General features: G+C 64.9%; 54 protein-coding genes and 2 tRNA genes (2 of these 56 only partly in view). 29 read left to right on the top strand and 27 right to left on the bottom strand.

The features are described 5' to 3' along the window. The 10 genes from A9513_RS26040 to A9513_RS25995 form a co-directional block, all read left to right on the top strand. Positions 1-1,559 carry the 3' portion of a phage tail length tape measure family protein gene (locus tag A9513_RS26040; RefSeq protein ID WP_065085994.1) on the top strand. It extends 1,699 nt beyond the left edge of the window, so 1,559 of the gene's 3,258 nt are visible here — the last part of the coding sequence; its start codon lies off the left edge, out of view; its stop codon occupies positions 1,557-1,559. Beyond that, a complete protein-coding gene (locus A9513_RS26035; RefSeq protein ID WP_065085993.1) occupies positions 1,559-1,960 on the top strand; it encodes a hypothetical protein in 402 nt (133 codons plus the stop codon). The genes A9513_RS26040 and A9513_RS26035 overlap by 1 nt, the downstream gene beginning before the upstream one ends. A 49-nt stretch (positions 1,961-2,009) precedes the next feature. After that, positions 2,010-5,558, top strand: coding sequence for a hypothetical protein (locus tag A9513_RS26030; protein ID WP_065085992.1), 3,549 nt, complete (start codon positions 2,010-2,012; stop codon positions 5,556-5,558). Further along, entirely contained in the window at positions 5,558-6,532 is a 975-nt protein-coding gene (locus tag A9513_RS26025; RefSeq protein ID WP_065085991.1) for a hypothetical protein, read from the top strand. The genes A9513_RS26030 and A9513_RS26025 overlap by 1 nt, the downstream gene beginning before the upstream one ends. Positions 6,533-6,535: 3 nt before the next feature. Continuing rightward, positions 6,536-7,297 carry a hypothetical protein gene (locus tag A9513_RS26020; RefSeq protein ID WP_024766783.1) on the top strand — a complete coding sequence of 254 codons (762 nt, stop codon included), beginning with the start codon at positions 6,536-6,538 and terminating at the stop codon, positions 7,295-7,297. Next, entirely contained in the window at positions 7,297-9,057 is a 1,761-nt protein-coding gene (locus A9513_RS26015; protein ID WP_176707287.1) for a hypothetical protein, read from the top strand. Before A9513_RS26020 ends, A9513_RS26015 begins: the two co-directional genes overlap by 1 nt. Then, complete coding sequence (locus A9513_RS26010) at positions 9,057-9,293, top strand: hypothetical protein (RefSeq protein ID WP_065085990.1); 237 nt, start codon at positions 9,057-9,059, stop codon at positions 9,291-9,293. The genes A9513_RS26015 and A9513_RS26010 overlap by 1 nt, the downstream gene beginning before the upstream one ends. 64 nt (positions 9,294-9,357) lie before the next feature. Further along, positions 9,358-9,843, top strand: coding sequence for a hypothetical protein (locus A9513_RS26005; protein ID WP_065085989.1), 486 nt, complete (start codon positions 9,358-9,360; stop codon positions 9,841-9,843). Further along, positions 9,840-10,217 carry a hypothetical protein gene (locus tag A9513_RS26000; RefSeq protein ID WP_065085988.1) on the top strand — a complete coding sequence of 126 codons (378 nt, stop codon included), beginning with the start codon at positions 9,840-9,842 and terminating at the stop codon, positions 10,215-10,217. Before A9513_RS26005 ends, A9513_RS26000 begins: the two co-directional genes overlap by 4 nt. Next, positions 10,214-10,471: a hypothetical protein gene (locus tag A9513_RS25995; protein WP_065085987.1), complete on the top strand. Its 258-nt coding sequence runs from the start codon at positions 10,214-10,216 to the stop codon at positions 10,469-10,471. Before A9513_RS26000 ends, A9513_RS25995 begins: the two co-directional genes overlap by 4 nt. 84 nt (positions 10,472-10,555) lie before the next feature. Here the strand turns inward: A9513_RS25995 and A9513_RS25990 are convergent, their stop codons facing one another. The 6 genes from A9513_RS25990 to A9513_RS25965 all read right to left on the bottom strand — a co-directional run bounded on the left by A9513_RS25990 (position 10,556) and on the right by A9513_RS25965 (position 14,566). Next, a complete protein-coding gene (locus tag A9513_RS25990) occupies positions 10,556-11,284 on the bottom strand; it encodes a hypothetical protein (RefSeq protein WP_065085986.1) in 729 nt (242 codons plus the stop codon). Positions 11,285-11,440: 156 nt separating this feature from the next. Continuing rightward, on the bottom strand, positions 11,441-12,130 hold the full coding sequence (locus tag A9513_RS25985) for an SOS response-associated peptidase (RefSeq protein WP_065085985.1): 690 nt from the start codon (positions 12,128-12,130) through the stop codon (positions 11,441-11,443). A 3-nt stretch (positions 12,131-12,133) separates the two neighbouring features. After that, on the bottom strand, positions 12,134-12,649 hold the full coding sequence (locus A9513_RS25980) for a hypothetical protein (protein ID WP_065085984.1): 516 nt from the start codon (positions 12,647-12,649) through the stop codon (positions 12,134-12,136). A gap of 485 nt (positions 12,650-13,134) precedes the next feature. Further along, positions 13,135-13,503, bottom strand: a complete 369-nt coding sequence (locus A9513_RS25975) for a hypothetical protein (protein WP_024763401.1) — start codon at positions 13,501-13,503, stop codon at positions 13,135-13,137. Positions 13,504-13,602: 99 nt separating this feature from the next. Then, complete coding sequence (locus tag A9513_RS25970; RefSeq protein WP_017522075.1) at positions 13,603-13,950, bottom strand: carboxymuconolactone decarboxylase family protein; 348 nt, start codon at positions 13,948-13,950, stop codon at positions 13,603-13,605. Between the two features lie 133 nt (positions 13,951-14,083). Then, positions 14,084-14,566 (bottom strand): GreA/GreB family elongation factor, encoded by a 483-nt coding sequence (locus A9513_RS25965; protein WP_065085983.1) that lies wholly within the window; start codon positions 14,564-14,566, stop codon positions 14,084-14,086. A gap of 124 nt (positions 14,567-14,690) precedes the next feature. Between A9513_RS25965 and A9513_RS25960 the strand changes: the two genes are divergently transcribed. After that, a complete protein-coding gene (locus A9513_RS25960; protein WP_024763403.1) occupies positions 14,691-15,122 on the top strand; it encodes a hypothetical protein in 432 nt (143 codons plus the stop codon). A gap of 6 nt (positions 15,123-15,128) precedes the next feature. Here the strand turns inward: A9513_RS25960 and A9513_RS25955 are convergent, their stop codons facing one another. Then, positions 15,129-15,620 carry an RcnB family protein gene (locus A9513_RS25955; protein WP_065085982.1) on the bottom strand — a complete coding sequence of 164 codons (492 nt, stop codon included), beginning with the start codon at positions 15,618-15,620 and terminating at the stop codon, positions 15,129-15,131. Positions 15,621-15,889: 269 nt separating this feature from the next. On the opposite strand from A9513_RS25955, the gene A9513_RS25950 reads away from it, so the two are divergent. From A9513_RS25950 to rmuC, 3 genes are all read left to right on the top strand, one after another. Further along, positions 15,890-16,258 carry an antitoxin Xre/MbcA/ParS toxin-binding domain-containing protein gene (locus A9513_RS25950; protein ID WP_024763405.1) on the top strand — a complete coding sequence of 123 codons (369 nt, stop codon included), beginning with the start codon at positions 15,890-15,892 and terminating at the stop codon, positions 16,256-16,258. Further along, positions 16,259-17,023 carry an RES family NAD+ phosphorylase gene (locus A9513_RS25945; RefSeq protein ID WP_065085981.1) on the top strand — a complete coding sequence of 255 codons (765 nt, stop codon included), beginning with the start codon at positions 16,259-16,261 and terminating at the stop codon, positions 17,021-17,023. A gap of 857 nt (positions 17,024-17,880) precedes the next feature. Then, complete coding sequence (gene rmuC / locus A9513_RS25935; protein WP_176707294.1) at positions 17,881-19,245, top strand: DNA recombination protein RmuC; 1,365 nt, start codon at positions 17,881-17,883, stop codon at positions 19,243-19,245. Positions 19,246-19,287: 42 nt separating this feature from the next. Here the strand turns inward: rmuC and A9513_RS25930 are convergent, their stop codons facing one another. The 4 genes from A9513_RS25930 to A9513_RS25915 form a co-directional block, all read right to left on the bottom strand. Next, a complete protein-coding gene (locus tag A9513_RS25930; protein ID WP_024763407.1) occupies positions 19,288-20,634 on the bottom strand; it encodes an FAD-binding oxidoreductase in 1,347 nt (448 codons plus the stop codon). Between the two features lie 88 nt (positions 20,635-20,722). Then, positions 20,723-21,613: a metal-dependent hydrolase gene (locus A9513_RS25925; protein ID WP_065085978.1), complete on the bottom strand. Its 891-nt coding sequence runs from the start codon at positions 21,611-21,613 to the stop codon at positions 20,723-20,725. Positions 21,614-21,621: 8 nt separating this feature from the next. After that, the gene (locus A9513_RS25920) at positions 21,622-23,394 is read right to left on the bottom strand and encodes an SDR family oxidoreductase (protein ID WP_065085977.1); all 1,773 of its coding nucleotides are present in this window, start codon (positions 23,392-23,394) and stop codon (positions 21,622-21,624) included. Beyond that, on the bottom strand, positions 23,391-24,275 hold the full coding sequence (locus A9513_RS25915; protein WP_065085976.1) for a M24 family metallopeptidase: 885 nt from the start codon (positions 24,273-24,275) through the stop codon (positions 23,391-23,393). The genes A9513_RS25920 and A9513_RS25915 overlap by 4 nt, the downstream gene beginning before the upstream one ends. A 270-nt stretch (positions 24,276-24,545) precedes the next feature. Between A9513_RS25915 and A9513_RS25910 the strand changes: the two genes are divergently transcribed. Next, positions 24,546-25,364, top strand: coding sequence for a MerR family transcriptional regulator (locus A9513_RS25910; protein ID WP_065086046.1), 819 nt, complete (start codon positions 24,546-24,548; stop codon positions 25,362-25,364). Positions 25,365-25,368: 4 nt separating this feature from the next. Here the strand turns inward: A9513_RS25910 and A9513_RS25905 are convergent, their stop codons facing one another. After that, entirely contained in the window at positions 25,369-26,277 is a 909-nt protein-coding gene (locus tag A9513_RS25905; protein ID WP_065085975.1) for a LysR family transcriptional regulator, read from the bottom strand. Positions 26,278-26,360: 83 nt separating this feature from the next. Between A9513_RS25905 and A9513_RS25900 the strand changes: the two genes are divergently transcribed. After that, positions 26,361-26,819 carry a DMT family transporter gene (locus A9513_RS25900; RefSeq protein ID WP_037015841.1) on the top strand — a complete coding sequence of 153 codons (459 nt, stop codon included), beginning with the start codon at positions 26,361-26,363 and terminating at the stop codon, positions 26,817-26,819. 64 nt (positions 26,820-26,883) lie between these two features. On the opposite strand, the gene A9513_RS25895 is transcribed toward A9513_RS25900, so the two are convergent. Then, on the bottom strand, positions 26,884-30,360 hold the full coding sequence (locus tag A9513_RS25895) for a PAS domain-containing hybrid sensor histidine kinase/response regulator (protein WP_024763414.1): 3,477 nt from the start codon (positions 30,358-30,360) through the stop codon (positions 26,884-26,886). A gap of 261 nt (positions 30,361-30,621) precedes the next feature. On the opposite strand from A9513_RS25895, the gene A9513_RS25890 reads away from it, so the two are divergent. The 4 genes from A9513_RS25890 to A9513_RS25875 all read left to right on the top strand — a co-directional run bounded on the left by A9513_RS25890 (position 30,622) and on the right by A9513_RS25875 (position 36,690). Next, positions 30,622-31,191, top strand: a complete 570-nt coding sequence (locus A9513_RS25890) for a GNAT family N-acetyltransferase (protein WP_024763415.1) — start codon at positions 30,622-30,624, stop codon at positions 31,189-31,191. Between the two features lie 231 nt (positions 31,192-31,422). Next, the gene (locus A9513_RS25885; protein ID WP_065085974.1) at positions 31,423-32,274 is read left to right on the top strand and encodes an AraC family transcriptional regulator; all 852 of its coding nucleotides are present in this window, start codon (positions 31,423-31,425) and stop codon (positions 32,272-32,274) included. 207 nt (positions 32,275-32,481) lie between these two features. Further along, positions 32,482-34,647: a TonB-dependent receptor family protein gene (locus A9513_RS25880; protein ID WP_065085973.1), complete on the top strand. Its 2,166-nt coding sequence runs from the start codon at positions 32,482-32,484 to the stop codon at positions 34,645-34,647. A gap of 168 nt (positions 34,648-34,815) precedes the next feature. Then, positions 34,816-36,690 (top strand): MFS transporter, encoded by a 1,875-nt coding sequence (locus A9513_RS25875; protein ID WP_065085972.1) that lies wholly within the window; start codon positions 34,816-34,818, stop codon positions 36,688-36,690. Positions 36,691-36,753: 63 nt separating this feature from the next. Here the strand turns inward: A9513_RS25875 and A9513_RS25870 are convergent, their stop codons facing one another. From A9513_RS25870 to rdgC, 4 genes are all read right to left on the bottom strand, one after another. Further along, complete coding sequence (locus A9513_RS25870) at positions 36,754-36,963, bottom strand: cold-shock protein (protein WP_024763416.1); 210 nt, start codon at positions 36,961-36,963, stop codon at positions 36,754-36,756. Positions 36,964-37,168: 205 nt separating this feature from the next. Further along, on the bottom strand, positions 37,169-37,483 hold the full coding sequence (gene sugE / locus A9513_RS25865) for a quaternary ammonium compound efflux SMR transporter SugE (protein WP_024763417.1): 315 nt from the start codon (positions 37,481-37,483) through the stop codon (positions 37,169-37,171). Positions 37,484-37,616: 133 nt separating this feature from the next. Next, positions 37,617-38,573, bottom strand: coding sequence for a bile acid:sodium symporter family protein (locus A9513_RS25860; protein WP_065085971.1), 957 nt, complete (start codon positions 38,571-38,573; stop codon positions 37,617-37,619). A 72-nt stretch (positions 38,574-38,645) separates the two neighbouring features. Next, positions 38,646-39,566: a recombination-associated protein RdgC gene (rdgC, locus tag A9513_RS25855; RefSeq protein WP_024763419.1), complete on the bottom strand. Its 921-nt coding sequence runs from the start codon at positions 39,564-39,566 to the stop codon at positions 38,646-38,648. A 177-nt stretch (positions 39,567-39,743) separates the two neighbouring features. On the opposite strand from rdgC, the gene A9513_RS25850 reads away from it, so the two are divergent. From A9513_RS25850 to A9513_RS25835, 4 genes are all read left to right on the top strand, one after another. Beyond that, a tRNA-Val gene (locus A9513_RS25850) sits at positions 39,744-39,819 on the top strand. 13 nt (positions 39,820-39,832) lie between these two features. Then, a tRNA-Asp gene (locus A9513_RS25845) sits at positions 39,833-39,909 on the top strand. Positions 39,910-40,196: 287 nt separating this feature from the next. Then, positions 40,197-40,946 carry an FKBP-type peptidyl-prolyl cis-trans isomerase gene (locus tag A9513_RS25840; protein ID WP_024763420.1) on the top strand — a complete coding sequence of 250 codons (750 nt, stop codon included), beginning with the start codon at positions 40,197-40,199 and terminating at the stop codon, positions 40,944-40,946. Positions 40,947-41,320: 374 nt separating this feature from the next. Continuing rightward, positions 41,321-41,746 (top strand): YkvA family protein, encoded by a 426-nt coding sequence (locus tag A9513_RS25835; RefSeq protein ID WP_024763421.1) that lies wholly within the window; start codon positions 41,321-41,323, stop codon positions 41,744-41,746. Here A9513_RS25835 and A9513_RS25830 read toward each other — a convergent pair. Next, complete coding sequence (locus tag A9513_RS25830; RefSeq protein ID WP_037009232.1) at positions 41,734-42,480, bottom strand: ABC transporter substrate-binding protein; 747 nt, start codon at positions 42,478-42,480, stop codon at positions 41,734-41,736. The genes A9513_RS25835 and A9513_RS25830 overlap by 13 nt on opposite strands. A gap of 97 nt (positions 42,481-42,577) precedes the next feature. On the opposite strand from A9513_RS25830, the gene A9513_RS25825 reads away from it, so the two are divergent. The 3 genes from A9513_RS25825 (at position 42,578) to A9513_RS25815 (ending at position 43,744) form a co-directional block, all read left to right on the top strand. Then, entirely contained in the window at positions 42,578-42,895 is a 318-nt protein-coding gene (locus A9513_RS25825) for a helix-turn-helix domain-containing protein (RefSeq protein ID WP_024763423.1), read from the top strand. Next, positions 42,892-43,257: a hypothetical protein gene (locus tag A9513_RS25820; RefSeq protein ID WP_024763424.1), complete on the top strand. Its 366-nt coding sequence runs from the start codon at positions 42,892-42,894 to the stop codon at positions 43,255-43,257. Before A9513_RS25825 ends, A9513_RS25820 begins: the two co-directional genes overlap by 4 nt. A 70-nt stretch (positions 43,258-43,327) precedes the next feature. Then, complete coding sequence (locus A9513_RS25815) at positions 43,328-43,744, top strand: tetratricopeptide repeat protein (protein ID WP_226046613.1); 417 nt, start codon at positions 43,328-43,330, stop codon at positions 43,742-43,744. 1 nt (position 43,745) lies between these two features. On the opposite strand, the gene A9513_RS25810 is transcribed toward A9513_RS25815, so the two are convergent. Both A9513_RS25810 and A9513_RS25805 read right to left on the bottom strand, forming a co-directional pair. Continuing rightward, a complete protein-coding gene (locus tag A9513_RS25810; protein ID WP_037009236.1) occupies positions 43,746-45,494 on the bottom strand; it encodes a bifunctional diguanylate cyclase/phosphodiesterase in 1,749 nt (582 codons plus the stop codon). An 89-nt stretch (positions 45,495-45,583) separates the two neighbouring features. Then, positions 45,584-47,662 (bottom strand): carboxy terminal-processing peptidase, encoded by a 2,079-nt coding sequence (locus A9513_RS25805; protein WP_065085970.1) that lies wholly within the window; start codon positions 47,660-47,662, stop codon positions 45,584-45,586. Positions 47,663-47,800: 138 nt separating this feature from the next. Between A9513_RS25805 and A9513_RS25800 the strand changes: the two genes are divergently transcribed. After that, positions 47,801-48,763 (top strand): NAD(P)H-quinone oxidoreductase, encoded by a 963-nt coding sequence (locus tag A9513_RS25800; RefSeq protein ID WP_024763426.1) that lies wholly within the window; start codon positions 47,801-47,803, stop codon positions 48,761-48,763. Between the two features lie 55 nt (positions 48,764-48,818). Here A9513_RS25800 and A9513_RS25795 read toward each other — a convergent pair whose 3' ends face one another. Genes A9513_RS25795 through A9513_RS25770 form a run of 6 tightly spaced genes read right to left on the bottom strand, consistent with a single transcriptional unit; the run spans position 48,819 to position 54,005 of the window. Next, positions 48,819-49,472: an HAD family phosphatase gene (locus tag A9513_RS25795; protein ID WP_024763427.1), complete on the bottom strand. Its 654-nt coding sequence runs from the start codon at positions 49,470-49,472 to the stop codon at positions 48,819-48,821. After that, positions 49,472-50,467 (bottom strand): ABC transporter ATP-binding protein, encoded by a 996-nt coding sequence (locus A9513_RS25790; protein ID WP_065085969.1) that lies wholly within the window; start codon positions 50,465-50,467, stop codon positions 49,472-49,474. The genes A9513_RS25795 and A9513_RS25790 overlap by 1 nt, the downstream gene beginning before the upstream one ends. A gap of 1 nt (position 50,468) precedes the next feature. Then, complete coding sequence (locus A9513_RS25785; RefSeq protein WP_024763428.1) at positions 50,469-51,257, bottom strand: ABC transporter permease; 789 nt, start codon at positions 51,255-51,257, stop codon at positions 50,469-50,471. Next, positions 51,241-52,083, bottom strand: coding sequence for an ABC transporter permease subunit (locus tag A9513_RS25780; RefSeq protein WP_024763429.1), 843 nt, complete (start codon positions 52,081-52,083; stop codon positions 51,241-51,243). Before A9513_RS25780 ends, A9513_RS25785 begins: the two co-directional genes overlap by 17 nt. Next, positions 52,080-52,889, bottom strand: coding sequence for an alkaline phosphatase family protein (locus tag A9513_RS25775; protein ID WP_065085968.1), 810 nt, complete (start codon positions 52,887-52,889; stop codon positions 52,080-52,082). Before A9513_RS25775 ends, A9513_RS25780 begins: the two co-directional genes overlap by 4 nt. A gap of 57 nt (positions 52,890-52,946) precedes the next feature. After that, positions 52,947-54,005, bottom strand: a complete 1,059-nt coding sequence (locus A9513_RS25770) for an ABC transporter substrate-binding protein (protein WP_065085967.1) — start codon at positions 54,003-54,005, stop codon at positions 52,947-52,949. Positions 54,006-54,331: 326 nt separating this feature from the next. On the opposite strand from A9513_RS25770, the gene A9513_RS25765 reads away from it, so the two are divergent. Further along, entirely contained in the window at positions 54,332-55,048 is a 717-nt protein-coding gene (locus A9513_RS25765) for a UTRA domain-containing protein (RefSeq protein ID WP_065085966.1), read from the top strand. A 41-nt stretch (positions 55,049-55,089) separates the two neighbouring features. Here A9513_RS25765 and A9513_RS25760 read toward each other — a convergent pair whose 3' ends face one another. Then, positions 55,090-55,177, bottom strand: partial view of a GFA family protein gene (locus tag A9513_RS25760; RefSeq protein ID WP_024763433.1) — the end only. Its footprint extends 314 nt past the window's final position; the window shows 88 of its 402 coding nt (coding positions 315-402); the start codon falls outside the window, past its right edge — the gene reads right to left on this strand; the stop codon is at positions 55,090-55,092.

The raw sequence follows: 55,177 nt of genomic DNA, 5'->3' as shown, positions 1-55,177 counted from the left end.
AAATCATCGACGTGTGGGAAAAGGCCGCGGACCCACCCAAGAAAACTGTTGTCGCCCAGGCTGAAGCTGTAAAGACAGCGCTGGACGAGACTTTCGAGCATACAGTCCAGCGCGTAACTGGCATCAACAATGCTCTTGCGCAGATCAGTGCGGCAGATAGTGTCGCCCAGCTGCGCCAATTGGGTAGTGAACTGTACAGCGCCTTCAAGCGTGGTGACCTTACCCAGCAGGAGTTCAGCCAGTCTTCAGCTGTCCTGAACGCGCGGTTGAAGGAGATGGGCGGGGCAGCAACCTCCGCTGCGCCCCAGGTCGGCATTCTGGCGGCCAACCTCAAGTCGCTGACGGACGTTCAGGATGCGATCGCCAGCGCCAAGACCGATCTCGACATCGAGAATATCCGCAAAGCCGTCGTCAAACTCAATCAGACGGGGGTCCTCTCGACCGCTGATTACCAGTCCGAAATCGCCCGTCTGAATGCGCGACAGGCCGAGCTTAAGAAATCGACGGACAGCCTGAGCAAGAGCACCAGCGACCAGGCTGAAAACGCCGACAAGGCTACCAAGTCCATGGAGGAGCAGCGGCGCGAGTCTGGCCGCCTGATGGAAGAGCAACGCCGTGCAATGGGCGAAGCGATGGAGGCGCACCGAAAGGGCACGGAAGACACCAAGGAAGTCACCGAGGGCGCCATCGACTTCTTCGGTGACCAACTGGCGGCCGCTCGGCAGCCGCTCGCGGAGCTGAGTGACGAGGCGCTGCGGCTGTTCGACTCCCTGCAGGGACTGAGCAGCACGGAAGTGAAGCTCGACACCAGTTCGGTGGAAAGCACAGAGAAGTCCCTGGAGCAGGTCCGGCAGAGCCTGGCCGACATCGGTTCGCTGACCGAGGTCGGCATGGGCGGGTTCGGTCGTTGGGCGGTAAGCCTGCGCCGCAACAGCCTGGAAATGCAGGAGGCCACCCTGGAGCAGAAGCAATCCCTGCTCGAACTGCTCGATGAGGTCGACCGGAGCGACACCAACCTGCAGAACTTCCTCACCCGGGCGACGGCGGCGCGGAACAGCCTCGGCTTGCTGAACGATTCCGATCTGCGGCAGCTGGAGGGCGCCATCGACTCGGCGCGGCAGCGGATGCAGCAGCTGCAGGAAGGCTCCAAGCAGACCCTGACCAGCTTGCAGGAGGAACTGGCCGGGCTGCGCGGAGAAACGGAAGCGCTCGATCGCAGCAAGTTCGCCAGCCGCAAGGCCGACCTGCAGAAGCAGATCACCGACGCCCAGGCGTCCGGCGATAACAACGCGCTGCAGAACCTGCAGCGAGCCATGGCCACCCTTCGAGAGATCGAAAGCGAGACCACTCGGCAGCGCGAGCAGGAAGCGCAGACGAAGCTAGTCGAGGAGCGCAACAAGGCGGCGCCTGCCGCCGAGCCTGCTGCGTCGACCCCGCCCACCACGCGGATCATTCGGATCGAGACGGCGCAGGGTGCGAAGGACGTGACGGTGGCCTCGCAGACCGATGAAGAAAATTTGCTCGACGTACTGGAGCAGTTCAAAGGGAGAACCGGCTGATGCTGCTGGATTCAGTGGAGCTGGGCGACCAGCTCGAATGGGTGGACGAGTTCACCTGGGATGCCGTGGCGCAGGAACAGGAGCGCTCGCTGGGCGGGCAACTGCTGGTGCAGGAGGGCCTCAAGATCCACGGCCGCCCGATCACCCTGCGCTCCGGCGGTGGGGAGTGGACGCCCTTGTCCGTGGTGCGTCAGCTGGAGGTGCTGAGGGACCAGCGCCTGCGCGTGATGCCGCTGGTACTGCCGGACGGCCGGGAGTTCACGGTGATCTTCAACCGCGCCGAGGGTTCGCCGCTGGAGGCGGAGCCGCTTTTCCGCAGCGTGCTGCCCCAGCCGGACGACGACTACCTGATCACCGTTCGCCTGATCACCGTGGCGCCCCCGCCACCCACAACCCCCTGACACAGCCCCGCACCTGCGGGGCTTTTCATTTCTGGTCGCGGAGCAACGCATGGCCATCGCCAAATCCGATATCAAGCTGTTCAAGTCCCAGCGCCTGACCGATGAGGCCGACGGCGGCGGCCGTGCCACTGGCACCGCCGTGGTCGATGGCGAGGTGAACAACCTATTCCCCGACATTTCGCGCCTGGATCGCACCATCGGCCGCATCAACCTGCGCAAGGGATTCGCCGGCGTGAGCACCACCACGGCCGATCCGTACCAGGGCGCCCACGCGATCATCACCGAAGGCCCGGCCGATCCGCGCGTGTCCGTGCTGCTGTTCGCCGGGACGCAGACCGACGAGCGCGCCGACGCCCGCAACGCCATCGAGTCCTTCGTTGTGCCGGCGGTAGCTGCTCCCTTTGAGCTGCTGGGCAACCAGCTGAAGGGGCAGCGCGCGATTGCCTGCATCCAGCGCGAAGAGCAGCGCCTGCCGGAGATCGGCCAGGTGTTCCAGTTGGTCAACGGGGCGGTGTCGCAGTACCTGCGCTTCACTGCCGTCGAGAGCCGCCTGGAGCAGTTCACCTACGACTACGGCAACGGCAATTTCACCACCTTCACCCGCCGTCGCCTGGACCTGTCGATCAGCGCGCCGTTGGAATCCACTTTCCCTGGTGGCCAGCCGACGCCCTCGGGGACCACCACGCCCAAGAGCCAGGTACTCGGCACGCAGGTGGCCGACGCCGCGCGTTACTTCGGCATCAGCCCCTTGGCCCAGGCCGTCAGCCAGGGCTCGCTGAGCCTGCGCGTGAAGTCGGTCTACTCGCAGCTGGTGCCCAGCAGCACCCGCGAAAACTCGCTCATCGACCAGTTGGCTGGCTACCAGCGGCGCATGTTCATCGCGGCCGGCCCGGCCCGCACGGCGGCGCTCACCGTAGCCCTGGTCACCGGCGGGCAGTCCCGCGTGTTCCTCGGTACCGGCTGCGCGCCGGGCTCGCTGTCGCTGTCGGTCAATGGCGGGGTGTTCGCCGACGACAGCCGGGGCGGCCTGCGCTTCGTCAGCGGCGCCAACTGGATCACCAGCGGCACCATCGACTACGAGACCGGCGAGATTAACCTGGTGCGCGCAGGTGGTGGCTACACCGGCGCCGCCTCGGCGACCTACCAGCCGGCGGCCGCCGCCACCGGCGAGACCGTGACCGGGGAAATCCCCATCGAGCTGGGTAACCGGGGCTTCGTCTATACCCTGGCCCTGGCCGAGGCTCCGCCGCGCCCGGGCACGCTGGTGGTGTCGTTCCTCGCGCTGGGCAAGTGGCAGGAGATCCGCGACCCCGGCAACGGCGAAATGGAAGGCGAAGGCACCGGCACCATTGCCTTTGGCACCGGCTCGGTGTCGCTGACCCTGAACGCGCTGCCGGACGTCGGCAGCTCGATCATCTTCGCCTACGTCTCGCAGAACGAATCGGCGCTCACCCAGCGCACCGGCAGCAGCGTCCCGGCCAAGGCCAAGGTCAATCGCACCTTGCCCCACCAGGGCCTGCTGCCGGGCAGCTACTCCGCCACCTTCAAGGTGGGCGGGGTGACCAAGACCATCACCGACAACGGCCATGGCGTGCTCAGCGGCACCGGTGGCAGCGGGGTGATCAACTACGCCGCCGGCACGGTGAGCATGGAGCTGACCGCCACGCCGGACGCCGGCAGCGGCATCACCCACGCCTACCAGCAGGGCAGCGTCACCGACACTCCGCTGACCGTCACCTCGGACGGCTCGGGCATGTGCGCCGGCACCATCCCCGGTGCTCCGCTCAAGCCCGGCTCGGTCCAGATCGCGTGGACCACCCGCCAGCGGCAGGCCGTGCCGGCGCTCGGCGCAAGCACTGCCACCGGCGCGCTGCCGGTCTATGAGTCGGAAATCAGCGTCGACCATGCGGTGATGGACGACGGCAACGGCGGATGGGTCGGGGCGACGGGTTCCATCAACTACTCGACGGGCGCCTTCACCCTCAAGGTGGCGGGGACCTACACCTACACCGAGTACACCTACGTCACCGAGAAGTCGGACGGCTTCGGCAAGCAGACGCTGAAACTGGTGAAGACCAACACGCAGATCATGGAGAGCTTCGGCGGCACCCTGAGCGTCCGCGCCCAGGGCAACGCGCAGAGCTACGGCCCGCAGACCGACGTGCAGACCGTGGCACCGGTAACCCTGGACCTGCTGCCGGGTATCGCTGAGCCGATCCTGCCGGGCTCGCTGGTGTTCACCTGGGCGGGGGAGGTCTACGTCGACCGCTCGGGCGTGCTGTACAAGAACATCAACAGCTCGACCAATGCCGGCGTGGCCGTGGGCTCGGTGGACTACAAGGGCCGCTCCGCGACCCTGAGCAACTACAACGCGGGCGCGGCGGCAGCGGTGACGCTGCAGGCCTGCCTGACCACCAACAGCGGGTTCAGCATCTCCGCGCTCACCTTCCGCACGCCCGGCGCCCCGTTGCGCGCCGGCAGCCTGCAGGTGACCGCGGTACGCGTCGACACCGCGCAGTTGGTGACGGCCACGGCCGATGCCAACGGGGTGTTCAACCACGCGGTGATCAAGGGCGCGGTGGACATCGCCACGGGCATCGCCCGGCTGAAGTTCACCAGCAACATCAACGACGAGACCGGGGCCAGCAACATCCCGGTGATCCCGCTGCTGGTGCGCTACAACGGGGTCATCTACTCGTCGCTGCCGCTGGACGCCAGCCTGATCGGCCTGGACCCGGTGCGCCTGCCGGCGGACGGGCGGGTGCCGCACTACCGCGAAGCGGACGTGCTGGTCATCCACCACACGGCCGAGACCACAGTGGCCTCGCCGGCTGGCGGCGGCACGGTGCAGCTCGCGCGCACCGGCCAGGCGGAGATCACCGTGGTGGACCCGAACGGGCTTAAGCTCAAGGCGGCCAGCTTCTCGGCCGACCGCGAGCACGGCCGCGTTACCTGGTCGAATCCGCTGGTGCTGCAGGACGAAAGCGGCGCCGCCCTGAGCACGCCCCTGACGGTGCTCGACCGGGTGGAGCACATGACCCTGTGCACCGAAGTGCAGATCAGCGGTGAGTTGGCGATCAGCTCGCCATTGCCGTGGGATCTGCCGGCGAACGACACCCGCGTGTCCAGTGCGCTGAGCTGGGGCGACCTGCAGTCGCGCTATCACCACTGGTTCACCCAGAAGACCTGGAACAGCGGCGTACCGAACTGGACGGATTTGCCGGTGGGGGAGACCACCACCGCGAATTACAACCTGCTCAGTTACCCGCCGATCATCACCAACCGGGGCGCCATCGACGGCAAGTGGGCGTTGGTGTTCACCAGTGCCTCGCAGTTCCAGGTGGTCGAGGAAAAGCTGGGCGTGGTGAGCACCGGAAGCACCTCGCAGGACTGCGCGCCGATCAACCCGGAGACCGGGCAGCCGTACTTCACCATCCGCGCAGCGGGCTGGGGTGCTGGCTGGTCCGCCGGCAACGCGGTGCGCTTCAACACCGACAGCTGCCTCGGGCCACTGTGGATGGCGCGCACGGTGCTGAGCGGGCAGGGCACGGTCGATGACGACCAGTTCAAGATCCAGATTCGAGGGGACGCTGACTGATGACTGTGCGCGTGTATACCTCCCTCGACACCGGGGCGCCGGTGTTGACGGGAACTCGCTTGGTCGACCGGGTGAAGCTGATTCTCATGGCTTGCCTGGTCAATGGCTATGGCAGTAAGCCAGCGGCCGGCTGGACCATCGGCCACCAGCATGCCGACGGGTTTTCGCTGGGCAATGGTGAAGGGTTTATCAACCTGATCAACAGCGGCAGCTCGGCTTACATTGCCTACATCATGGAAACCGTCACGGATGGCTCGACGGCGCTGGCGGCCGGCGTAAACCGGCGCAGTGGAGTGTGGTCGGATGGTTCGCCCTCTGGCACGCTGCAATACTTTTACAACCCTGGTTTTATCGGTAGCAACAATCTGCATTGGCTTGTGGTGGCCGACTCGAAGACCTGCATTCTGATGCTCGGAGCGGGCTCCTCTACCGCTGATCTCTCGGGAGGAAACGGGGCCGCGCACTACTTCGGGAACTACTTGAACCAGTCCGGTCTGGGCAGCTTCTGCTCTCTTGGCGGGTACTCGTCATCGGGTGGCGGTGCGCTGATGAACTCTACCGGGATGATGCTTCGCCATCCGTTCACCGGCGTTGTAGGGCAGGGCAGTGATGCGCGCTATGCGGTGGGCAGCCCTTCTTACTACGGTAGCGGTTATGCGGTGGTTCGCGCCCAACTGGTGACGGGACGAGTTCAGGGGGTGAGGGCCGGCCTAGTTGGCTTTGGGGCTGCCATCAGTGGTAGCAGCGTCGCTAGCGGCACCGTGTTTTGTGGTTACCTGCGGGGGCTTGTTGCTGATCCGGTGTTGAGCTTTGCTGCACCGTCTCAGGTGTTTCCTGCGCTTGGACTCAGCAACACCTGGCAGGCGCGGGTGACGCCGTTCACGCTGCCCGATGGCAAGCAATGGGTCCCGCTCTATCCGCATGTGTCGGATTTGGGGTTCTTCGTCAGCCTCGATGAAGCGGACTGGGGGTGAGCCATGGCAATGGTCGTAGCTCCTCCCAAGGTTTTCCCGCTGGTGGTGAACCTGGCGCGCCGGCAAATCACGCTGACCCTGACGCGCGACGGGGAGGTCACCAGCAATGAGAAGGTCGGCCTGTTGCTGCTACCAGGCTCGCTGGAGGTTGTCGGCATTTTCGTTGCGCGCGACGGCGCTCAGGCGGTGCAGCGCTTCCTCGCCTCAGCAGTCTCCGGGCCTTATCTGCTGCTGGTGACGGACGAGGTACTTCCGCGCCGTGCTGCCGCTCGCTATCCGGTGATCACACAGGACTTGGTGCTGGCCGTTGACTTGAACGACGGCACCGGCGGAGGCGCAGGCCTTCCAGCCTTGTTGCCGGCGCGCGTGGTTGTCGACGGTGCCGATGCAGCACGGGAGGTGCTGGCCGTCGAGCAGCAGGCAGATGGTGAGTGGCGGGTGGCGGGGCATGGTCGGACCACCGCAGGTAGCGCTGATCTCGATCTGCGCGTGTCCGGCGGTGGTCGTGTCTACGCCTTGGGTCTGGACGACTGGGGCGTGCAGTTCCAGCCAGGTCTGCAGGTGGCCATCGGAGTTGCCATCCGGCCGACGTTGTTCCAGGGCTGGCTCTACCGTGTCACCCAGGCTGGACAGCTCCCGGCCGTCGAGCCGGAGTGGTGGGATGAAACCCTCACGGGCCCGCAACTGGTCGGCACTGCCCGTGCGGTGGTCGTTCGCTACTACCAACCCCAGGCCCTCGGGCCGATAACAGTCGAGATGGTCTGATGCTCACCTGTGAAACCTCTGCCGGCTGGCGACCCGCCCGCCGGCCGGGCGACCCTGTGTCGCGTGCAAGCTGGGATTCACTCGCCGAGCGGGATCTGGCCGGCGCCGCCGGCTGGGGAGAGGGCAACCACCTGCAGGCAGAACTGGCGGGAGCCTGGGACGCGCTGGCCAAGGCGGACCAGGGCGCCGCGAGCAGTTGGTCGCGCGGAGCTGCCGAGGATTCGGCGGTCGGCAACAGCTGGAACACCGTCGCTCAGAAGGATCTGGCGACCTGGCTCGGCTGGGATCGCTCGATTCGGGCGCAGGACACTCGGTTGCGGGTGATCTACAACCCGCGCCCGGCGATCAAGGACACCGCCGCCGGCCAGGTCTGGCAGCGCTCCGATGAGCTGGGGCCGCGCTTCGATGCGGAGCAGGAACGCCTGGCCAGCCTGTATATCCCCGGCACGGTGGCGGCGTTCTCGTTCGGTGGCCGGCGCTATACACCCAGCCACGAACCGCTGGCCTACTTCAATTTCCACTACACCCCGCCGGTGCGGGCTATCCAGCCCGTGGACAGTGCGGTCTCGGTCGGCTTCTCACCAGCCCGCGTGCTGGAGAAGCTGGTGGGCGTCCCATGGGGATGGGGCACGCCCACCGATGGCCAGCCCACTGGCATTGCCTATCCCGATTATCCCGGTCCCGTGGTGGTGGTTGATCCGCCCGAGGAGCCGGACATTCTGGAGACCTACATGATCGCGAACACGGTCACCCTCACGGTGTTGCCGTCCGGCGCAGTGCTGGACGCCAGCAACATCAGCATCGGCTTGGACGCCGATAGCTTCGCCTGGTCCTTCTCGGCGGACCTGTTCGGCCGCACCTCCATGAACCTGGTGCGGCAGGACAGCAACGGCCCGAAGACCGTAGAACTGACGATCAACGGCTGGACGTGGCGCTTCCTGGTGGACAGCTGGAGCAGCACCGCGAAGCACCCGGCCGAGCGCTACTCGATCCGGGGCTCCAGCCGCACCAAGCTGCTCGCCGACCCCTACGCGCCCAAGCGCAGCGGCATGAACACCGCCCAGCTCAACGCGCGCCAGGTCATCGATGAGCAGCTCTACAACACCGGATTCTCCGCGACCTGGGACACCGTGGCGCTCGGTCCGCCGGACTGGACGCTGCCGGCCGGCGCCTTCTCCTACCTGGATCAGACGCCGATGCAGGTCATCACCCGCGTGGCCGAGGTGGTCGGCGGCGTGGTGCGGCCGGATATGGCCAGCGACGGGCTGTCGATCCTGCCGCGCTACCGTGAGGCGACCTGGTACTGGGACACGGCAATCCCTGACCGGATCATCCCATCGGAGATCGTGGCGGAAGCGGGCGGGGAGTGGAGCCCCCAGCCGGAGTGGAATTACGTCTACGTCAGCGGCACCAACTACGGCATGGGTGTGCAGGTGCGCAGAGCCGGCACGGCCGGCGACGTGATGGCTCCCGACGTCCTCGATGACTGGATGACAGGGACCGACGCGGCTCGCTCGCGCGGCATCTGCGAGCTGTCCAAGGGTGGCCTGCAGTCCATCGAGACGCGGCGCATCCCGTTGCTGGAGAACGGCGGCAGCGCGCCGGGCCTGGTGCTGCCGGCCATGCTGGTGGAAGTGCGCGACCCCGAGGAGACGTGGCGCGGCCTGTGCCTGGGGGTGGACATCAGCGCCTCCGGCACCGGAGCGAGCAAGGTCTGGCAGACCCTGCGCATCGAGCGCCATTACCAAGGAGGTGAGTGATGGCGACGACCAACCCCTGGAAGCGCTTCCTCGACCTGCTGCCTGGCGGCAGCAAGACCGTGGCCGAGGTGCTCGACGTCGACAACGTGACCGGCACCAGCCGCGTGCGCCTGCGCAACGGCATCGAGGTGGCGGCCATCGGCGTCACGGTGGCCGCCGGACAAAACGCCTTCATCAGCGACGGCACGATCACCGGCCCGGCGCCGGACCTGCCGCAGTACGACATCGAGGTCTGAGGCCGTCGGCCAAGGACAATACCAAGCCCGCCACATGGCGGGCTTTTCATGCCTGGAGAAAACCATGGACCTTCGTTCCGTGCGCCGCTCGATCATCGAGCCGGCGCTGTTGCTGCTGCCCGCGAAAATGGAAAGCCTGCAGGCAGTCGTCATGCTGCTGGCCATTGGGCTGCAGGAGTCGCGCTTCGAGTACCGCCGGCAACTGGGCAATGGCCCGGCGCGCAGCTACTGGCAGGCGGAGCAGGGCGGCGGCATGGTCACCGGCCTGTTGCGCTACCGAGTCGACAGCGTGCGTGATCTGGCCGCCGGCCTGTGCATCGTTCGCGGCGTTGCCCCGGCCGCGCCGGACGTGTGGTGGGCCATTGAGCGCGATGACATTCTCGCCGCCGGCCTGGCCCGCCTGCTGCTTTTCACCGATCCGGCCCGCCTGCCGGCGCTGGGTGACGAGGCCGGCGCCTGGGATCTCTACCTCCGGACCTGGCGCCCAGGCAAGCCGCGCCCGAAGGAGTGGCCGGAGAACTACGCTGCGGCGCTGGAGGCTGCCCGATGATTGGCGGGTGGAAAGCTGCCGCGCTGGCGCTCGCCGTTGCCCTGCTGGTCGGCCTGGGTGCCGCTGGCGGGGCATGGCTCAGTTCTGAGCAATACACGCCGCAACTCCAGGAGAAGAGCGACAAGCTGGCGACGTGCACCGCTGCTCGCGACAACGTGCTGGCGCTGGCGCTGGTGCAGGAGCAGGGCGCCCAGCTTGGCGAGCTGATGAACCAGGCGGAGCAGCGGCAGGCGAAGGCGGCCCAGGCGGTCGCCACCGCCCAGCAGCAGGCCGGCCAGCACTATGCCGCCGCCCAGCGCCTGCAGCAGGAGCGAGCCGAGGGCGATCCGGCCGCGGTGGCCGAGGCGCTGATCGACAAGGAGTTGGGGCTATGAAGTGGCTTCTGGTGTCGGTGTTTGCGCTGGCGGGGTGCGCGAGCCAGGTCGAGCCCGAGCCGCGCACGGTGCGCGTAGAGGTACCGGTGCTGGTCCCGTGCCGGGCTCCGACGGTGGAGGTGCCGACCTGGGCTACGGCTTCGCTGCAGACCGGCGACAGTCTGCAGACCAAGGTGCGTGCGCTGCTGGCCGAGCTGGAACAGCGTAAGGGCTACGAGGTGCAGTTGGTCGCGGCGGCGCAGGCGTGTCAGTAAGGACATTGGCAGCGCAGTCTCACACGCTTCCTTAAGGAACAAAAAAGGCCGCTTTTTAAGCGGCCTTTCTTTGGAAGCGCAGTTTTAGCGACGCATGACCAAGTCTAGGGCCGCTTTCAGGCGATCTTTATCTTCCTGGGTCGGCTTGATGAATTGCGCGTCGCACGGAGCGCTGAGGGACAGCGAGCCTTTAGCAATGCCATCCACCAGTTCCTTGACACGATCATCCTGAGCGGCTGCATCACGGATCGACATAGGCGCTTGCCCATTTGCCAAGTACATAACCATTCCCCTTTCCATGAAGGCTCTGTTTAGTCCTGCCAAGCCAACGTCTTCGGTAAGATTGCCGTTGTTAGCTTGCAGTTCAAAGTATTTGGTGTCGCCACCACTGTATAGATCAAACAGCTTAGCCGTATTGATCGAACGCACAACATCACGGTTCTGCATCCAGCATCCCGCGGCATGCCTCGCGCCAGATCCAGCGAAGCTGGCTACGACGCGGCTTTCTTCATCGGCAGGTTGGATATCCTGTCCATGGCTAAAGATCACATCGCCTGTCGTCTTGTCAACCATCAGCATGGCAATGCCATCCAGATTAGGTTGTTCCAGCGCGGTGTGCTCAGAAAACAAGAAATCTTTCCACTGCTGGATGACTAAAGAGTCGCCCGCGAATACGAAGATCGCATTTTCAGTGGCGACAATTTTCTCGAAGCCACTGTTGTCTACAAAGAAGAAGGCAAACTCCTTGGTCATAGACCATCGCGAATCAGTGCCCGCTTTCAGCGTGTTTTTGTCGTAGACATTAGTGGTCATCGAAGTCCTTTCCGAGGCAAAAAAGCTGGCGAATTCTACAGGATCACGTAGAGATTTCAATCCGAATTCGCGATGAAGCGCGAAATGCAAGCCAGATTGGCAGGTGGAGAGCATAAGAGAGCGCATAGTCGGGTGCACTGATCGTAAGCGCGCCGGCTAGATCGGCTCGATCAGCTGAGCACCCTGGTTCCTGACGCTCCCGACCTCTGTCGATATGCGGTAGGCCTCGAAGTCCTGCCGCGCCAGGGCGATGGTGTCGTAGGCCAGTTCCAGTGATGTCTCCGGCGATAGCCAGGTCTTCCACTGCTCGGGCGCCAGGATGACCGGCATCCGGTGGTGGATGGCTGATACCAGGCCCTCCGCCTCCTTCGTCAGCAGGGCGCAGGAGGTGATGGGCTCGCCTTCCGGTGGTGACCAGGTCGACCAGATCCCGGCGATGGCCAGCACACCGTCATCTATCGCGTAGTGGTAGTACGGCTGATTCACCGCGCGGCCGGAGCTGTTCTTCACCGGCTCCTTCTCGTTCCACTCGTACCAGCCCGCTGCCGGCATCAGGCATCGCTTGTGCCGGATGGCGTCCCGCCACATCGGTTTCTCCGGTGCTTCCTCGCTCCGCGCGTTGAAAGTCAGTGCCGGCAGCTTGTCCTTCTTCCACCAGAACGGGATCAGCCCCCAGCGGGCGGCCACGACTTCCTGTTCTCCCGCCTCGTTCAGGAGCACCATCGGCACCTGGCTGGTCGGCGCGACGTTGTACGCGCGATCAATCCAGCGCCCGGAGTTCCCCCGCCCGATATGCCAGTACCGCTCCATCGCGGCTTCCTCTGGCGTCACGTACCGTCCGCACATCCCTCAGCCTCCCGAATACGGCCAGCGCTTGTCGCCGGCGCCCGCCGGAATCACTTCCCGCAGCTCGAACAGTTCCTGGCCATCGCAGATGATCTGCAGGCCCTGGACCTCGCCCGCGTGTTCGCGGTCGAAGCGGCTCATCCACAGGCTCAGCTTCGGCGGGCGCCCGTCGATATTGCCAAGCAGCTTCCCCTGCAGGTCGTGGTAGTGACCTTCGGTGCCAATCGAGCCCACCACCTCACCACCGATCAAGACATGGTAGTAGCAGCCCAGGCACCAGTGGGTTTCCCTGGTGATGTTGTGCTCGACGTGCCAGGAGTAAGCGCCAAGCGCGCGGGTGACCATTTCCTGGCGCTCGGACAGGCAGATCAGCCCGAGCTGGTAGCCCTCGTCGGCCTGCGCCAACAGGTAGTGGTAGTGATCGTCAGTGCGGTAGAGGAAGGCGACGCTGTCGCGCAGCGCTGCCTCCCACCGGTACTTCAGCAGCCGGCGGTCTTCTTCGTGTTGGGCGTACTGCATGATCCGCCTCCCGAGTCAGGGGAGTGAAAGAATACTGGATGCATGTACAGTTTCAAGATGGCGCGACGAGAGGGGATGAGGGGCGCCCAGAACGGGCCAGGAAGGGGAAAACTCGTACCACTTTTTGTACCAAAACGATGATCTGAAGGGGGATTTAGGGGGAGGAGAAGGCCCTAGAATCCCCTCTAGAGCCCATGTTTAGAACTCCTGCTATTCCGCACAGCTCTGCCTGGCAGCGGGGCGCGAAAAGGCCGACGAACTTTAGGACAGATTTAGGACAGATTACGGCTCCCTGTGGCTCCTTTTGGGCCTGTGGCAAAAGCCTGAGTCCAGATTCTGCGGGGCCTGCGGGGGTGCAGAGGTAGGCGTCTTATGGTTCAAATCCCTATCTCTCCGCCATTACATATGGCCGAAACCCCTGAAATGCTTAGCGTTTCAGGGGTTTTGTCTTTTCTACGTCATGAAAATCTCCACCCTGATCCCCATCACCCGCAATACCCATCCATCTTCTCTCGATTCTTCTGCGTCGGATCCGCTTGATACTGCTGCAGCCAGAATTGGCATGGCGCGCTGTTGAAGCGTTTTTCCTGCTCCGATTTCTCTACCTGACGATTCTGCTGCTCCTGCAGGGCCTGCTGGCGTTGCAGGTATTGCTGGAACATTTCTTCGTTGCTGCGGGTTGGTGGGGGCGCCGTGGACGTTGCCGTTGATGGTGGGGCGAGGTGAGGTGCGAGAGCGAGCGGAATGTTACGCCAAACCAGCCACGCGGTGGCGGCGACGGCCAGGCAGCCGAGCCAGGTGCCGACGGCGATGGCCAGGGTGAGTTTCCAGAAGCTGAGGGTAGGCTGGGGCATGGGCAGCGGCTTTGGTTGGCTGAGCAGCACAGATAACCCATCGCACCCCTCAAGGGAAAGAGGCAGGCCCGCGGCGCCGAAGCGCCGCGGGTGCAGGGCTCATTTCGGAGCGGCGGCGGACTCGTAGGCTTCGAGGGCGCGCAGGGAGTAGATGTAGGCGGCGCCGGCATTGAGCGAGATGGCGGTGGCCAGGGTCTGGGCGATCTCGGCTTCGGTGGCGCCAGCCTTGCGGGCAGCCTCGGCGTGGACGCCGATGCAGCCGTCGCAGCGGGTTGTGATGGCCACGGCGATGGCAATCAGTTCGCGGGTCTTGGCATCCAGGGCGTCGCCGTCAGCGGCGGCGGCTTCCAGGGCCTGGTAGGCGGCGATCATTTTCGGGTGTTTCTTGCCCAGGGCGCCGAAGGCTTTTTTCACGGCGGGGACGTACTCGGACCAGTTGAACAGCATGATGCTTCTCCTTGAGGCCGGGAGTGGGTGTGGCCTTGAAGCTTAGTCTGCGTCAGTCCGCGTGCCGGGTATTGTCTGTTCCGCTCAGATTTTTCATCAATGCGCTCGACTGCTGCCTTGCAGGGCGCAAGCGTCAACAGACGTCGAGGATTTCATAACGCTGGCGTGCGCTGCCGGTTCCCACTTCGACTTCATCGCCGGGCTGACGCTGAAGCAGGGCGCTGCCCAGTGGGGCGCGGGTGGTGATGACCAGGATTTCGGTGCCTTCGTGCTGCACCTTGAGGCCGGCTCCGTCCGGGCCGAGGAATACCCAGCGCTGCTGGTCGCGCTCGTTGATCAGTTGCACCAGGGCGCTGGTCTGGATGCCCTGTTCCTCGTCGAAATCGCGCAATTGAAGGTTCTCGAACAGCGACAGGGCCTGTCGGATCTCTTCCACGCGCCGTGATTGGCCGGCAGCGAGGTAGGCCGCTTCCAGACCGAGTGTGTCGTACTTGTTCTCGGCGATGTTTTCCTCGTGGGTCGCGGTCTCGTGGGCCGTCTGGGCGGCGCGCACGGCGACCTCCAAGTCTTCGGCGAGGCGGGCGAGGATCAGTTGGTAGGCGCGTTTCTTGTCCATGGCGGCGGGCTGGAAATAAGGCCGCCTATCCTAGGGCCTTTGCCCAGCCCTGCGAAGGCGCTTTCAAGATTTTCCGGCCGCAGCCGATAGAGCGGCTGAATTCCCGGTACAAAGGACATCCGGCATGAGCCTTTCGATTACCTCGGCGAACCAGGCTTTCGCCAGTCAGCTACGCGTTGCCACCACCACCACGGGTACGCAGGCCGACAGCGCCAATGAAAGCTCCGGCAGCCCTCGTCTGCAGGCCGGCGGAGCGGCGCAAAGCGAGAAGAGCAGCAGCTCCGCCAGTTCCGGCAAGGCCAGCACCACCGTTGAGCAATTGCAGAAGCGCCTGAAGGAATTGCAGAAGCAGTTGCAGCAGGAGCAGCGGGAGCTGGCCGACGCACAGAAGCGTCACTATTCCTCGGATGCCGAGCGCACCGCGGCGCTGATGGCCGTGCAGAGCCGCATCGCCAGTACCAGTGCGGCCATGCAGCAGACCGCCGCGGCGTTGGCCGAGGCGATCCGCAGGGCTGGTGGCAGTGGCGCCGGCTCGATGCTCAGCGCCAGCGCCTGACGTGGATCAATAGCCGGCCAGGATGTTGACGATCAACCCGCTGGCGATGGCCACCAGGATGTAGTCGCCGTTGACGTACAGCCAGCGATGGTCGCGCGGCGGTGCGTACAGGTGGCGCGCTTGCCAGTCGGTGACCCAATAACGGTCGCCGCGATAGTTCGGTTCCACGATCACGCCGCGGCGCCAGTCGCGGTGGGGCACGGGCATGCCGGCCTGAGGGCGGTAGTCCGGGTTCCTGTAGTAACGCGGATCCGCGTGGCCATTGCGCCCCTGGTTGTAGTTGCCGTGAGGCTGCTGTTGCTGTTGGGACCGCTGTTGATAGTGCTGTTGCTGGTCAGGTCGTTGCTGTTGCTGCTGGGGCGGCCGCTGCTGTTGTTGCGGCGGTCGATTATCCGGATGGTTCGGACCACAGTCCGGGCCGCCCCCCGGCTGGGCGAAACTCGCCAGCGGGCTGCCGAGCATCAGGGCGGCACAGAACAGGGCGACAGACTTCTTCATGGTGTTTCTCCTGGCGCAGCCGGCGTTGCCGGTGCGTGACTCCTGCTTTCATCTCCCGGACGATCCGGGTACTTCATGAGAGCGCGTCGTCGGGTCAATGAATGCCAAGCCTAAGTAAATGTTCGGTAAAGAAATTCTCTGCTTTGTCAGCGCTTTGATACGGGGCTGTCGGGGGAGAGCAGCAGGTGATTTTTCCAGCACTGCAGTCTTTGTGTAGTTACAGCATTTGGTGATATGTTTGCAGCAAATGCACTTGTTGGAGCTTTGCCATGAGCGCACTGCTGAAGGAAAACCCGGCTGCCGATACCGTCCTCGCGAAGGCGGTGTTGACTGCCCGCGAGCACCTGGCGATGACACAGCAGGAGCTGGCTGCCATTGTCGGCGTGGACCGCAGCGCGGTGAGCCGCTGGAAGCAGAATGGCCTGCGCGTGGACAGCAAGACCGGCGAGCTGGCGTTGCTGCTGGTGCGCATCTACCGCGCGCTGTTCGCTCTGTTCGGCGGCAATCATGAGGACATGCGCCACTTCCTGCGCACCGAGAACCGCCACCTGGGTGGTGTGCCGCTGCAGTTGATGGAGCGGGTGCAGGGGCTGGTCGCAGTGGTCGAGTACCTGGACGCCATCCGGGGCAAGGTCTGAATGTCCTTCGAAGCCGGCGCCCGTCTATGGGCGAAGTATGAGGACTCGGTTGTCGCGCCCATCCGTGGGCGCCTGGTGCGACTGGTGGAGAGCCAGGGCCAGGTGGCGACGTTGCAACTGGTGGACACGCTGGAAGAGCAGGCACTGCTGGAGGAGTTGCTGGAAACCAGCAAACCGCGCATGCCGTCCAGCGCCGAGCCACTGCATTACCTGCTGAAGACACCGTTCCGCTACCCGCCGCTGCGCTGGGGCTCGCGCTTTGGTCGGCGCCATGAGCCGAGCCTGTTCTACGGCGCGCTCAAGCTGGAAACGGCGATGGCGGAATCGGCGTTCTACCGCTTCGTGCTGTGGGAGGGGATGGCCACGCCGCCGCCCAGTGGACGGATCCTTTCCGAGCACGCTTCCTTCGAGGCGCGCTTCCAGGTGCAGAAGGGCGTGCGGCTGCACCTGCCGCCGTTCCGCGAGCACGCGGCCCTGCTTGATCCACAGGATTACAGCGTGACTCAGGGGATGGGCAGCGCGATGCGCGATGCAGGGGTGGAGGCTTTCGAATATCGTTCGGCGCGTTGTCCGCAGGGGGGCATAAATGTGGCGTTGTTCGTGCCCTCGGCCTTTACCGAGAAGCGCCCGCGCAACCTGATGCCCTGGCTTTGCGAGACGACTTCGGAGTACGTCGCCTTCAAGCATGCCCAGGTGCCCGACAGCCCCCGCATTTACCGGCGTGAACAGTACCTGGTGGATGGCAGGCTACCTCATCCTGCCTGACCGTTCATCGTTTCGCCGCTTACGCGTCATGTTGTGCGGTGTATGTTGCGGGATGGCCAAGCAGGGAGTGCCAGACCATGGATATACGGATAGCTGTCCATCCCAGCGATGATCGTCGCTGGCGTGTGTACCTCAACCAATTCTTTTATGACTGCAAGAGCCGCAGTTCGGCCGAGCGTATTTATGCGCGGGTCTGCGCCGCGGAGCAGTTGGCAATTCAGCTTCCCGAACCACCTCGCATTGTCCGGCCGCAGCGTGTGTCACGGCGCGAGGTTCAGATCGCCTGAAGTTTGCCGGGCATCGGCGTCGGAAAACGGATCTTCCGCCCCGTGCATTGCCCGGTAGCAAGCACGGCTTGCCTGAGAACACTTCTTATCCACTGCCCTGAAACGGGGCGGTCGGCTGCTGCGTGGCGCGCACTTGTGCACAATGCTGACGCACTCTGTCAAGCCCCCGAAACATTGCACTTGGCCACCCTGTGAATTTCCTTGCGTTTTTTAACTTATTGAAAAATAAAGAGAATTTTGATTGGTGAAAAAATCACCAATCTGTCACACGGCCCCAGTTCACTGGGGGTATGGGTGGTTTTCAGCAAGTTCTCCACCGAGTTATCCACAGCTTCTGTGGATTGTCCCGAGCGCTTGCTCAGGAGCCTTGTGCCAGGGCCGTTACGGCGGACGAGGCCGCTCCCGGCGGGCGGCTGGTAGACTGGCGCGATCCTTTGCCACACCTCGGAGTCCTGCATGCCCCTCGATCTGTCCGCCCTGTTGATCGGTGCGCTCGCCGGATTGCTGCCCATGGCTGCACTTGCCTGGCGTCTGCAAGCGCGAAGGGTGGAGGTGGAGCAGGAGGCGACCCTGCTGCGCGAGCGGCTGGCGACGGCGCAACTGGCGCAGGACGGGCTGTCCGCGCGGGCTGAGGCGGATCGCGATGCTTTCCAGCGCTTGAGTGGCCGGCACGGCGAACTCTCCGCCGAGGCGGCGGCGCTACGCCGCGAAGTTGAACTGGGCAAGGAAGAGCGGGCCCGCCTGGCTAACGCCGAGCAAGACTGGCAGACCGAGCGCGCCGACAAGGAAACCGAGCTGCGCCGTCTTTCCGCTGAGCACGCGGCGCTCTCCGCCGAGCTGCGCGAGCAGCAGGACAATCACCAGCAGCGACTGGGCGACCTGCAATCGGCGCGAGACGATCTGCGGGCGCAATTCGCCGAGCTGGCCGGGAAAATCTTCGACGAACGCGAGCAGCGTTTTGCCGAGTCGAGCCAGCAGCGCCTGGGGCAGTTGCTCGACCCGCTCAAGGAGCGCATCCAGTCCTTCGAGAAGCGCGTGGAAGAGAGCTATCAGGCCGAGGCTCGTGAGCGTTTCTCGCTGACCAAGGAGCTGGAGCGCCTGCAGCAGTTGAACCTGCGCCTGGGCGAGGAAGCCACCAACCTGACCCGTGCCCTGAAGGGCCAGAAAACCCAAGGCAACTGGGGGGAACTGGTGCTCGAGCGCGTGCTGGAACACGCCGGCCTGGAGAAGGGCCGCGAGTATGAAACCCAGGTCAGCCTGCGCGCGCCGGATGGCGAGCGCTTCCAGCCGGACGTGCTGATCCGCCTGCCCGGCGACAAGCAGGTGGTGGTGGACGCCAAGGTCAGCCTGACCGCTTACCAGCAGTTCATTGCCGCCGAGGACGAGGTGATCCGCCAGCAGGCGCTCAAGGCCCATGTGCTGTCATTGCGCAACCATGTGAAGGGGCTGTCCGACAAGGATTACCGACGCCTGGAAGGGCTGCACAGCCTCGACTTCGTGCTGCTGTTCATGCCGATCGAAGCGGCTTTCTCGGCGGCACTGCAGGCCGAGCCGAACCTGTTCCAGGAGGCTTTCGAACGCAACATCGTGATCGTCAGCCCGACCACCCTGCTGGCCACACTGCGGGTGATCGACAGCCTGTGGCGCCAGGAGCGGCAGAACCAGAACGCCCGCGAGATCGCCGAGCGCGCCGGGGCGCTGTACGACAAGTTCGTGCTCTTCGTGCAGGATCTGGATGAGATGGGGACCCGCCTGCAGCAGTTGGACAAGACCTATGCTGCTGCGCGCAACAAGCTCTGCGAAGGGCGCGGCAACCTGATCAGCCGCGCCGAGCAGGTAAAGCTGCTGGGGGCGCGGGCGAGCAAGAACCTGCCGACGGAGTGGCTGGAGCGGGCATTGAGTGACGATGCGCCGCTGGTGGAAGAGGGCGAGTAGGGGCGCCTGGGGACGCGCCTACAAAAAACACTGGCCGCTCCGTCAGAACAGGGAGTAGGGCTTGCCCGCCGTGCCATCGGCGAAGCGCCGCAGCCGGAAGGCATGCAGATCCATTCCAGGATCACCTTTGTAAATCCACTGGCTCATCAGTTGGCCGACGATCGGCCCCATGGCGAAGCCGTGGCCGCAGAAGCCCGTGGCGATCAGCAGTCCGGGTACTTGCGCGGGCGCATCGAGCACCGGAATGCCATCGGGCAGCACGTCGATCAGTCCCGCCCAGCTTTCCACGACTTTCACATCGCGTAGTGCCGGGAAGGCTTTTGCCAGATTCTGCTGTGCCGTGAAGACACGCGCGGTGTTGGCCTTTACCTGCGGATCGCGCTCGCCGAGTACCGGGCCGTTCACGCTCCTTTCCGAACCGGGCAGGCGCTGGCGCAAGTCGTGGAACAACGCGCCGTTGAGCTTGAAGGAGAAGCCCGCGCGATGCTCCGGCAGGTGCGGCAGGTAGTGTCTGGCGCCGCGCAGGTAGTCGAGGTTCAGGTCGATGTCGGCCTGGGTTTCGTCAGCGAGGTTGATGCTGCCATCGGCGCGCTGGCGGAAGCCGATGCCGTGGCCGATGAAGCTCTGCGCGCCCACGTCCGGGCCGGGGCAGGTACGCGAAACGGTGCAACGCACGGCTTGTTGCGGCAGCTCCAGGCCGAGGCTCTGCACCAGGCGCCAACTGCTGGCGCCCGCGCAGATCAGCAGGTGACGGGTTTTCACATAGCCGCGTTCGGTCTGTACGCCGCAGACGGCGCCGGCGGCGCGGTCGATGCCGGTGACGCCGCAGCCTTCGACGAACACGGCGCCACGCTCAATGGCACGCAGCGCATAGCCGGGCGCCACGCGGCGCGGCTCGGCCTGGCCATCATTGGCGGTGTAGAGGGCGCCCAGTGCCGGGTCGCTCAGGGCCGGCATCAACTGCGCGACTTCCGCGCGGCTCAGCAGCCGGGTACCGAGGTCGAAGTTGGCGGCGACCTTCAGCCAGTCTTCGTACTTGCGCTGCTGCTCCGGCGTTTCGGCCAGGTACAGGCAGCCGCCCTGGCGCCATTCCAGCGGCAGTTGCAGCTCTTCTTCCAGGCGTTCCCACAGCGGAATCGCCGCCATCATCAGCGGCACTTCCGCCGGGTCGCGCGCCTGCTGGCGGACGAAGCCCCAGGCACGGGTGGATTGCTGGCTGGCGATCCCGGCCTTGTCCAGCACCAGTACGCTCAGGCCCTGGCCGGCGAGCTGCCAGGCGGTGGCGCAGCCCATGATGCCGCTGCCGGCGATGACCACGTCCACCTGCTCCGGCAGGCGCTCCACGCGGGAGGACAGGGCGGGGTGAAGCGGATAGGTTCCCATCGGCATACGGCGGCATCCCTGAGTCGAATAACGGATGCCGCAGTATGCGATTGACGTGCGCCGCGCATCCACTGCGCGGGCGCGCCGACAGGCGCTACGAAGCGCGCGCGGCCCGGCTGGCGGCCGGCGAACGGGCCAGGTAGTCCAGCGCTTCCTGGGTGTTGGCCTCGTGGTCCGGGTGGTACCAGGGCTTGAAGTAGCGCAGGAAGCTGGTGGCCAGGGAGCTGATCTTCGGCAGCACGCCGGACTTCGAGCCATCGCGCCAGATCGCGGCGAAGGAGCGTGGTTTGGCGATGGTCGGGTCCTGCCGCGACAGGGTGCGGGTGCCGAAGGCGAACAGGTAGATGATCAGCGGCCACACCACGAACATCCACAGCTGCCGACTGACGAAGGTGCCGCCCAGGTGCACGTGCAGGTCATGGGCAACGTTGCGGTGCTCCACTTCCTCGGCGCCGTGCCAGCGGAACAGGTCGAGCAACACCGGGTCGGCCTTGGCGCGGTCCAGCGCATCGGCTTCGAGAATCCACTTGCCGAGGATGCAGGTGAAGTGCTCCACCGCGGCGACGATGGCGCAGCGCTGGCCGATCCACCAGCGCTTGAGCCAGGGTGTACGGTTGAACAGTTCAGTGCCCAGCGGCGTGTCGCTGAGCAGTTGTTCGAACAGATAGTCCATGACCTTCAGATAGCGTGTGGAGTCGATGCCGTGGTGGCTCAGGTAGCGCTCCAAGGCACCCGAGTGGGCGCGGGCGTGCATGGCTTCCTGGCGGATGAAACCCTGCACGTCCTCGCGCAGCCGGCCTTCCTTTACGAAGGGCAGTGCCTTGTTGTAGAGGCGGCAGAACCACAGCTCGCCCGCCGGCAGCATCATGTGGATGACGTTGATCGCGTGGGACGCTTCGGGCTCGCCGGGAATCCAGTGCAGCGGCGAATCGGTGTAGTCGAACTGCACCTTGCGTTGCACGAGCTTGTGATGATGGTCGTTCATGGCAGTTCTCAGGCAGTGAGATTGAGGCGGGCGAACAGGCGCGACAGCCAGGGCATGAAGCGCCATTGCAGGGCGCCCAGGTGCACTTCGCTGCCGACTTTCACCACCGGCTGGTTGCGTTCCACCGCGCGGGCGATGCGTTCGCCGACGGTGTCCGGGCTGAGGCGGCGCCGACGATAGAAGCGCTGCACCTTGGCACGGTGTTTCGCCTGTTGTTCGTCATCCAGGCCGGCGAAGCGCGTGGCCTGGACGATGCCGGTATCGACGAAGCCCGGGCAGGCGGCGCTGACGCCGATGCCATTGCCCGCCAGTTCGGCGCGCAGGCATTCGCTGAGCATCAGTACCGCGGCCTTGCTGGTGGCGTAGGCCGGGTAGTTGCGTGACGGCGCGAAAGCCACGCCGGAGGCGACGTTGACCAGGTGCCCCGGCTTCCCGGCCTCGACCATCTGCTTGCCGAACAACCGGCAACCGTCGATCACGCTCCACAGGTTGATGCGCAGCAGGCGCTCCCATTCCTGCGGGGTGGTCTTGAGCATCGGCCCGGCCATGCCGATGCCGGCGTTGCTGACCACCACGTCGGGCACGCCGAGGCTGCTTTTCACCCACTGGGCGAAGCGCTCCATGGCGGCGCTGTCGCCCACGTCCACGCAATAGCTGTGAGCCGTGGCGCCGACTGCGCGGGCCAGTTCGGCACTACGTTCGGCAGCGGCCGGGTCGATGTCCGCGGCCAGCACGCTGGCGCCGCGTTCGGCGAAGCTCAGCAGGGTCGAGCGGCCGATACCGCCGCCCGCGCCAGTGACCACCACCAGCTTGCCGGCAAAGGGGCCGGCGCCGGGCTTCATTGCCGCGCGCTGCAGCTCCGGCGGGGCTTCACCGCCCTCGATATGGCTGACGAATTCGTCGATCCACTTGCCCAGTCGGACCGGTTCGGCGAGCAGTTGCCAGTGTCCAGCAGTGACATCGCGGCGCCACAGGCGCGGCGCCCACAGCGAGAGCTGCTGGAAGAGTTGCTGGCCGACGTAGCGGTCGCGGGTGGGCACGATGAGTTGCACCGGCACCTCGGTGTGGCGCTTGCGCGGCTTGAAGATCGAGGTGATGAAGTTGGCCCGGTAGAGCTTCACGCCGTGCTCGCCATCGCTGGCCTGGTGCGGGTTGCGCACCGGGTTGCGGATGCCTTCGACCTTGCGCAGGTACAGCGGCCACGCCTTCGCCGCGCCGAACCGCCAGGACAGCGACGGCAGCAGCGGCAGGTGGAAGTAGTAGATGTACCAGGAATGCAGCAGCTGGCTGGCCATCTGCAGCAGCGCGCGCGGCGTCTTGCGGCGCAGACGGTCGCGCATCCAGAAACCGACGTGGTCCAGGCAGGGGCCGGAGACACTGGTATAGGAGGCGATGCGGGCGCGCAATTGTGGATCGGTGACGCTTTCCCAGGTCTGGATCGAGCCCCAGTCATGCGCCACCAGATGCACCGCGCGCTGCGGGCTGACGGCATCGAGCACGGCCTTGAGGTCCTGGCTGAGCAGTTCCAGGCGGTAGTCGCGGGTCTTGCGCGGCTTGTCCGATTCGCCGGCGCCGCGCACGTCGTACGCTACCAGTTGGAAGCGCCCCGAGAGATGGCGGATCAGCGGCAGCCAGGTTTCGTGGTTGTCCGGATAGCCGTGGACGAACAGCACCATCGGCAGGTGCGCCTCGCCCCAGCGCCAGACGGCCAGGCGTACGTTGCCGGACTGCACGTCCAGCCGTTCCGGCGCCGGCAGGGTCTTCTCCAGCATGGCGTTCATGCCACCTCCCGCCGCGCCGGGGCGCTGATCAGGCCGCGCTCGGTCCAGCGGCGCACGTGGGGCAGGTCGTCGTCCAGCCAGTAGGCATCGTCCTCGGTGACCACCAGCAACTCCTCGAACTTGGCGCCCACGCCGCGCAGGCCCAGGTGCGGTTCGACGGCCCAGAGGCCGGGCGTGGGCGCATGTTGCGAACGATCATTGCTCGACCACAGCGGCGACCAGCCCTCGCGGCGGCCGGTGATCAGGGCGTTCTTCATCAGCGTGGCGATGTTGCGCACGCCAAAGCGCGCGACCGACGGGCCGGTGGTGCGTGCGCCGAGTTTTTCCACGCGGTGCGCCAGCACTTCGAAGGGATAGGCCTTGTGCCGCGGTAGGGTGCCTTGGCGGTGGCAGAGACGGTCCACCGATTGGCTGACATGGGCCAGCGGCAGGCGTTGGCGCACTTGTTCGACGATCAGGTTGCGGTGCGCCAGCAGATCGTCCATCAGGCGCTCCACCAGCAGGTTGTGGCCCAGTGCGCCGGAGTAGCCGACGTCGGCGGTGTAGGCGCCCAGGGTCGGTGCGCAGTCGAGGATGAAGGGCATGCCTTCCTCCAGGCGCTGCTTGCCGGGGTAGAAGGCCAGGTTGAAGCCGCCCAGGTGGCGCAGGCCGTCGAAGCCCTTGAAGGAGGTGCGGCTGCCGAACCAGGCGAAGGGCTGGTGGAACCAGTCGCGCACGCCGTGATCGAGCAGCCAGGTCTTCATCAGCGCGGCGGTCTCGCGCTCGCTGATGCCCGGGCGCAGTTCGCCGGCAATGGTTTCGCAGCAGCGGTAGGCCAGTTGCTGAATCTCGCGGAAGTGCCGCAGGTCTTCGGGGGTGGGCACCCAGGCGCCTTGGGACATGACTTTCTCCAGGCTGGTTGTTGTTATCGTTACATCGGGCGATGTCACGATCGATGCTGACCCATCGGTTGCCATTGCGCCATGCGTGCGTCGCGGGCCTGGAGTGTTACCGGAGCGGGGAGCCGCGGATGGCGCGGGTTGTGGGCGGGAGCGGGGAATCCGGTGGGTGCAGTTCCCGTCTTTGGTTGGGCCTCGGGGATGCGAAGGGGATCACCGAAGGATTAATCCTTCCGATTGTTCCGTGGGCATGTCGATGGCTATCATCCGGCCATGAGCACACCCCTGAACCTCCTGCAGCGCCTGCTGCAGCGCCCGGACGACGCGCCTTCCGCACTGGAAGACGAGCGCGAGTATTCCGTGGATGAACTGGCCCGCGAGGGCGGCACCACGGTACGCAACCTGCGCGCCTATCAGGATCGTGGCCTGCTGCCGCCGCCCGAGCGCCGGGGCCGCGCCGGGGTGTATTTCGCCAGCCACCTGCGCCGCCTGCGGCTGATCAATCGACTGCTGGAGCGCGGCTACAACATCGCCAATATCAAGGAGCTGCTGCAGAGCTGGGAAAGCGGCCATGACCTGGACCATGTGCTCGGCCTCGACGAAGCCATCGTCGGGCCATGGAACCTGGAGTCGCCCGGCAGCATCGAGTTCAGCGACCTGCAGGCGTTGTTTGGCGATGAGCTGAACGACGCCGTGATCGACGAGGCGCTGGCCCAAGGGCTGCTCGCTTTCGATGGCGAACGCATCAATATCCCCAGCCCGCGCCTGTTCAATGCCGGTGTCGAGCTCTACCGTGCGGGTATTCCGCTGGCGTCGTTGCTGGATCATCTGGCCGTGCTGCGAACCGACACCGAACACCTGGCTGCCGGTATCGTGCGCCTGGTGGTGACCCATCTGGTGGACAAGCCCGGTACCGACCTGCTGCCCGGCGCGGCCGATCTGGAGCGCCTTGCCGAAGTCTTCCAGCGCCTGCGTCCCGTGGCCGAACAGGTGGTGCTGGTGGAGCTGGCGCGAGGCCTGAAGCGCTCGGCCAACGAGATGCTCGGCGAGCGCGTTGGGGAAATCCTCCGTCGCCTGGAAACCCCGGAATAGGTGGTCAGCTGGCTGCCTGGGCCAGCTTGCCACGCAGCCAGCGCCGCGCGGGGTCGTCCTCGCTGGCCTCCGACCAGATCTGCACGAAATCGAACGGTGCCAGTTTCAGCGGCGGCTCGAAGCTGGCCAAGCCATGGCTTTCGAGATCGTCCGGAAGCATCCGCGCGGCGATTGTCAGCACCAGATCGGTACCCGCCAACAGGCTCGGCGCCACGCTGAAATGCGGCACGGTAGAGGCCACCTGACGCCGCCGGCCGAGTTTTTCCAGATGGCTGTCGATCTCTTCCGCTGGGCTCTGCTGCAGGGCGACCCGCAGGTGTGGGGCGGCTAGGTAGTCGTCCAGGTCCAGGCGCTTGCGGCCGCCCAGGGTTTCGCTCGAGCACAGGCAGACGAAGCGTTCCTCGAACAGGCGCTGCACCCGCAGCCCTTCCGGCAGCATGGGGAAGACCCCAAGGGCACCATCCAGCTCGCCGCTCGACACCTGCTCGGCCATGCCCCCGCGCGAAGCCTGGCGGACGTCCAGATGTATGCCCGGCGCCTCGCGGCGCAGGATCGGCAGCAGCGTTGGCAACACCACCCAGGCGCCGTAGTCGGACATGCCCAGGCGTAGCTCCAGCTCGGCGTTCGCCGGATCGAAATCATCGCCCAGTACCAGCCGGCGCACGCCACCGAGGATTCCCCGCAGCGGGCCGGCCAGTTCGAAGGCGCGGCGGGTCAGTTGCATCTGGTTGCCGGCGCGCACCAACAGCGGGTCATCCAGCAGGTCGCGCAGGCGATTCAGCGCGTGGCTCACCGCCGGCTGGGTCATGGCCAGCCGCTCGGCGGCGCGGGAGACGTGGCGCTCTTCCAGCAGGGCGTCGAGGATCACCAGCAGGTTGAGATCGATGCGGCGCAAGTCATGAATCGAGTGCATTCGGGTTGTGCCAATCATTCATTTCCATGCGCTGAATGGATAGCAGAAGCTGAGCCCCATCGACAAGCCATGGAGAATCTTCGATGTCGAAACTGCTTCTGTTATTGCCTGCCATCGCTGTGGGCGCGCTGGTCGCCTTGCAGGCGGGCAGCAACTCGCTGCTGGGGCGCCAGTTGGGGCACCCACTGAGTGCCAGCTTGACCTCGCTGGGTGTCAGCCTGGCGGCGGTGATCATTGCGCTGCTGGCGTTCCGCGTACCGCTCCCCGCTGCCGCAGGAATTGCCGCCACGCCCTGGTGGGGCTGGCTGGGTGGGTTGTTCGGTGCAGCGTACCTGACGGTGGCCGTGATGCTGGCGCCGCAGTTGGGCGCGGCAACGTTCCTCGCCTGCGTAGTGGCGGGGCAGATGCTGATGTCGGCGTTGTGCGATCAGTTCGGCTGGGCGGGTTTTTCAGTGCGGCGGTTGTCGCCCGAAGGTTATCTGGCCATCGGGCTGATCATTGCCGGGGTGGTGGTTTTGCAGTGGCGTGGGAGGGTGGCGTGAAGTATCGCTGGCTGCTGGTTTTGGGTGGGTTCGCGACGCCGCTGCCAAGGCGCGGCTAGACGAATTATCTCAGGCTCAGATGCCGACTCAACAATGCCCGTAGCGCTGCCGGCTTCACCGGCTTGGGCAGGAAGTCCAGCCCGGCCGCATGGATCTGCGCCACCAGTTCGGGGCGGGCGTCCGCGCTGATCACCACGCCTGGCACCGGCTCGCCCAGGCGGGTGCGCAGCCAGGCCATGAGGTCGGTGCCGAGTTCGCCGTCGTCCAGGTGGTAGTCGATCAGGGCCAGTTGCGGGCGCGCGTCGCCGTCCAGCAGCGCCTGGCATTCCTCGCGGCTGCGTGCGGTGAGCACGCGGCAGCCCCAGCGGGTCAGCAGGCTGTTCATGCCGGTGAGGATGCTGTCTTCGTTATCCACGCAGAGCACCTGCGCGCCGTTGAGCTGTTCCGGGGTTTCCACCTTGTGCCCGTTGAGCGGCGCCGGGGCTGGTTGGCGGGCGAGCGGCACGCTGACGCTGAACACGCTGCCCTTGCCCGGCCAGGAACGTACTTCCAGGCGGTGGCCGAGGACCTTGCACAGACGGTCGGCGATGGCCAGGCCCAGACCCAGGCCCTTTTCGGCGCGGGTCTGGTGGCTGTCCAGGCGTTTGAATTCCTCGAAGATCACCTGCAGCTTGTCCGGCGGGATGCCTGGACCGTGGTCCCAGACTTCGAGCCGCAGGTGCCCGGCCTCGCGGCGCACGCCCAGCAGCACGTGGCCCTTGGCATAGCGGAAGGCATTGGTGAGGAAGTTCTGCAGCACGCGGCGCAGCAGTTTGATGTCGCTTTCCACGCGCAGCTTGCTGCCGCGCACGTGGAAGTCGATGCCGTGCTCCTGGGCCAGTACGCGGAATTCCACGCCGAGGGTGTCGTACAGGTTGCTCAGCGGGAAGGCTGCGACGTCGGCGCTGACGCGGCCACCCTCAAGACGCGAGATGTCCAGCAGGTCGGTGATCAGGTCTTCCGCCGAGCGCAATGAGGAGTCCAGGTGGCGCACCAGTTCGGTAGCCTCTTCGGGCAGTTTGTCCTGGTGGGCGAGGGCGGCGGAGAACAGCCGCGCGGCGTTCAGCGGCTGCATCAGGTCGTGGCTGACCGCAGCGAGGAAGCGCGACTTCGACTGGTTCGCCGCCTCGGCCGTGCCCTTGGCCTCGGTGAGTGCCTGGTTGAGCTGCGACAGCTCGAAGGTGCGCTCCTGCACACGCTGTTCCAGGCTCTCGTTGGCGTCCTTCAGGCCTTGCTCGGCGTCGCGGTAGTTGGTGATGTCGGTGAAGCTCATGACGAAGCCGCCGCCGGGCATCGGGTTGCCGATCAGCTCGATGACGCGGCCGTTAGGGAACAGCCGCTCGGAGGTGTGCGGCGTGCCCTGGCGCATCCAGTACAGTCGCTTGGCGACGTGCAGGTCCGGGTCGCCCGGCCCGCACAGGCCACGTTCGGCGTTGTAGCGGATGATGTCGGCGATGGGCCGGCCGACGTAGATCAGCCCCTCCGGATACTCGAACAGCTCGATGTAGCGGTGGTTCCAGGCCACCAGGCGCAGCGACTGGTCGACCACGCTGATGCCCTGGGTGATGTTCTCGATGGCGCCCTGCAGCAGTGCGCGGTTGAACTGCAGGACCTCGGAGGCTTCGTCGGCGATCTTCACCACGTCCTCCACCTGCATCTCGCGGCCTTCGATGGCGGCCTTCACCACGGCGCGCGCGGAGGAGGCGCCGAGCACGCCGGCGAGCAGGCGTTCGGTGTGGGCGATCCATTCGTCGTTGGCGTTCTGGCTGGGCGTGAAGCCCTTGCCCTGGCGGTAGGCGAAGCGGATGAAGCTCTGCCGCGCGCGCTCCTCGCCGACAAAGCGCGCGGCGAGCATCAGCAGGTCTTCCAGCTGCACCGCGAGCATCGAGCGCGAGCTGAGCTTCTGCGAGATTTCCTGGCCGATGAAGCGGCTGGCCTGCCAGTGTTCCGACACGCGGGTGCGCGAGAACACCGAGACCAGCCCGAACAGCGCGAAGTTGCCGATCAGCGAGAGCAGCACGCCCAGGGTCAGCGGCTCGATGGACAGGCCGAACGGACGGCCGGCTAGCCAGGCCAGGCCGGGGAAGGTTTCCAGCGGCCAGCCCAGGCCCTTGGCGACCACCGGCAGCACCAGGGTGTACGCCCAGAGGAACGAGCCGGCGGCCAGCCCGGCAAACACACCACGACGGTTGGCCTGCTTCCAGTACAACGCGCCGATCATCGCTGGGCCGAGCTGGGCGATGGCGGCGAAGGCGATCTGGCCGATGGTGGCAAGGCTCGCGGTGGAGCCCAGCAGCCGGTAGCTGACGTATGCCAGCAGGAGGATCAGCGCGATGCTCACCCGGCGCACGGTCAGCAGCCAGTGGCGGAACACCTCGAAGGGCTGCTCGGCCTCGCCCTTGCGACGCAGCAGCCAGGGCAGCAGCATGTCGTTGGAGACCATGGTGGACAGCGCCACGCTGGCGACGATGACCATGCCGGTGGCCGCCGAGGCGCCACCGATGAAGGCCAGCAGTGCCAGTGCGGGATGGGCCTCGGCCAGCGGCAGGCTGATCACGAAGGAGTCCGGCATCACGCCCGCCGGCAGGTGCATCTGCCCGGCCAGGGCGATCGGCACCACGAACAGTGCGGCCAGCACCAGGTAGATCGGGAACACCCAGCGCGCCAGGTTCAGGTCGCGCGGCTCGATGTTCTCCACCACCAGCACGTGGAACTGGCGCGGCAGGCACATGATGGCGGTCATCGCCACGCCGGTCTGCAGCAGCATGGCTGGCCAGTGCACGGTCTCCTTCCAGTATTCGTTGAGCTGCGGGGCGACGCGGGCCTTGTCCAGCAGGTCGCCGAAGCCGTCATATAGGCCGTAAGTGACGAAGATGCCGACGGCGAGGAAGGCGGTCAGCTTGACCAGGGATTCGAAGGCGATGGCCAGCACCATGCCGCGGTGGTGCTCGGTGACATCCAGGTTGCGGGTACCGAAGACGATGGTGAACAAGGCGAGAATCAGCGACACGATCAGCGCCGTGTCCTGGGCGCGGATGCCGCCCGAATCGGGGCCGGCGCCGATCAGCAGGTTCACCCCGAGGACTATGCCCTTGAGCTGCAGGGCGATGTAGGGCAACACGCAGACCACACAGATCAGCGCCACCACCACTGCCAGCGCCTGGGACTTGCCGTAGCGCGCGGCGATGAAGTCGGCGATGGAGGTGATGTTCTCCTGCTTGCTGATCATGATCATCTTCTGCAGCACCCAGGGCGCGAAGAGCATCAGCAGCACGGGGCCGACATAGATCGGCAGGAATGACCACAACTGGTCGGCAGCCTGGCCGACGGCGCCGAAGAAGGTCCAGCTGGTGCAATACACAGCCAGCGAGAGGCTGTAGACCCAGGCGCGGACGCGCGGCGAAAGAGGGGCGCGACGGCGGTCGCCATAGAAGGCGATGGCGAACAGGACCGCCATGTAGAGCAGGGCGACCGTTGCGATCAACCCACTGGACAACGACATGCTGACTCCGGAAATGAACTGGCTCCCCCGCAGGAGCGCTGGCAGCAGTTTCGCACCAAAGTCCGGAACTGTCAGACGCCTGCTACCAATGTCTCAGTGGCGCCGTGTCGCGCCTCACACTTGAGGGCGGCGCGCCGGACTGATAGCTTGCCGGCCTTTTCGCGGTCCGTCTGTCGTGCGCCTGCCGGCGCGCGGCACTTCATCGGGCCGCTACGCTCTGATGTGAGCGATGATTCTGCGTCGTGTGTCGAGGAGGGCGCCATGTTCAGACCGTTACCCATCACCTTGCAGCGCGGGGCCCTGCGCCTGGAGCCCATGGTGGAGGCCGACGTACCGGACCTGGTGACGCTGGCAGAGCAGAACCGCGAGGTCCTGCAGTTCATGAGCGCACCTGGACGCCCGGACTGGTACCGCCAGGGGCTGGCCGACCAGCGCGAGGGCCGCGCCCTGCCGCTGGTGGTGCGCCTGGGCAACCAGATCGTCGGCACCACGCGCTTCATGGACTTCCTCCCGGCGCTGCCGGCCTGCGAGATCGGCGCCACCTGGCTGGACCAGGCCCAGCACGGCAGCGGCCTCAACGCCACCATGAAGTACCTGATGCTGCGCCATGCCTTCGACAGCTGGAAGATGGTCCGCGTGCAGTTCAAGACCGCCGCCAGCAATGAGCGCTCCCAGCGCGCCATCGAGAAGCTCGGCGCGGTGCGCGAGGGTGTGTTGCGCAACCATCGGCGCCTGGCTGGCGGGCGGCTCGACGACACCATTCTGTACAGCATCACCGACCAGGAATGGCCACAGGTGAAGGCCGCGCTGGAAGCCGGTTTCGTCGGCTGAGTGATACTCTGCACCGCTTGCCCCCTCACCCTAACCCTCTCCCCAAGGGAGAGGGGACTGTTCGGCGCAGGAGGAAACTATTGTGTCAGCCGGCGCAGACGGCTCCCTCTCCCTCTGAGCGGGGCGCGTAGCCAGGGCTGGGGTGAGGGACAGCCCGGACGCCATTTTCCAGTAATGGCTGATATGCCGGCAGGGCACGGCATACAAAGAGTCCCTTGACGGGAGTGGTACATGGCAGAAGACCACGCAAGCGGCGAACGCACCCGCTTCTGGCGCGCCCAGGAACTGGGCGGCGTCGAGCTGCTGCACGCACGCTACATCGAGCAGGTGTTCTCGCCCCACGTCCATGAAGGCTTCGCCTTCGTCATGATCGAGCAGGGGGCGCAGCGCTTTCACCATCGCGGTGCCGAGCACTTCGCTCCGGCCGGCAGCGTAGTGCTGATCAACCCCGACGAGGTCCACACCGGCTCCAAGGCCGACGAGGCCGGCTGGCGCTACCGTGGTTTCTATCCGGAGCTGGCGCAGGTTTCCGGCGTGCTGGAGGAGCTGGAGCTGGGCAAGGGCGGCACGCCGTCTTTCGCTGCCAGCGTGGTGAATGATCCGGAACTGGTGCAGGCGCTGTTCGCCGCGCACCGGCTGGCGGATTCCGACGCTACTGTGCTGCAGCGCCAGACCTGCTGGCGCGAGGCGCTGCTGTTGCTGTTCCAGCGCCACGGGCGGATTCCCGAGGCGCAGCCCGCGGGCAATGAACCGGTGGCGGTGGCGCGGGCCCGCGAGCTGCTTGGCTCGCGCTTGCTGGAGCCGCCGTCGCTGGAGGAACTGGCCGCCGCCGTCGGGCTTTCTCCGTTCCACTTTGCCCGCGTGTTCCGCAAGGCCACTGGCCTGCCGCCCCATGCCTGGCTCAAGCAGCGTCGACTGGAACAGGCGAGGGCGCTGCTCAAGCAGGGCTGCATGCCGGTGAACGTGGCCATGCAACTGGGCTTCGCCGATCAAAGCCACCTCAGCCGGCAGTTCAAGCAGGCCTATGGGGTCGGCCCTGGCGAGTATCGCCAGGCCTGCGCGCGGTCGCTCCGCCAGGCCTGACGTTTCTGCCGTATCCCCCTGAAGAACCTTGCCCTTGATGGGGTGCCGGCTTTTTTATCACACGCCATTGAGCGATCGTTCGATACGACGGAAAGAGAATCTGAGTCAATCGGAATATTTTTTCATTTGCGATACATTTGCATTTACAAAATTTACATTCGGCTTTAATTTGCCACCCCTTCACGAAGTACCCGGGGAGGGGGAAGCATGTCGCACGTTCGTTCGTGGTCGCGCCTGGCGATCGCCGTTGCCCTGGCCACGCCGCTGCTGCCGGTGCAGGCCGAAGAAGACACCAGGGAACTGGAGACCGTCACCGTCGTCGGTGACTGGCTCGGCGAGGCCGACCAGCAGGTTGTGCAGAACCACCCCGGCGCGCGCACCGTGGTACGCCGCGAGCAGATGATCGAAGAGGGCGCGCAGAACGTACGCGACGTGCTGCGCGGTATTCCCGGCGTGCAGGTGCAGGACAACAACGGCACCGGCGGCAGCGATGTTTCCCTCAACGTCGGCGTGCGCGGCCTGACCTCGCGCCTGTCGCCACGCTCCACCGTACTCATCGATGGCGTCCCGGCCGCCGTGGCGCCCTATGGCCAGCCGCAGCTGTCGATGTTCCCGCTGTCGGTGGGCAACCTCGACAGCGTCGACGTCGTACGTGGCGCCGGTTCCGTGCGCTATGGACCGCAGAACGTCGGCGGGGTGATCAACTTCGTCACCCGGGCGATTCCCAAGGAGTTCTCCGGCGACGTCGGCAGCACCGTAGAAACCGCTTCCCACGGCGGCTGGAAGAAGCTCTACAACGCCTTCCTCGGCGGTACCGCCGACAACGGCATGGGCGCTGCACTGCTGTATTCGGGCGTGAAGGGCGCGGGCTACCGCGACGGCAACGACGCCACCGACATCGACGACGTGATGTTCAAGACCCACTGGGCGCCCACCGATGTCGACGAGTTCTCCGCCAACTTCCACTACTACGACGGCAGCGCCGACATGCCCGGTGGCCTGACCCAGGCGCAGTTCGACAAGGACCCGTACCAGTCGGTGCGCGACTACGACAACTTCACCGGTCGTCGCAAGGACGTCTCGCTAAAGTACAAGCGGCAGATCGACGACCTCACCCAGGTCGAAGTGCTGACCTACTACAGCGACAGCTTCCGTGGCAGCAACATCGCCAACCGCGACCTCAAGACCCTGGCGTCCTACCCGCGCGACTACCACACCTTCGGTATCGAGCCACGCGTGTCGAAGATCTTCATGGTCGGCCCGACCACCCAGGAAGCCAGCATCGGCTATCGCTACCTGAAGGAGGCGATGCACGAGCGCGCCAGCCAGGTCGGCCTGGTGAACAACATCCCGACGCCGATACCCGGCGCCGACGGCCACACCTACCAGGACCGCACAGGCGGTACCGAGGCGAACTCCCTCTACCTCGACGACAAGATCGACGTGGGCAACTGGACCGTTACCCCGGGCATCCGCTTCGAGCGCATCTCCACTGACTGGCACGAGCGCCCGGTCCTCGACAACAAGGGCAAGCCGGTCCAGGAGAAGAACCGCAGCAAGGACTACAACGAGCCGCTGCCGGCGCTCGCGGTGATGTATCACCTGTCGGACGAGTGGAAGCTGTTCGCCAACTACGAGACCTCCTTCGGCAGCCTGCAATACTTCCAGCTCGGCCAGGGCGGCAGCGGCAACGACACCGCCAGCGGCCTGCAGCCCGAGAAGGCGAAGACCTACGAAGTGGGCACGCGCTACGACAACGGCACCTGGGGTGGCGAAGTCACGCTGTTCTACATCGACTTCGACGATGAGCTGCAGTACATCAGCAACGACGTGGGCTGGACCAACCTGGGCGCCACCAAGCACCAGGGCATCGAGACCTCCGCGCACTACGACATGGCTGCGCTGGACCCGGTACTCGCCGGCCTGACTGCCTACGGCACCTTCACCTATACCCGCGCTACCTACGAAGGTGAGATCCCGTCGTTCAAGGGCCGCGACCTGCCGCTGTACTCGCGCCAGGTGGCGACCATCGGCCTGCGCTACGAGCATGACCGCTGGACCTACAACGTCGACGGCTTCGCCCAGTCGGGGCAGCGCGCGCCCGGCCCGACCACCAACTCCAACGGCAGCTTCACCGGCAACTACATCACCGAGCCGAGCGCCGATGGCCAGTACGGCGACATCCCCGGCTACGTGCTGTGGAACGCCCGCGTGGGCTACGACTTCGGCCCGCAGGCGTCGAACCTGAAAGTCGCCGCCGGGGTGAAGAACATCTTCGACCAGATGAACTACACCCGTTCCAGCGACAACAACGCCGGGATTTACCTGGGCGAGCCGCGCACTTTCTACGTGCAGGGCAGCGTCGGCTTCTGACGTCTTCCCGGCTCATTGAAAAACCCGTCCTTCGCGACGGGCTTTTTCTTGCACGGATTACGGCGTTCGAATGGATTTGTGCGGAAAATGTGGCTTTTCTTCACGCTGTTGCCGTCATATCCGTGCTGTCATTCCGGCTCAAGGCCGCTACGCAGGTAAACAAGGACGATGTCTCAACACTCGCAATTCGCCCTGCTGGGCACCAAGCGATTCCTGCCCTTCTTCATTACCCAGCTGCTGGGTGCGTTCAACGACAACATCTTCAAACAGTCGCTGATCCTGGCGATCCTCTACCATCTCACCGTCGGCGGTGACCGCAACCTGCTGGTCAACCTCTGCGCGCTGTTGTTCATCCTGCCGTTCTTCCTGTTCTCCGCCCTGGGCGGCCAGTTCGGCGAGAAGTTCAACAAGGACGCGCTGATGCGCGCGCTGAAGCTGGCCGAGATCGTGATCATGGCGGTGGGCGCCGCGGGCTTCGTGTTCGGCAGCCTGCCGCTGCTGTTCCTCGCGCTGTTCGCCATGGGCACGCACTCGGCGCTGTTCGGCCCGGTGAAGTACTCGATCCTGCCGCAACACCTGCGCGAGGACGAACTGGTTGGCGGCAACGCCCTGGTGGAAATGGGCACCTTCCTCGCCATCCTCTGCGGCACCATCGGCGCCGGCGTGCTGATGTCGCGGCAGGACTATGCGGCCGGCGTCGGCATCGCCGTGGTGCTGGTGGCTGTCTGCGGTTTCCTCGCCAGCCGCAACATTCCCCGTGCGGCAGCTGCGCTGCCGGACCTGAAGGTCGACTGGAACATCTTCCGCCAGTCCTGGAGCATCCTCCTGCTCGGTCTGCGCCAGCGCCCGGCGGTGTCGCGCTCGCTGGTGGGCAACTCCTGGTTCTGGTTCCTCGGCGCGGTCTACCTGACGCAGATCCCGACCTACGCCAAGGAACTGCTGCATGGCGACGAGAGCGTGGTGACGCTGATCCTCACCGTGTTCTCGGTGGGCATCGCGCTGGGCTCGATGCTTTGCGAAAAGCTTTCCGGCAAGAAGGTGGAAATCGGCCTGGTGCCCTTCGGCTCCATCGGCCTGAGCCTGTTCGGCATCCTCCTGTGGTGGCATTCGGGCGGCTTCCCGCAGGGCGCGCAGCCCTACAACTGGCTGGCCGTGCTGGAGCACTCGCAGTCCTGGGCTGTGCTGGCGGATATCCTCGGCATCGGTATCTTCGGCGGCTTCTACATCGTGCCGCTGTACGCACTGATCCAGGCGCGCACCGAGGAAGACAAGCGCGCGCGGGTGATCGCGGCGAACAACATCCTCAATGCGCTATTCATGGTGGCGGCGGCGATCGTCTCGATCCTGCTGCTGTCGGTGGCGAAGCTGACGATCCCCGAGCTGTTCCTCGTGCTCTCGCTGATGAACGTCGCGGTGAACGTCTACATCTTCAAGATCGTGCCCGAGTTCACCATGCGCTTCCTGGTCTGGCTGCTGACCCATTTGATGTACCGAGTCGACCATCGCAACCTTGAAGCCATCCCCGACGAAGGCCCCGCGGTGCTGGTGTGCAACCACGTGTCCTTCGTCGATGCGCTGCTGATTGCGGGTTCGGTGCGGCGCCCGGTGCGCTTTGTCATGTACTACAAGATCTTCCGCATCCCGGTGCTCAATTTCATCTTCCGTACGGCCGGCGCGGTGCCGATCGCCGGGCGTAACGAGGATCCGGAGACCTACGAAAAGGCTTTCGCCAAAGTCGCCGAGTACCTGCGAGAAGGAGAGCTGGTGTGCATCTTCCCCGAGGGCATGCTGACCCTGGATGGCGAGATGAACGAGTTCCGCGGCGGCGTGGAGCGCATCATCGAGGAGACGCCGGTGCCGGTGATCCCGATGGCGTTGCAGGGCCTGTGGGGCAGCTTCTTCAGCCGTGACCCGCAGAAGGGCTTCTTCCGCCGGCTGTGGTCGCGGGTGTGCCTGGTGGCTGGTCAACCGGTGGCACCGGAAGAGGCCAGGCGCCTGGCGCTGCAGGAGCAGGTCGCGATGCTGCGCGGCGCGGCGCGCTGACTTTATTGGCGGCAAAGAAAAAGCCCCGGCAATGCCGGGGCTTTTTCATGGGCGTGTCGCGGTTCAGATGACCTGAACTTCGTCAGCCTGCAGGCCCTTCTGGCCTTCAACCACGATGAAGGAGACCTTCTGGCCTTCCTGCAGCGACTTGAAGCCGGTGCCCTGGATGGAGCGGAAGTGCACGAAGACATCGTTGCCGCTTTCCGGAGTGATGAAGCCGAAGCCCTTGGCGTCATTGAACCACTTGACGGTGCCGGTCTGACGATTCGACATGGAGATACACCTTGAACAATTGAATATTGTTTTGCGGAAAGGTCCGCGCTCGTCCTGAGTTGCAAGGTGCAGTCGAAGCCGGGTGGTGGGGAATGGCCCCACCAGGTCACGAGCCACAGTGACCCAAGCAAACACAGTGGCCCGCAGCATACCGACAAATTTTCGGGAAAGCGACAACCCGCCGGTATCGAGAACCGATACAGCGTCAGTGGCTCATTTTCAGTCCGACCAGTCCGCACAGGATCAGCGCAACGCTGAGCAGGCGTACCGGCGCCATGGACTCGCCGAACAGCACGATCCCGACGATGACGGTGCCGACAGCGCCGACACCGGTCCAGATGGCGTAGGCGGTGCCCAGGGGCAGATTCCTCATGGCCAGGCCAAGCAGGCCCATGCTGGTGATGATCGCCAGCACGGTGAGGATGGTCGGTATCGGTCGGGTGAAGCCTTCGGTGTATTTCAGGCCGACAGCCCAGCCCACTTCGAACAGGCCGGCGACGAACAGAATGATCCAGGACATGGAACTCTCCAGACGGTGGATGGAATGGAGGGCCGTCCCCGCTGGAGCACCGGAAGGTGGTGAGGTCGTCCTCACAATGTGCATTATTTTGCACAAAAGCGGTGCGCCGGGCAACCCGGCGCGGGAGGTTGCCCTATTGCGGGGCTTCTTTCTGGACGGGTGGCTCATCGGACATGCGTCGGAACCAGGTGGAAAGCGTAGCGCCGGAAATGTTGTGCCAGACGCTGAACAGCGCGCTGGGTACGGCCGCCAGCGGCGAGAAGTGCGCACTGGCCAGCGCGGCGCCAAGCCCGGAGTTCTGCATGCCGACTTCCAGCGCCAGCGATTTGCGCTGCGCCAGCGGCAGCCCGAAGACCTTGGCGGTGAAGTAGCCGAGCAGGAAGCCGAAACCGTTGTGCAGGATCACCACGGCCATGATCAGCAGGCCGGATTCGGCGATCTTCGCCTGGCTGGCCGCGACCACGGCGGCGACGATGATCACGATGGAAATCACCGAGATCAGCGGCAGCACATCGACCACGTGGAGAACTCGCGCCCCGAGCATGCGCTGAGCGACGATGCCGAGGACGATGGGTACCACGACGACCTGCAGGATCGACCAGAACAGCGCGCCGAAGGACACCGGCAGCCAGGCCGAGGCCAGCAGCCAGATCAGCGCCGGAGTCAGCAGCGGGGCGAGGAGGGTGGTCACGCCGGCGATGGCCACGGAAAGCGCCAGATCGCCGCGCGAGAGCCAGGTCATCACGTTGGAAGCGGTACCGCTGGGGCAGCAGCCGACCAGGATCACGCCCACGGCGATTTCCGGCGGCAGGTGCATCAGTTGGCAGAGCAGCCAGGCCATGCCGGGCATGATCACGAAGTGGGCGATCACACCGAGGGTGACACGCCACGGGTGCCGGGCGACTTCGGCGAAGTCCTCGACCTTGAGCGTCAGGCCCATGCCGAACATCACCACGCCGAGCATTGGGACGATGGCGATGGTGAGCGGAGTGAAGAGTGAGGGGATGAAGAACGCCAGAATGGCGAAGAGCAGCACCCAGAGGGCGAAGGTGTTGCCCATGAAGCGGCTGAGCAGGATGAGAGCACGCATGGGCCGTCCTTCTTTTTATGTGGGCCTTATTGTCAGGACAGGCGCCGCGAGGACGCGGCGCCTGTCACGGCATCAGATGCCTTCGGGCATCGCTTCGCCACCGAGCGCTTCGATCAGCGCTGGAAGGAATTCGGCGAAGGTCAGCATCATCAGGGTGAAGCTGGCGTCGAGCTGGCCGAGGGCGTCTTCGCCGCCGTCCTGCTCCGCCTTCTCCTGCAGCATGTCTTCGAAGCGCAGGCGCTTGATCGCGACCTTGTCGTCGAGGACGAAGGACAGCTTGTCGGACCAGGCCAGGGACAGCTGGGTAACCAGCTTGCCGGCGGTCAGGTGCAGCTGGATTTCCTCGCTGGTCAGATCCTGGCGCTTGCAGCGCACCACGCCGCCGTCTTCGTGGGTGTCACGCAGCTCGCACTCGTCGAGGACGAAGAAGTCGCCGGCGGCTTCCTGGGTTTTCACCCATTCGGTCAGGGTGGCGGTCGGTGCGGTCTTCACGGTCAGCGGGCGCACCGGCAGCGAGCCCAGCGCTTCGCGCAGGGTGGACAGCAGGTCTTCGGCCTTCTTCGCGCTGGAGGTATCGACCAGAATCAGCCCCAGGCTCGGAGCGATGGCGGCGAAGGTCACGGAACGACGGATGAAGGCGCGTGGCAGCAGAGTCTGGACGATCTCGTCCTTGAGCTGGTCGCGTTCCTTCTTGTAGACCTTGCGCATCTGTGCGGCTTCGATCTCGTCGACCTTCTCCTTGAGCGCGTCACGTACCACGCTGCCGGGGAGGATGCGCTCTTCCTTGCGGGCACTGATCAGGAAGAATCCCTCGCTGGCGTGCACCAGCGGCGCGTCCGGGCCCTTGCCGAAGGGGGCGGAGAAACCATAGGTAGTCAGCTCCTGGCTGGCGCAGGAGCGCGCCGGTTTACTGGCCAGGGCCTTTTCCAGGGCATCGGCGTCGATCTGCAGATCCTGGGTGAGGCGATATACGAGCAGATTGCGGAACCACATGAGGGGCTAACTCCTGGACACAAAGGAGCCATTATTCCGTTCGGCGCGGTTCAGGCCAACCCCGTTTCGTCATTCCTCCTCTTCATCTAAGCCTTTGGAACATCTGAAAATTTTTTTCATCGAGGGGCTTGCCAGGTGCAAATGTCCTCCGTAGAATGCGCCCCACTTCGAGACGAAGGGTGATTAGCTCAGCCGGGAGAGCATCTGCCTTACAAGCAGAGGGTCGGCGGTTCGATCCCGTCATCACCCACCACTCGAGKTMCGACGCAGCGGTAGTTCAGTCGGTTAGAATACCGGCCTGTCACGCCGGGGGTCGCGGGTTCGAGTCCCGTCCGCTGCGCCACATTCTGAAAAGCCCTCAGGTAGCGATACCTGGGGGCTTTTTCTTTTCCTTCCTTTCCTTGTCTGCAAAAGCCTTTCCTGCGAAAGCGTCCCGTCAAAGTTGCCCGCTTCGATCACCGTGATTGCGTGCTGGCCGTCTGTCTTATCCTGTTAATTTTCTTATAAGTTTGCTGTGGGAACTTCTCTCTCGGCAGTGGTTCCTATTGCCCATAGCCACTGGCCACGAGCGCCTGATAAGCTCGCGGCTTCATTACTTAAGCCATGACGGCGCAAAGACAAGGATTCAGCATGAAACAACATCGGTTGGCGGCAGCGATCGCGCTGGTCGGCCTGGTTCTCGCGGGCTGCGACAAACAGGCCGCCGAAGTGGAACTCAAGACTCCTGCGCAGAAAGCTTCCTATGGCATCGGCCTGAACATGGGCAAGAGCCTCGCCCAGGAAGGCATGAATGACCTGGATTCGAAAGCCGTCGCCCTGGGTATCGAAGATGCCGTCGGCAAGCAGAAGCAGAAGCTGACCGACGAAGAGCTGACCGAAGCCTTCACCGCCCTGCAGAAGCGCACTGAAGAGCAGGTTGCCAAGAAGAACGCCGAGGCCCTGGAAGCCGGCAAGAAATTCCTCGAGGAAAACGGCAAGCGTGAGGGCGTGGTCACCACCAAGTCCGGCCTGCAGTACGAAGTCGTGAAGAAAGCCGACGGCGCACAGCCCAAGGCTACCGATGTCGTCACCGTTCACTACGAAGGCAAGCTGGTCGACGGTACTGTCTTCGACAGCTCCATCCAGCGTGGCAGCCCGATCGACCTGCCGGTCGGCGGCGTGATCCCGGGTTGGGTCGAGGCCCTGCAACTGATGCACGTCGGCGAGAAGATCAAGCTCTTCATCCCGAGCGAACTGGCCTACGGTGCCCAGAGCCCGAGCCCGACCATCCCGGCCAACTCGGTTCTGGTGTTCGATCTCGAACTGCTGGCCATCAAGGACCCGAATCAGCCTGACGCGGCTGAGGCTCCGGAAGCTTCGGCAGAGCAGCCCAAGAAGTAACTGAGTACCTTCGTACCAGTGGAAGCGCCCCGTAACCTGCGGGGCGTTTTCGTTTGTGCGGGGAACGCTCTGGAACGGTGCGCTGACCGTCGGGTCTGAAGGGGAGTAACCTTCATTCCGGTGTTACCCTTATGCACATATTTGACGCAGTTGAAACAATCTCCTCCCCTTGACATTGCCGGGCCCTTCGCTTAGCCGCAACTGCATGATTTTTAACGCATTTGTAGGGGTGAACAAAAAATCGCCGATCTGTCTCCAGCCCTCGTGGCGCGGGCGTTTGGGCGACATCGAGGGTGTCTTTCAACAGAGTTATCCACAGGAAAGGTGGATAACCTGAACCTGCTCTGTACGAATCTTCCTATCGAGGTAAGTCGATGAAAAAGCCTCCGGGATTTGACCGTTTCCTCAAGCTCGCCAGCCGTTTCATCGCGGGTGGGCGAGTGCCTGCGTTGCTGTTCGCCGTCGCTCGCAAGAGTGGCCGGGTGAAGCTGGCCAGGACCGATCTGAAGCTGCTGCAGGAATTGCTGGTGGCGTGGGTGCGCGGCGATTACCGCGGCATCAGTTCCCAGGCGCTGGTTTCCGTGGTGGCGGCGCTGCTGTATTTCCTTTCACCCGTGGACCTGGTGCCCGACTGGCTGCTGGGCGTCGGCTTCCTTGACGACCTGGCGGTGCTGGCCTGGGTGGTACGTCGCTGGCAATCGGAGATCGATGCCTTCAAGGTCTGGCGCGACGCGCAGGGCGTGGAAACCCGCGAAGCCCTGAAGCAACTGCCGCCGCCGGAAGCGATTCAGCGTCTCTGACGCAGCCGCGCGCTCTGCTCGCCGAGCAGGCGCTGGATGGAACCGTCGCTCACCATCGCCTGCAGCACGGCATCCAGTCGCTCGGCGGGCAGCGGCAGGGCAGGGCCGTACGAGCAATGGATCGAGTAGTGCTGCACGTTGTTACTGTGGATCGCCACGGGCAATTCGTGGTGCTGGGCAAGGAGAAACTCCAGCGGCCGGCGCATTTCGATCAATGCATCCAGGCGGCCGGCCTCGAGCATGTGCAGACGTGTATCCAGGTCGCGTACATCGGCGCGCTTCACCCGTCCTTCGGCGAAGGCCTGCATCAGCGGGGCGGGGTAGACGTAGCCCAGGCTGGTGCCGATGCGGATGTCGTGCAGCTGCGCGAGGTTCTCCACAGGCGGCGCATCCGCCCGCTGGGCCAGGGCATCTTCTTCCTCGAACAGGCTGGGAGACCAGTGCAGTTTCTCCGGCGCTTTCATCCACTGCGGATTGTTGATGCACAGCAGGTGGATCGCGCCCTGGGCGAGGGCGGGCTCGGCGCGCTTGTCCGGCGTTTCCACGAAGCGAATCTCGAGCCCCAGGCGCTGTCCGACGGCTTCCCCCAGATCGCGGATGAAGCCAGGTGCCAATTCATGGTCGATACTTTCCGCATAGGGCATGCCGTTGCTTGGCGAATAGCCCCAGCGCAGCTCTTCGGCGCCACACAGGGCGCTGGCCAGGCACAGGCAGAGTGGAATCAGGCGCTGCAAATCGTTCCCCCGATTTGTGGGCGTGACGGCGACCGCAGTATAGCCGGCACAGCCCGGCGCCAGGCTGTTAAGATGGCCGCCTGCAAGGAGTGTTGTCATGAACGTTCAAGTCATCATGCGTGACGGCGAAGCGGAGTACGCCGTGGTTCCCTGGGCTGAGTACCAGGCGCTGCTGGCGGCTGCCGGCCGCGGAGCTGCTCAGCTCGTCAAACCGGATGCGTCCCCGGTGTTCGACGAGAAGCCGGACTGGAAAGCCCTGCGGGAAGCCCGTGGCATCGCCATCGAAACGCTGGCGCGCTCGGTGGGCATCAGCCCGTCCTACCTGGCACTGATAGAGAACGGCGAGCGCGAGGCCAGCGACGCCATCCAGCATGGCCTGCGTCGTGCCCTGGGCACTGGGGAGTCTGCTTCTTGAGCGTGCAGATCAGTCGCAAGCATTGGGAAGGCCTGCTCGGCGAGCTGGAAGACGCCCGCCGCCAGCGCCACCTGCTCACCTACCGGGCGCTGATCGAGCGCCTGCAATTGCCGACCCCGGCCATGACCGTGCTGACCGCCGCACTGGAACACCTGGCTGCGCTGGATGCCCGTGCGGGGCGGCCGATACGCAGCTCGCTGGTGATTAGCCAGGGCGCCAGCCGCCTGCCCAGAACCGGCTTCTTCGAGCATGTCGAACGCCTGGGCCGATTCTCCGGTGCGCCGGATGGTCCTGCTGCCGCCGGCTGGCATGCGGCGGAAGTGGTGCGCGTGTTCGAGTTCGAGTACCCCGAGGAGCTCTGACGTGGCGACGCCTCGCGAGCTGTTCTGGCGTCTGCGTGCACGGCTGAGCTATGCGGTGGCGCGGCGCCTGATGGGGTGGCCGTGGATGGTCCGCCAGCCGCGTTCCTGGGCCTGGATGCAGGGCCAGTTCGCACGCATGGCCGCGCTGGGGGATGTTGGCGCACAGAGCTTCTACGGCCACCTGCTGCTGTTCCGCGGACAGGGGTTTGGCGCCCGCGAGGAAGGCCTGCGCCTGTTGCGCCTGGCCGCCACTGCAGGCGACCACAAGGCGGCGTACCAGTTGGGCGTGCAATCACTCAAGGGCGATACCCGCCATGCCGGCGATGCGCAGGAAGCGGCGCGCTACTGGGGGCAGGCCGCCGAAGCGGGGCATCCGCTGGCGGCCCGCAAGCTTGGCGAGTTGTACCGCAGTGGTGGCCCCGGTCTCGAGCCCGATGTAGCCCAGGCCGAACGCTACGAGACGCGCGCCCGCCAGTTGGGGCTCTGAATCATTCTGCCGTGAGAATGTGCAGGCTGTAGCCGGGCATGTTCTTCGCGTGGCGCTTGGCCTCCGAGGCCAGCCCGGCCAGTTGGCTGGCGTCCAGACGCTGACCGGCGCCACTTTTCACGTGCACCACGCCGATCGACAGGGATAGCAGCGGATACTCCTCGCGCCGCCCCTGGCGGTTGTGTGCGACGAAGCATCCCGCGTCCAGGTGCTCGCGGCTGTAGAAGCGCCGGCACTGGCCCTGGAAATCCTCCAGCAGGTGGTTGAGCCGCTCGCGCCAGTCCTGCGTCCCCAGCACCAGCATGAAATCGTCGCCGCCGATATGGCCGACGAAGTCCCGCGTCGGGTCCACGCGCTCGCCCAGGCACTGCGCCAGGCACAGCAGAACTTCATCGCCGCGGGCATAGCCGTAGAGGTCGTTGAAGGGCTTGAAGCTGTCGATGTCGACATAGCACACCACCGCTTCGCGCCCCTGTTGCAGCAGGCGCGACAGGCACTGCTGGATGGGAACATTGCCCGGTAGCAGCGTCAGTGGGTTGGCGTGCCGGGCCTGGCGGATCTTCAGTTCGGTGATCAGCTTGAGCACGTCGATCACCCGGCCCAACCCCAGGTAGCGACCGTTCAGGGTGATGATGAAGTCTTCCTCGATGCGTTGCCGCGCGCGGCTGGTGAGCAGCCGGCTGACCTGCTGCAGCGACTGGCTGCGTTCCACCGCGAGGAAGTCGTCGCTCATCAGCCGGCTGATCGGCTTGCGCGCATACAGCTCCGGCGCGAACGGCTTGAGCAGGGTGTCCGAGAGTGCATGGCGATGGACGATGCCGACCGGTTGATCGTGGCCGTCGAGCACCGCCAGGGAGTTGAGGTTGGCCTGGGCGCGAAAGGCCTCCAGCACGTCAGCGATGGGCGTGCTGTCGCGCACCGCCGGTTGTTCCAGCAGCAGGGGCTCGAGGTCCGCTTGATCTTCGGCCAGCAACGCGCCAGCACTGTCCACTTCCGGTAGCAGGGCACGAGCGTCGCGAGGCGGAGTTTCGTTGGGGCGGCCAAGCAGGTAGCCCTGGACCAGGTCCACGCCCATCTCGGAAAGCACGGCCAGCTCTTCGGGAATCTCGATGCCTTCGGCGATCACCTGGGCGCGGGAGGCGTGGGCCATCTTCAGGATCGAGCCGACGAACTCGCGCTTCACCGCATCCAGGTGGATGCCTTCGATGAAGTGACGGTCGATCTTCACGTAGTCGGGTCGAAGCTCGGACCACAGGCGCAGGCTGGAGTAGCCCGCACCCAGGTCATCCAGGGCGATGGAAAAACCCATGGCGCGATAGTGGTGAAGTGCGGTGTCGAGGAGGGTGAAATCCTCGATGGGGGTCTGCTCGGTGAGCTCGATCACCACGTCACTGGGCGAGATGCCGAAAGTCTGCAGCAACTGCAGTGTGCGGCCGGGCTGGTGGGTTGGTTCCAGCAGGGATTCGGGCGACACGTTGAGGAACAGCTTGCCCTCGAGCTTGAGGTCGCGAAAGCGCGCGCAGGCCTTGCGCCGGCAGAGCAGCTCCAGTTGGCTCAGGCGGCCGCTGCTGCGGGCGATGCTGAACAGCGGCAGGGGCGAGTGCAGAGGGCCGTTGGAAGGGCCGCGCGTAAGGGCTTCGTAGCCCACCAGGCGCCTTTCCGAAAGCGACAGGATGGGCTGGAACAGGCAGTGCAGGTCGCCGTGAGCGAGGATCTGGTCCAGCGCGCTCAACTGCTCGGTGACGGTCATGACGGTTCTCGGTGGCTGGAAATGCAAAGGGCCGGTTTCCCGGCCCTGTGCATTTCACGACAGTGTCATGACTGTTTGATGTCATCCGATCAGTGTTTGGCCACCTGGGAGTTCAGGTTCAGATAGTCGATCAGGATGTGCCCGGACTCGGTGAGGTAGGCGTCGTCCTGCGGTTTGGTCTTGTCCTCTTCCGGCAGGGCGTTCTCGTCTTCCTTCTTCAGCTCCTTGAGCGGTTCCTGGCCCTTGGATTTGCGCAGGGCGTTCTCCATGGCCAGCTGACGGTTCTCGATGCTGGTCTGCTGGGCGCGACGCTTGGCTTCATTGAGGCTGACGGTCTTCTCCTTCATCAACTCCTGGGCCAGGGCGAGGCGCTCGCGGGCGTAGACGAAGTCCGCGTTGTGCTCGGTGCGCGCGTCGTGGCGCGTGCGCAGCTGGTCGAGGAACGGCTTGAACGGATCGGCCTGGGCCTTCAGCACGGGCTTGATGGTGTCCCACGGCATCGAGTCGGGCAGGGCGCTTTCGCCGATTTCCTTGTCGTCGACGATGGACGGGTAGCCGATGTCGGGGATCACGCCCTGGTGCTGGGTGCTCTGGCCGGAGACGCGGTAGAACTTGGCCAGGGTCAACTTCAGCTCGCCATGGTTGAGCGGCTGAATGGTCTGCACGGTGCCCTTGCCGAAGGTCTGGCCGCCGACGATGAGCGCGCGGTGGTAGTCCTGCATGGCACCGGCGAAGATCTCCGAGGCCGAGGCGGACAGGCGGTTGACCAGCACGGTCATCGGGCCGGTGTAGAACGCCTTGCCCTCGTCATCGTTGAGCACGTCGACACGGCCGTCGCTGTTGCGCACCAGCACGGTCGGGCCCTGATCGATGAACAGGCCGGTCAGTTCTGTGGCTTCCTGCAGGGAGCCGCCGCCGTTGTTGCGCAGGTCGATGACGATGCCGTCGACATTGTCCTTCTGCAGCTCGGCGATGAGCTTCTTCACGTCGCGGGTGGTGGACTTGTAGTCCGGGTCGCCGGCGCGATAGGCCTTGAAGTCGAGGTAGAACGCGGGCACGTCGATGATGCCCAGCTTGTAGTTCTTGCCTTCGTGGTCGATGGTGATTTCCGACTTCTTCGCCGCCTGGTCTTCCAGCTTCACCGCCTCGCGGGTGATGGTGACGATCTTGCTGGTCTGATCGTTCGGCGCGTTGGTGGACGGAATCACTTCCAGGCGGACCTGAGAGCCTTTCGGGCCACGGATCAGTTTGACCACTTCATCCAGACGCCAGCCGACCACGTCGACCATCTCGCCCTTGCCCTGGGCGACGCCGATGATCTTGTCGGAAGTGGCGATCTGCTTGCTCTTCTCGGCGGGGCCGGCCGGTACCAGGCGCACGACCTTGACGTAGTCGTTGTCGCTCTGCAGTACGGCGCCGATGCCTTCGAGCGAGAGGCTCATGTTGATGTCGAAGTTTTCCGCGCTGTCCGGCGACAGGTACTGCGTGTGCGGGTCATAAGTCTGCGCGAAGGCGTTGATGTAGGCCTGGAAGATGTCTTCGCTGCGGGTCTGCTCCAGGCGCATCAGCTGGTTCTTGTAGCGCTTGGTCAGCTGTTCCTGGATGGCCTTGTTGTCCTTGCCGGCGATCTTCAGGCGCAGGACTTCGTCCTTCACCTTCTTGCGCCACAGGTCGTCGAGCGCGGCGCTGTCTTTCGCCCAGGGCGATTTCTCGCGGTCGATCTCCAGCGATTCGTCGGTCTTGAAGTCCATCTTGTCGACGCCCTTGTTCAGGGTGGCCAGGGCGAAGTCCAGGCGCTCCTTCAGGCGGTCGAGGTGACGCTTGTAGATGGTGAAGCCGGGCTCCAGTTCGCCGCTCTTGAGGAAGTCGTCGAACTGGGTGCGCCAGGGCGCGAACTGGTCGATGTCGGCCTGGGTGAAGTACATTCGCGCCGGATCGAGCGTCTTCAGGTAGCTGTCATAGATCTTTGCCGAGCGCTCGTCGTTCAGCGGCGGCTTGTTGTAGTGATGGCGCTTTAGCAACTCAACGATGTTGAGGCTGGCGATCACTTGATCCCGGTCAGGCTGCAGGCCGTCCCATACATTCGGGCTGGTGGTTGCCGCGAACGAGGAAAAGGCGGTTGCGCCGAGGATGAACAACAGGGCGGTAGGGGGCAAAAATCGCTTCATGCTGATTCGACTGATCGCGGAGTTATGACGCATATTAGGCCTTAATTGGCGGCGCCGGGTTCAATCGCAGGTGAATTCGGCGCGAAGAAAGGGCCCGACCTTTCGGATCGGGCCCTGCAGGATCACTATGGAGGCAGCGTGAACGCATTGCAAGGCATCGAAGGGCGAGTGGAGTGGGCCGAGCGCCCGAACCCGACTTGCGCGCAGGGACAGATCCGCATCCAGGTCGCCGCCGCGGGACTCAACCGCGCCGACCTGTTGCAGGTGGCCGGTCTCTACCCGCCGCCACCGGGGGCGAGCGACGTTATCGGCCTGGAGTGCGCCGGCGTGGTGACCGAAGTCGGTGCCGGCAGTACCTGGCAGGTGGGCGACCGCGTCTGCGCCCTGCTGGCTGGCGGCGGTATGGCCGAGGAAGTCGTGGTGGACCAGCGCCATGCGCTGCCGGTGCCTGCCGGCTTGAGCATGGCCGAGGCTGCTGCGCTGCCCGAGGTCTACGCTACCGCCTGGCTTAACCTGTTCATGCTTGGCGCTCTGCAACCCGGTGAAAAAGTCCTGCTGCACGCCGGCGCCAGCGGCGTCGGCTCGGCCGGCATCCAGCTGTGCAAGGCGTTCAACAGCCCATGCTGGGTCAGCGTTGGCTCCGCCGATCGACTGGCCTACTGCGAAAGCCTGGGCGCCGAAGGCGGCGCGCTGCGCGGCGAGAGCCTCGAATCGCTTCGGGATTTCGCGCCCTTCGATGTAATCCTCGATCCGGTGGGCGCCAACTACGCCAAGCTCGACCTGGAAATCCTCGGCCGTGACGGTCGCTGGGTGGTCATTGGCCTGATGGGCGGTCGCAAGGCCGAGCTGGACCTGGCGTTACTGCTGGGCAAGCGTATCCAGCTCATCGGCTCGACCCTGCGTTCGCGGGATGCGGACTTCAAGGCGCAGCTGATCGCTGAACTCGGACAGAAGGTCTGGCCGCTGTTCGAGTCCGGCCAAATCAGCGCTCAACTGGAGCGCACCTTCCCGGTCCGCGATGCGCAGAGCGCGTTCGATGCGCTGGCGAGCAACCAGGTGCAGGGCAAGGTGGTGGTAGTGATCGACGAGAGCCTGGGTTGAGTCGATTGCACTCATGAAAAGGGCCGCTGAAGCGGCCCTTTTTCTGCGCAAGAGGTCATTTCCAGTTCAGAACGTCCCAGCCCATCTTCTGTGCATGCTCCAGCAGGACCGGATCGGCATTCACCACGTGCGGGTTGCCCACCAGCTTGAGCAGTGGCAGGTCGTTGCGCGAGTCTGAGTAGAAGTGCGCCTGGGCCAGGGGGCTGTCGTCGCCCTCCAGCAGGTCGAGCAGGCGCAGCACCTTGCCTTCGCGGTAGGTGAGCACGCCAACGGTACGGCCGGTGTAGTGGCCGTTCACTACTTCCAGGTCGATGGCCAGCACTTCGTCGATGCCGATGCGTTCGGCAATGGGCTGGACCAGGTGCACGCCGGAGGCTGAGATCACCAGCGGGCGGTCGCCAGCTTCGCGGTGGCGGGCGAGGGTGGCACACGCGTCGCTATGGATCAGCGGCTCGATCACGTCCTCGACGAAGGCTTCCACATCGCGCTCGATTTCTTCCACGCTGCGTCCGGCCATCGGTTCCAGGGCGAAGGCCATGTAGTCCTCCATGGGCAGCTTGCCCTGCGCGTACAGCGCCATCAGTTCGGCGTCGCGCTTGAGGAACGACTCCGCGTCGACCCAGCCGAGATCGGCCATGCGCTTGCTCCACAGGCTCGCGCAGTCGCCGTCGATCAGGGTGTCGTCGAGGTCGAATATCACCAGGGCCATCAGGCCACCTCCCGTATGCTTTCAATGTCTACGTGCAGGCCGAGCGTGGTGCCGGCTGGGTACAGGCGCTCGGCGCTGCGGTTGAGGACGTCCACGGTCAGCTCGACGCCATTGGCGTCCACCCGGTAGCGGATCACGTTGCCCAGCAGGCTGTGGGAGAGTACCCGAACCGGAATGCCCTCGCTCGCTTCGGCGCTCAGGCGCAGGGATTCGGGGCGGATCGCCACCTGCTGGCGGAAGGGGCGGTCCAGGAGCCTGGTCGCCTGGGCCGCGTCGAGCAGGTTGTAGTTGCCGATGAAGCCGGCGGCGAAGGCGTTTTCCGGCGCCGTGTAGAGCGTCTCGGCGTCGCCGCTCTGGACGATGCGCCCGGCGTTCATCAGTACGATACGGTCGGACAGCGTCAGTGCTTCTTCCTGATCGTGGGTGACGAACACCGTGGTCAGTTTCAGCTCCTGCTGGATGCGCCGGATCTGCTCGCGCAGGTGCTTGCGGATGCGTGCGTCCAGCGCCGACAGCGGCTCGTCGAGCAGCAGAAGGCGTGGGCGGGTGACCAGCGAGCGGGCCAGGGCGACGCGCTGGCACTGGCCGCCGGAGAGCTGGTGCGGATAGCGTGTGGCGAGCGGGCCGAGTTCGACCATGTCCAGCACCTCGGCCACGCGTTGGGCGGATTCCGCTCCCGGCACCTTGTGCATGCGCAAACCGAAGCCGACGTTCTGCTCCACGGTCATGTTGGGGAACAGCGCGTAGCTCTGGAATACCATGGCGATGCCGCGCTTCTGCGGGCTCTTGGGCACGATGTCCTCGCCGTCCAGCAGGATGCGTCCGCTGTCCACCGCGGTGAGGCCGGCGATGCAGCGCAGCAGGGTGGATTTGCCGCAGCCGCTGGGGCCGAGCAGGGTGACGAACTCGCCGCGCTCGGCGGCGAAGTCAATGTCCTGGAATACCGTGGTGCTGCCGTAGCTCTTGTTCAGTGTTTCGACGCTGAGGAAGCTCATGTCAGGTCTTGTCCTTGTTCAAACGATTTGCCGCCCAGGTGAGCAGCAGGACGAAGAGGAAGTAGGAGACCACCACCGCGCTGGTGTAGTGGCCGCTGCTGTTGCGCATGTTGTTGAGGAACACCTGCAGCGTCTCGTAGCGGGTGCCCACCAGCAGGTTGGCGAAGACGAACTCGCCGATGAGGAAGCTGAAGGACAGGAACAGCGCCACCATCAGGCCCTTGCGCAGGTTCGGCAGCACCACCAGCAGCGCGGCCTGCCAGGTGCTGGCGCCGAGCAGGTGGGCGGCGTCCATCAGGTCGTGCAGGTTGATCGCCTGCAGGTTGTTGCTGATCGCCCGGTACATGAAGGGCAGGGCGATGGTGAAGTAGCAGCCGATCAGGATCCACGGCGTACCGACGATGGGCACCGGGCCCGAGGCATAGAGCTGCAGCAGGCCGACCGACGAGACTACTGGTGGCACCGCGAAGGGCAGCAGGATCAGCACGTTCATCAGTGCGTCCAGGCGTGGGAAGTAGTAGTGGATGACGAACATCAGCGGCAGCACCAGCACCACGCTGAGGAGCAGCGCGCCGAAGCACACCAGCAGCGACTGGCCGAAGGCGACGAGGAAGCGCGGGTCGCTCCACAGGGTCAGGAACCACTTCAGGGTCAGCCCGTCGGGCAGCACGCTGGCGCTCCACGAGGTGGCCAGCGAATAGAGCAGGGTGGCGGCCAGCGGCACCAGCAGGATCAGGAACAGCGCGTAGACCACCACGCGGTGGTAGAGCGCGTTAGCGTTTCTCGACATGGTAGCTCCGGCGCAGCAGCCACTGGTGGGCCAGGGTAATGATGCTCATCAGGCCGACCAGCACCATCGCCAGGGCGCTGGCCATGTTCGGGTCGAGGAACACGTCGCCCGAGACCAGCCCGGCGATGCGGATCGGCACCACGTTGAAGTTGCCGGTGGTCAGCGAGTAGACCGTGGCGTAGGCGCCCAGCGCGTTGGCCAGCAGGATGACGAAGGTGCCCAGCAGCGCAGGGGTCAGCACCGGGATGCCGATGTGCCGCCAGAACGCCCACTGGCTGGCGCCCAGCAGCGCGGCGGATTCGCGCCAGTCTTCGCGCAGGGCGTCGAAGGCCGGGTAGAGCAGCATCACGCCCAGGGGAATCTGGAAGTAGGTGTAGAGGATGATCAGGCCGGTCTTCGAATAGAGGTTGAAGTCCTCGATGATCCCCGCCTGTTTCAGCAGCAGGGTGATGGCGCCGTTGAAGCCGAGGATGATGATGAAGGCGAAGGCCAGCGGCACCCCGGCGAAGTTGCTGGTCATGTTGGCGAAGGCCATCACGAAGTCGCGCAGCTTGCTGTCCACCTGGCGCAGCGAGTAGCTGCCGAGGATGGCGATGAACAGTCCGATCAGGCTCGACCACAGCGAGATTTCCAGGCTGTAGCGGATCGCCTGGAGGTAGAAGGGCGAGCCGAAGATCTCGCTGAAATTGCCCAGGCCCCAGCCGTCGCCGGTGCGCACGCTGTTGATCATCACCCACAGCAGCGGCGCGAGCTGGAAGGCGAAAAAGAACAGTGCGAAAGGCAGCAGGCAGAGCAGGGCGAAGCGTTTTCCGGTGTTCGATCTCATGCCTTGAGCAGCTCCCGGCAGACCGGTTTGTCGTGGGGCGCGCCGAGGATCTCGCACAGCGTGCCGCAGAGTTCGACCTGGCGCGGGCGGGCCTGGTCATCGAGGCTGAATGCCTCGCCGAAGACGAACAGCGGCACTTCGCGCTCCTCGGGGAGGATGCCGCCGTGGCTGCGGTCGTCGTTCATGCCGTGGTCGGCGGTGACCATCACCTGGTAGCCGGCGGCCAGCCACTGGTGCAGGTATTCGGAGAGGATGATGTCGGCGTGCCGCGCGCTGTTGCGGTACTGCGGCGTGCCGAGGCCGTGCTTGTGGCCGGTGTCGTCGATGTTCATCGGGTGCACCAGCAGGCAGTTGGGCGCGTGCCGGCGGCGCAGCGACTCGGCATCGGTGAACAGGTGCGAGTCGGGGTAGTGGTCGGTCCAGTAGAAGTGGCCGTGCTGGATCGGCAGGGATTCATCGGCGGTATGACGGTCGCGCGCCGGGTCGAAGGGCGTGCGGTTGTACAGCTCGCTGACCCAGTGATAGGCCGCCGCGGCGGTCGTCAGACCGGCATCGCGAGCGTAGTGGAACAGGCTGCGCTGGTTGGACAGGCGCGATACGTCGTTGTGCAGGATACCGCTGTCGATGGGGCGCACGCCGGTGAGGATACATTCGTAGAGCGGGCGCGATAGCGACGGCAGCTCGCATTCGAGCCGGTAGAGCTGGCCGCGGCCGGCGCTGCACAGTGCTTGCAGATGGCCCATGCAGTCGTGGGCGACGCTGTAGTTGAGGCCGTCGAGGATGACCAGGATGACGTCGTGGCGCATGGGGCGGGGCCTTCGGTGAAGCGCGGCCGCCCCGGCGCGAACCGGGGCGGCTGGGCGTCACTGCATGTTGATGATGACGTTTTCCTGCCACTGGCGCGGCAGGCGCTTGGAGGTTTCTTCCCAGGCCTTGGGATCCTTGATCGGCTGGGCCTTGGCGTACTGCTCGTTGGGCAGCAGCTTGGCCTTCACCTCGGCCGGCAGCGTCAGGTGCTCGGCGCGGATCGGGCGGGCGTTGCCCTTGGCCAGGTTGATCTGCCCGGCGTCGCTGAAGATGTACTCCCGCGCCAGCTTGGCGGCGTTGGGGTTCTTCGCGTACTTGTTGATGATGGTGGTGTAGCCGGAGATCACCGAGCCGTCGGAGGGGATCAGCACCTCGAAGCGCGACGGGTCGATCTGGTCGCGGTAGCTCAGGCCGTTGAAGTCCCAGACGATGCCGACTTCCACTTCACCCTTCTCCAGGGTGTTGATTACCGGGTTGGTCAGCGACAGGCGACCCTGCTTGGCGAGCTGGGCGAAGAATTCCAGGCCCGGCTTGATGTTCTTCTCGTCACCGCCGTTGGCGATGCTGGCGGCCAGCACGCCGTTGACGGCCTGGGCGGCGGCGCTGACGTCACCGATGGTGACCTTGTACTTGCCCTTGAGCAGGTCGGCCCAGCTGTGCGGGACGTCCTTCACCAACTGCTTGTTGACGATGAAGGCGATGGTGCCGGTGTAGGCGAGCGCCCAGTGGCCGTCCTTGTCCTTGGCCCAATCCGGAACCTGGTCCCAGGTGCTGGGCTTGTAGGGCTGGCTGACGTCCATCTGCATGGCGATGGGGCCGAAGGCGGCACCGACGTCGCCGATGTCGGCGCTGGCGTTTTCCTTCTCGGCCTTGAACTTGGCCAGCTCCTGGGCCGAGCTCATGTCGGTGTCCATGTGCTTCAAGCCGTACTTGCTTTCCAGATCCTTCCAGGTGTCCTTCCAGTTCGCCCAGCTGTCGGGCATGCCCACGCTGTTGACCTGGCCTTCCTTGCGGGCGGCGGCTTCCAGCGATTGCAGATCGGCGTTGGCCGCCATGGCGAGGCCGCTGCCCAAGGCAATGGCCGATCCCAGCAGTGAAGCAAGCAAGCGTTTCATTCGGTGCTCCTTCGGTTTTAGTGTTTTCAAGCGTGGTCTAGATCAGCAAGACGCAGGCCAATCTAAGCGGCGTGGATGACAGTTTGATGTAGGCCCCCGGCGCGCCGACCCGGCCCTGAGCGGCCAGTGGGTCGTCGGGGAAAAGCGTAGACCATGGCCAACGCCTTGATCCGCCTGGTCTACGCTGGTGTCGTTAACTGGCATGGGCGCTGCTTGCAAAGGCACTGTCACGGGACGGTCATCGGGCTTTCCTAGGATTACGACAGCCCGCGAGGGAGAAAAAATGCCCTGTTCTGGGGCTGGACTAGTCCAAAAGAGGGAATCGAATGCGCGATACGGCGCTACCCACGGTCACCGCGATCTGCCGCGCGCTCATCGAACAGATCGACAGCGGCCTGCTCAGCGCTGGCGGCAAGCTGCCGGCCGAGCGCAAGCTGAGCGAGCTGTTCGACACCACGCGGATCACCCTGCGCGAGGCGCTGGGGCAACTGGAGGCCCAGGGGCTGATCTACCGCGAGGAGCGCCGCGGCTGGTTCGTCTCGCCGCCGCGCCTGCTCTACAACCCGCTGGTTCGCAGTCACTACCACGCCATGGTGGAAGGCCAGGGCCGGGTGCCGGCGACGGAGGTGCTGTCGGCCCGACAGGTGCCCGCCAGTGCGGCGATCTGTGAGCTGCTGGAGCTGCCTGCGCTATCGAGCGTCTACCAGATTCGCCGGCTGCGCCGGGTAGATGGCCGCCTGGTGCTGTACGTCGAGCATTACCTCAATCCGGCGTATTTCCCCGGCATCCTCGACAGCGATCTGACCTGCTCACTCACCGAGCTTTACGCCAGCCGTTATGACATCCGCTACGGCCGCGTGCGCTTCGACATGGTGCCCACCGCCCTGCACGGTGAGGCGGCCAGCGTGCTGCGTGTCGCCGAGGGCAGCCCGGCGCTGCGCATCACCCGTATCAATGGCGACCAGCATGGGCGCATCATCGATTGCGACCTGGAATTCTGGCGGCACGATGCCATCCACGTGAGTGTGGAAGTGCCGGATTGATGGCCTGCCGTCGAGCCTGACTTGTAGGAGCGAAAGCCGCTTCAGCGATCGGGGTTCCATTCCGGATAGGCCGGAATCCCATCCTGCGCAAGCCAGGGTCGGTCGTGGGACACCCAGATATGCCGCGCC

Source organism: Pseudomonas sp. AU12215 (genome assembly GCF_001675465.2).
GTDB classification, from domain to species: Bacteria; Pseudomonadota; Gammaproteobacteria; order Pseudomonadales; family Pseudomonadaceae; genus Pseudomonas; species Pseudomonas nitroreducens.
The sequence above is the reverse complement of the archived record's forward strand: the minus strand, read 5'-3'. Positions and strand labels throughout refer to the sequence as shown.

What these genes read in the sequence shown, in the direction of transcription:
- A9513_RS25885 (WP_065085974.1), top strand. Translation starts at nt 31,423, where the DNA reads ATGGCAGAAGACCACGCAAGCGGCGAACGCACCCGCTTCTGGCGCGCC.
- A9513_RS25795 (WP_024763427.1), bottom strand. Translation starts at nt 49,472, where the DNA reads ATGGCCCTGGTGATATTCGACCTCGACGACACCCTGATCGACGGCGAC.
- A9513_RS25905 (WP_065085975.1), bottom strand. Translation starts at nt 26,277, where the DNA reads ATGCACTCGATTCATGACTTGCGCCGCATCGATCTCAACCTGCTGGTG.
- A9513_RS25765 (WP_065085966.1), top strand. Translation starts at nt 54,332, where the DNA reads ATGCGCGATACGGCGCTACCCACGGTCACCGCGATCTGCCGCGCGCTC.
- A9513_RS25875 (WP_065085972.1), top strand. Translation starts at nt 34,816, where the DNA reads ATGTCTCAACACTCGCAATTCGCCCTGCTGGGCACCAAGCGATTCCTG.
- A9513_RS25920 (WP_065085977.1), bottom strand. Translation starts at nt 23,394, where the DNA reads ATGAACGCCATGCTGGAGAAGACCCTGCCGGCGCCGGAACGGCTGGAC.
- A9513_RS25840 (WP_024763420.1), top strand. Translation starts at nt 40,197, where the DNA reads ATGAAACAACATCGGTTGGCGGCAGCGATCGCGCTGGTCGGCCTGGTT.
- A9513_RS26025 (WP_065085991.1), top strand. Translation starts at nt 5,558, where the DNA reads ATGACTGTGCGCGTGTATACCTCCCTCGACACCGGGGCGCCGGTGTTG.
- A9513_RS25780 (WP_024763429.1), bottom strand. Translation starts at nt 52,083, where the DNA reads ATGAGATCGAACACCGGAAAACGCTTCGCCCTGCTCTGCCTGCTGCCT.
- A9513_RS26015 (WP_176707287.1), top strand. Translation starts at nt 7,297, where the DNA reads ATGCTCACCTGTGAAACCTCTGCCGGCTGGCGACCCGCCCGCCGGCCG.
- A9513_RS25975 (WP_024763401.1), bottom strand. Translation starts at nt 13,503, where the DNA reads ATGCCCCAGCCTACCCTCAGCTTCTGGAAACTCACCCTGGCCATCGCC.
- A9513_RS25890 (WP_024763415.1), top strand. Translation starts at nt 30,622, where the DNA reads ATGTTCAGACCGTTACCCATCACCTTGCAGCGCGGGGCCCTGCGCCTG.
- A9513_RS26005 (WP_065085989.1), top strand. Translation starts at nt 9,358, where the DNA reads ATGGACCTTCGTTCCGTGCGCCGCTCGATCATCGAGCCGGCGCTGTTG.
- rdgC (WP_024763419.1), bottom strand. Translation starts at nt 39,566, where the DNA reads ATGTGGTTCCGCAATCTGCTCGTATATCGCCTCACCCAGGATCTGCAG.
- A9513_RS25985 (WP_065085985.1), bottom strand. Translation starts at nt 12,130, where the DNA reads ATGTGCGGACGGTACGTGACGCCAGAGGAAGCCGCGATGGAGCGGTAC.
- A9513_RS25925 (WP_065085978.1), bottom strand. Translation starts at nt 21,613, where the DNA reads ATGAACGACCATCATCACAAGCTCGTGCAACGCAAGGTGCAGTTCGAC.
- A9513_RS25980 (WP_065085984.1), bottom strand. Translation starts at nt 12,649, where the DNA reads ATGCAGTACGCCCAACACGAAGAAGACCGCCGGCTGCTGAAGTACCGG.
- A9513_RS25770 (WP_065085967.1), bottom strand. Translation starts at nt 54,005, where the DNA reads ATGAAACGCTTGCTTGCTTCACTGCTGGGATCGGCCATTGCCTTGGGC.
- A9513_RS26020 (WP_024766783.1), top strand. Translation starts at nt 6,536, where the DNA reads ATGGCAATGGTCGTAGCTCCTCCCAAGGTTTTCCCGCTGGTGGTGAAC.
- A9513_RS25960 (WP_024763403.1), top strand. Translation starts at nt 14,691, where the DNA reads ATGAGCCTTTCGATTACCTCGGCGAACCAGGCTTTCGCCAGTCAGCTA.
- A9513_RS25860 (WP_065085971.1), bottom strand. Translation starts at nt 38,573, where the DNA reads ATGCGTGCTCTCATCCTGCTCAGCCGCTTCATGGGCAACACCTTCGCC.
- A9513_RS26000 (WP_065085988.1), top strand. Translation starts at nt 9,840, where the DNA reads ATGATTGGCGGGTGGAAAGCTGCCGCGCTGGCGCTCGCCGTTGCCCTG.
- A9513_RS25775 (WP_065085968.1), bottom strand. Translation starts at nt 52,889, where the DNA reads ATGCGCCACGACGTCATCCTGGTCATCCTCGACGGCCTCAACTACAGC.
- A9513_RS25810 (WP_037009236.1), bottom strand. Translation starts at nt 45,494, where the DNA reads ATGACCGTCACCGAGCAGTTGAGCGCGCTGGACCAGATCCTCGCTCAC.
- A9513_RS25835 (WP_024763421.1), top strand. Translation starts at nt 41,321, where the DNA reads ATGAAAAAGCCTCCGGGATTTGACCGTTTCCTCAAGCTCGCCAGCCGT.
- A9513_RS25930 (WP_024763407.1), bottom strand. Translation starts at nt 20,634, where the DNA reads ATGCCGATGGGAACCTATCCGCTTCACCCCGCCCTGTCCTCCCGCGTG.
- A9513_RS25995 (WP_065085987.1), top strand. Translation starts at nt 10,214, where the DNA reads ATGAAGTGGCTTCTGGTGTCGGTGTTTGCGCTGGCGGGGTGCGCGAGC.
- A9513_RS25970 (WP_017522075.1), bottom strand. Translation starts at nt 13,950, where the DNA reads ATGCTGTTCAACTGGTCCGAGTACGTCCCCGCCGTGAAAAAAGCCTTC.
- A9513_RS25955 (WP_065085982.1), bottom strand. Translation starts at nt 15,620, where the DNA reads ATGAAGAAGTCTGTCGCCCTGTTCTGTGCCGCCCTGATGCTCGGCAGC.
- A9513_RS25950 (WP_024763405.1), top strand. Translation starts at nt 15,890, where the DNA reads ATGAGCGCACTGCTGAAGGAAAACCCGGCTGCCGATACCGTCCTCGCG.
- A9513_RS25895 (WP_024763414.1), bottom strand. Translation starts at nt 30,360, where the DNA reads ATGTCGTTGTCCAGTGGGTTGATCGCAACGGTCGCCCTGCTCTACATG.
- A9513_RS25915 (WP_065085976.1), bottom strand. Translation starts at nt 24,275, where the DNA reads ATGTCCCAAGGCGCCTGGGTGCCCACCCCCGAAGACCTGCGGCACTTC.
- A9513_RS26030 (WP_065085992.1), top strand. Translation starts at nt 2,010, where the DNA reads ATGGCCATCGCCAAATCCGATATCAAGCTGTTCAAGTCCCAGCGCCTG.
- sugE (WP_024763417.1), bottom strand. Translation starts at nt 37,483, where the DNA reads ATGTCCTGGATCATTCTGTTCGTCGCCGGCCTGTTCGAAGTGGGCTGG.
- A9513_RS26035 (WP_065085993.1), top strand. Translation starts at nt 1,559, where the DNA reads ATGCTGCTGGATTCAGTGGAGCTGGGCGACCAGCTCGAATGGGTGGAC.
- A9513_RS25910 (WP_065086046.1), top strand. Translation starts at nt 24,546, where the DNA reads ATGAGCACACCCCTGAACCTCCTGCAGCGCCTGCTGCAGCGCCCGGAC.
- A9513_RS25815 (WP_226046613.1), top strand. Translation starts at nt 43,328, where the DNA reads ATGGGGTGGCCGTGGATGGTCCGCCAGCCGCGTTCCTGGGCCTGGATG.
- A9513_RS26010 (WP_065085990.1), top strand. Translation starts at nt 9,057, where the DNA reads ATGGCGACGACCAACCCCTGGAAGCGCTTCCTCGACCTGCTGCCTGGC.
- A9513_RS25945 (WP_065085981.1), top strand. Translation starts at nt 16,259, where the DNA reads ATGTCCTTCGAAGCCGGCGCCCGTCTATGGGCGAAGTATGAGGACTCG.
- A9513_RS25870 (WP_024763416.1), bottom strand. Translation starts at nt 36,963, where the DNA reads ATGTCGAATCGTCAGACCGGCACCGTCAAGTGGTTCAATGACGCCAAG.
- A9513_RS25790 (WP_065085969.1), bottom strand. Translation starts at nt 50,467, where the DNA reads ATGAGCTTCCTCAGCGTCGAAACACTGAACAAGAGCTACGGCAGCACC.
- A9513_RS25785 (WP_024763428.1), bottom strand. Translation starts at nt 51,257, where the DNA reads ATGTCGAGAAACGCTAACGCGCTCTACCACCGCGTGGTGGTCTACGCG.
- A9513_RS25805 (WP_065085970.1), bottom strand. Translation starts at nt 47,662, where the DNA reads ATGAAGCGATTTTTGCCCCCTACCGCCCTGTTGTTCATCCTCGGCGCA.
- A9513_RS25990 (WP_065085986.1), bottom strand. Translation starts at nt 11,284, where the DNA reads ATGACCACTAATGTCTACGACAAAAACACGCTGAAAGCGGGCACTGAT.
- A9513_RS25825 (WP_024763423.1), top strand. Translation starts at nt 42,578, where the DNA reads ATGAACGTTCAAGTCATCATGCGTGACGGCGAAGCGGAGTACGCCGTG.
- A9513_RS25965 (WP_065085983.1), bottom strand. Translation starts at nt 14,566, where the DNA reads ATGGACAAGAAACGCGCCTACCAACTGATCCTCGCCCGCCTCGCCGAA.
- A9513_RS25880 (WP_065085973.1), top strand. Translation starts at nt 32,482, where the DNA reads ATGTCGCACGTTCGTTCGTGGTCGCGCCTGGCGATCGCCGTTGCCCTG.
- A9513_RS25900 (WP_037015841.1), top strand. Translation starts at nt 26,361, where the DNA reads ATGTCGAAACTGCTTCTGTTATTGCCTGCCATCGCTGTGGGCGCGCTG.